This is a genomic window from Acinetobacter sp. MYb191, assembly GCF_037572605.1.
GTDB lineage: Bacteria > Pseudomonadota > Gammaproteobacteria > Pseudomonadales > Moraxellaceae > Acinetobacter > Acinetobacter johnsonii.
The window spans coordinates 233,366-291,036 of record NZ_JBBGZP010000021.1; the positions used below are offsets into that span (position 1 = coordinate 233,366).

The window sequence follows — 57,671 nt, forward strand, 5'->3', positions numbered from 1 at the left end:
TGCCTGAGTCACATCATTTTCACTCAATGCCACCTCAGGCCATTGTGCCATTTCATTGGGATTGAGTAGCATAATTTGAAATTGATCAACTGAATCAAGTAGAACACTGGTTTCAGGTTGATCATTACTGGTTTGATTTAAATTTTTATATTTATAACGGTACAGTTTTTTTTCATCTGCTTTATAAATATATTCAACTCGCTCTTCAGGCGGTATGCCTTGCATTAAAGGATCAGTCACGCCAGTTTTACTAAAAGTCAACTGACCATTTTTCAACATGACTGCGGGTTGAACCTGCCCCGCAACATTGGCAGTAATTGGTACAATTTGCACCGTGTCACGCAACATTTGTTGATATGCTTCTTGTAGCTGACCTAAGCGCTGTTCATGTTGGGTATTACGCTCTTTAATCTTGATCAGATAATCAAAAACCTTCCAACCCAAAGCTGAAAGCACAGCAAAAATCGCGATTGCCACCAATAACTCAACCAAAGTAAAGCCTGAGCGTTTTGTCATAGTTGGCTTCCATCACGATGGTTGAAAAAAACTAAACTCGTAACACCCGAATCTACTTTTCCAGTTTCAGTATTCACCAAGCTCACTTGTACATTGACGCGTTGCACATTAGTACTGATCGTTGCCTGCGCTGATTTATCAATTTGCCAAGTTTCACCTTGTTGGGTGATTTGTTTAGAGGCCGTGCCTTGTAGCCAATCACGATTGATTTCCATCATAGAAATTTCATTCAAGGCAACAAATTGTGCCTTGGTACGCAAGATGGCATGGGCTGTAGACTGAGTATATTGCATACCCACTTTGGTAAAAGCGACCGCTGCTGTAGAAAAAATAGCCAGCGCCACCATCACTTCCAGCAATGTAAATCCTGAGCGAGGATTAATGAGATGGCATTTCATCCGAGCGCAAGCCGGCAGACTATTCTTTAAATCTTTAGCTCGCATTTATTTTACCCAAATGATCAATTTCAATTTCTGCACCCACGGGCTCATTGGCATAATAAAATTGAATACGAACAGGTTTTGCTTCGCCATTCCCCAACCAAATCAGTTTAGGTACATTCTCTTGGGTTAAATCATCGTTTCGGGCTTGGGAAAGATCGTAGTCTAAAGATTGCACAGCAAAAGAAACATTTTTGGCTAACACTTGCTGCGGGAACTCATTATATTTTTGCCATTTTTGATGATTCAGCATTGCATTATTTTGCTGTTCTGTGGGTATGGTAAATTGAGGATTTTTATATTCAACAACAGCATAAGAAAAATCAGCCACATCGGTGGCAGGATGAACCTCTAGTGCCAAAACACGTGCTTGGTCATTTGCCTCACGTGCAATTTTCTGTACATCCATGATAAAAAAATCACGGGCTTGCGCTGCTTTACGTTGATCGACTCCATTGATATTCAACATCACCAATGACGCCATAATGGCCATAATAACAATAACCACCATCAATTCAACCAGTGTAAATCCTTGAATCCTTGAAGGTGGTTTCTGTTTCATACATCCTATCCGCTAAGCAAGATATCCTGCTGCGCCCGTTTGTTTAGGCATCGCCAGAGCTTGGTCAATGTAAGCCACGCGCAAAGTATCACGCGAACCCAAATATCGTTGATAAAAACTAGAGTTCAAAATCGCTGCGGCACCATGCGTCAAAGACCAAATCGATGCCAAATAATCACGTACTGTCATTTGACTCTCTATCGACTCTAAATACCGCTCGGTCATACGAATAATTAAACGTAGACGTTGCTTTCGAATTTGATAAAGTTCAGTAAATAAATGATAGATCCCAACACCCGTGGTCGATAATCGCTCTTCTATTTGATGAAACAACACAGTGCGCTCAGGATGATGCAAATGATGTAACATAAAAAAAGCAAGATGTTCAGGGAACTGTTTATCTGTATCTTTAATCATTTCAAGCAACATTTGCTCATTACGAATAATGAGCAACATATAGAGTTCATCTTTACTTTGAAAATGTTTATAAAGCGTACCTTTCGCTAGATCTAATTCCGCAGCCAATGCATCAAGGGTCATCCCTGCTTCGCCATTTTCTAAAAGCAACTGTTCAGCCACTTGGAAAATTAACGCTTCTCTTGCTCGAAACTGAGCCTGACGATCCATTTTCACCCTAGTACTCTCTTATACGCTTTTATCGTTTCAATTTATTTACTTCATGTTGAGAAGGTTTTCAAAGTTCTGTGTTGTGATGAAAGCCATCTCTTCCAAGGACTTATCATATACATCTGCCAAGGCTTTGGCTACATAAGGAACGTACTTTGGCTCATTAGACTTTCCTCTATATGGCATCGGTGCTAAATAAGGACTATCTGTCTCAATTAATAAGCGATCCAAAGGAACTTGCTTCGCCACATCACGCAGGTCTTGCGCATTTTTAAAAGATACAATCCCTGAAAATGACACATAGTAACCGCAGTCTAAAACAGCTCTGGCCGTTTCCCAGTCTTCTGTAAAGCAATGCAAAATTCCATGGGTCGATTTTTCAGCACGAATAATATCGACAGTATCGTGCTTGGCAGAACGGGTATGCACAACAACTGGTTTTTTTACAGCTTGTGAAGCATGAATATGTCGTGCAAAACAGTCTTTTTGCTCAGCGATGAAATCTGTACTATGAAAATAATCGAGCCCAGTCTCACCAATTGCCCAAACTTTTTCAGGCTGCGCCAACTCAATTAAATAGTCTGTGGTCGCACGAGCCATGGTTTCAGGATCTTCACAAGGATGCACCCCGACGCTATAACCCACATCGTCATGCCTTGCCGCAATTTTTGCTAGCTCAATATAATCATCAAGATCAACCGAGATACTCATAAAGCGATGAACGCCCGCTGCACGTGCTTGCGCTAATGCTAGATCCAAATCCCCATCATAAGGGGTTAAATCCAGCATGGTTAAATGGCAGTGTGTATCTACAAACACAGGCGTTTCCTACTTCATATACTTAATTACATAGTGTAACTAGTTCGCCCTTCAGACTTAAGACCTGCTAGCAACTTTTCCGCTTCTGATTTGTAATAAATCCCTTTCTCGCCAGAAAGTTGAATACCAAATCCTTGGAGTTTGATTCCATTTTGCTTTTGCGAGATCCAAATCACTTTACCTGTTAGAGGAATTTTCTGTGCTTGCTCTGGCAATGTTGCCAAAACAAAGACCTCTTCTCCCATTTTTACAGGTTGCTTGGATGGAATAAATAAACCGCCACCAACCACAAAAGGCATATAGCTTGCATATAATGTTGCTTTATCTGGAATATTGGCTTGAATGATTCCGCCCATACGTGGTTGCATAAAATTCCCCTGTTTTAAACATCCATCAACCGAATACACAATTGGTCGAGCACTAAATTAGTTTGTACGTTTTGTTCAATATATTGTTTTGACTGTTGCAGCTCGGCATAAATTGAAAACAAAGTTTCAAGTGAATACCGTTCTGCCAGCACACTGAAATCCAAATCAGTGTTTTTTAATTGCTGATTTAGCTTGACACAAATCAAATCTGACAACAAGTACTCAAACATTTGACTAAAATCACTAAATGTCAGCGCTTTATTCCACTTGGTCGCAATTGCCATCGGCATATTTTTATCCATCACCAACTTTTGCCAATCTTTTAAAAATTCAGCACGTTGAGGAATCCATTCACTCTCGGACAATGTAATTGCCTGCAACGGCATATGATTGGACAAGTTCATCAACAAATGTTGCTGTGCCAAATCACTATGGGACAAATGCTGATTTAAAAATTGCTCTGCTTGCTGTTCATTTATACGATCCAAACCAAAATGTTGCAAACGACTGCGAATGGTTGCAGGCAGTTTTAAATAATGATCTGCCAATAAAATGATAACAACACGATCACCTGGTTCTTCAAGCGTTTTCAATAAAGCATTGGCTGAAGCTGTATTTAAAGCTTCGGCTGGTTCAATAATGATGACGCGCCAACCATCTACCGTTTGCTGTACAAAAGGCAGCAGATCACGAATTTTCTCAATTTTGATCTTGGCATTTTGTTTCTTATTGTCTTCATCGGTAGTGATGTGCACATAATTGGGGTGTGTATCCGCCTTTAACCACTGACAACTTCCACACTCCCCACAGGCCAAATGATTTGGCTGCCGCTTCGCACATAAGACCCAAGCAAGAAACTGCTCAGCAAAAATCTCTTTACCACAACCTTTTTTGCCATAAAACAATAAGCCATGACCAATATTGGGAAATCGCGTGGTTAAAGTTTCCCAAACATTTTGATGCCACGGATAAATCTGCTCAGGCAGCGTTTGCTTCATGTATACGACCTAAGTTCTATTATGCAAAATGAGCCACATCCATGGCATTTAAACGATCTAAATCTTCTTGTGTATCTACACCCGGCGGTAAGTTTGCTTTTGCGATATCAATAGCAATACGATGTCCATTTTCCAAAACACGCAGTTGTTCTAGGCTTTCGAGCTTTTCAAGTGTACCCATATCCCATGTCACATACTCTTGGAGCAATTTGACACGGTAAGCATATAAACCCAAATGACGGTAGGCTTGATTATGCAACGTTTGTTCCACTTGTTTTGCAGCATCACGGTCATATGGAATAGTGGCGCGACTAAAGTAAAGTGCTTGTTTGTACTTCGACATCACCACTTTAACAATACTGTCACGTTTAAATTCATCTAAATGCTGAATTGGTTCGCACAAAGTCGACATTGAACACTCAGCTTGCGACTCTAAAAGTTGCGCGACTTGCTTGACCAAAGCCGCTGGCAATAAAGGCTCATCACCTTGAACATTCACAATGATATCTTCACTGGCCCAGCCCTTAATTTTTGCCACTTCACTTAGACGGTCTGTTCCCGAAGGATGATCCGCTGAGGTCAACACCACATCCACGCCTTCTGCCATGCAAAGGTCATAAATTCGCTGATCATCCGTTGCGACGCAGAGATCATCAAAACCTTCCACTTTCTTCGCCTGATCAACGACCCGTAAAATCATTTCACGGCCATGAATTTTAAGGAGTGGTTTTCCAGATAAACGTGTGCTTGCGAAACGCGCAGGAATAACAATATGCTTCATAAAAGACCTTAAGAAATTTCAATACCTACAGCGGCGAGCTGTTGATGTAAGGTGTCATAACACGCCGTCGATAACACTGCATCGACAGGAACAACCCAAATATCACGGGCAAAACTAGGATTTTGTTTGAGCAACGCTAAAATTTTCACCGCATCTTTTTCAGTGGTAATAATGGGATTGGCATCGTCAAAAACCAAATCCTCTAACTCATATTCATAATGATCGGCAAACTCATGACACTGGAATTGCTGTACTCCCATACGCTCTAAAGTACGATAAAAACGCTGCGGAAACCCGATCCCCACGACCGCATAAAAATCATCTTGCGGATTGAATGCTTTCGCTTCAGTACTGTTCAACAAATAAGGCTCTGCAACTTCTAAGTGCATGTGCATAGTACGAGTAGGATGATCTGCATGTTCGATCACTATGCCTTGATCCAACCTAGACTTTGGCTCTCGTAAATAACCTTCGGGCAATAACTTTTCATTGCCTAGTCCACGATTATTATCTAGAACAATCCATTCAATTTGGCGACTCAATGCCCAATGTTGCAGCCCATCATCGCTAATGATCAGATCAATGGGATAGTGAGATAAAAGCAGTTCAATACTTTCTTGGCGATTTGGACCCACTGCCATCGGTACATCAGTGGATTGCACGATGAGAGTTGGCTCATCACCTACATTTTCAGGCAATGAGTTGAGATCCACCATAGTCGGAAATGGGCCTTTGGCACCATAACCACGACTGATTACACCCACTCGAATATTCTTACTTTGCAGATAACTCACCAAGTGAATGAGCAGAGGGGTTTTACCACTCCCACCCACGGTGATATTACCAATCACCATGACAGGTACAGGAGCCGTATAGGCTTTTTTAATATTGCACCGATACAACTTACGGTTTAGAAGAAAACCGCCTCGATATAACCAAGACAGTGGACGAAGCACAATTAACCACTTTGCCTGTGAGTTCCAAGCATCCTGAATAAACTGCGCACCTGACATGAATTAGTTTTCCTCAAAATTACGCTGATGTAGCTGATAGTAAGCACCCTGCTTTGCAATAAGTTCAGCATGTGTACCTTGCTCTACTATACGCCCTTTATCCATCACCACAATACGGTCCGCATTCTCAATAGTGGATAAACGATGCGCAATTACAATCGTGGTCCGATCTCGCATTGCAGCGTCGAAGGCACGCTGAATAAAGTACTCTGATTCATTATCAAGCGCGCTGGTGGCTTCATCCAATATCAATACAGGCGCATTTTTCAAAATCGCACGAGCAATGGCTATACGTTGACGTTGACCACCCGATAAATTAAGGCCTTGTGCCCCCAACTTGGTGTTGTAGCCTTGTGGTAAAGCCATAATAAAGTCATGTGCATAAGCTGCCTTTGCTGCTGCAATTACCTCTTCATCAGAGGCATTTTCAAGCTGCCCATAGGCAATATTGTCACGTACAGTGCGGTTAAATAAAACCACTTGTTGATTGACCATTGCCACTTGGGTACGCAGGCTATTGATTTCAATATCGTGAATATCGATACCATCAAAGAGGATTTGACCCGAGGTCGTATCTTGAAAACGCACTAGTAAATTTACTAGAGACGTTTTACCAGCACCAGAACGTCCTACTAGAGCAATCGTCTCACCTTCTTTGACACTTAAATTAAAATCATGCAGCGCTTGATAACCATCCACATAAACCAAGTTCACATGTTTAAAGTCAATATTACCTTTCAGTACTGGAGTTAAAGTCCCAGTATTTTTTTCTTCAGGTAAATCTAAAAGTTCAAAGACTGAATGCGCTGCGGCCATACCTCGCTGAATCTTTTCATTCACATCAGTCAACGCCTTAATTGGCCTGCTCAACATACCTGCTGCAGTAATATACGCTACAAATTGACCCGCGCTGGTATCTTGCATAATTTCTGGACGTAGTGCAATCCACATCACAATACTCAAAGCAATGGACATGATCAACTGTACAATCGGACTATTCAGTTGTTGCACAACCACCATTTTCAGACCACGACGCAAATTTTCTAAAGAAGTATTTCTAAAACGCTGTTGCTCATAAACTTGTCCACCGAAACCTTTTACTACCAAGTGACCATTTACCGTCTCTTGTACCACGTGATTAACATCACCCATGGTATGTTGCACTTGAATAGAGAGCTTGCGCATACGCTTAGCTGCTTTACGGATAAGCAAACCAATCAGCGGAGTAAAAATCAGAATACACAAGGTCAAACGCCAGTTGCTATATATGAGGTAACCCAGCAATGCAAGAGTGATTAGACCTTGTTGAACAATAGTTTTTAATGATTCTGAAGACGCAGCTGTAAGCTGCTCCACATTAAACATAATCTTCGCAGTAATATGACCACTGTTATTATCCAGATAATACTGCGAAGGAAGACGTAATAATTTTGCAAAAACTTCTTGTCGGATATTAAAAACTAAGTTTCTTGAGATGACAGCGGTAAAGTAGCCCCCCATGAACAAACCCAGCCCACGGAAAAACATTACCAGAACAACTAAAATTGGGAACAGGGTTGTAAAACCTTGATCACTATGCTGAATCGCTTCAATAATTTTTTCAAGTAATTTAGCAACAGAGACTTCTGTCGCCGCATTAATAGCAAAACCGACCACCACAAGAATTGCTACGCCCCAATACGGTTTTAAATAGCTAAGTAGACGTAGATAAACTTTTAAATCGTGTTTCACTAATAACCTCGAGAAGGCACTTTGGTACTAATATTGATATTTACAAATCCCAACTGACCAGCCACATCCATCACACGGATCACATCCTGATGGGTTGCTTTTGCATCCGCAGCAATCACAAACATTAGATCACGACGGTCATTGGAAATCTGTTTAATTGCGGTATTTAATTCTGAAACATCTTTCGATGCAATAGACTGGCCATTAATTGAATAATGCCCTGTAGAATCTACCACCACTTCGATTTTGTGATCAAATGTTTTCGGCGGAACCCCTTGCGCATCGGGCAAGGTTAAATTCATACGACTAAATTGATTGAAGGTGGTGGTCAGCAATAAAAACACCAAAATAAATAATAAGCAATCAATCATTGGTGTAAGGTTAATATGAACATCTTCAACTTGTGTACGTTTGAATTTCATACTTCACCTTAGCTCGCTTGTTTCACAACAACATCATCATGGTTTTCAAGCATAGTTTCTGTTTGCTTATAAAATAAAGCCGCATGAAATAAAGTCGATTGCTGCTCTAATTCAGCAACATACTCTTGAACCAAACGCTGAAAATAACGATAAGCAAATAATGCAGGAATCGCAATGAACATTCCTGCTGCAGTTGTAATCAGCGCTTTAGAAATCCCTGGTATCATCAGTGTTGGATTACTACTATTACCAATATCAATCATTAAGAATGACTCGATAATTCCTAATACCGTTCCCAATAATCCTAAAAGAGGCGCGACAGCACTCAATGTCCCCAAAAAATTGATATTTTTTTCAAGATAACCAATTTCCTGAGAAGCCGTTGCTTCCATCTGCGCACGTGCAAACTGTTCACCTTGTGCCTTACTTTGGTAACCAGCCTCCAAAATACGACCTAATGTCGTTGCCTGTAAATCCTGATTTTGTTTAAGTTTAGGCAAAACCATTTGTACGCTTTGCGCTGAATTTAATAGCAAATCTTTCGGTAAAATAGTGGATTTCTTCAAGCGAATAAAACGCTCTAAGCTAATCGCAACAGTAAAGATCGAACAGAGCACAAGGGGCAGCATAAGCCACCCACCTGCTTTTACCAATTCCCACATAACACTTCCCCAAGTATTTAAAAATAGAAAATAAAATTATTCAGCTAAGCAAATATTCAAAATACCATCTAACTCATCGAGTGAATGATAATGAATCGTGAGCTTGCCTTTCCCTTGTTTATTATGATCAATTTTGACATTTGCACTAAAACGATCTGTTAAGCGCTGTGTCAATTGTTGAAGATCTGGTGCAATTTCCGTTTTTGATTTTTCTTGTTTCGGCGCATTGAGATCACGAACATATTGTTCAGTTTGGCGAACAGATAAACTCTTCTCTATCACCAATTCAGCGACTTTCAGTTGATCTTTTCCTTTCAAAGTCAAAATGGCACGAGCATGTCCCATGTCCAGTAAACCTTGTTGCATAAAGTCTTTAACTTGCTCAGCTAGACTTAATAAACGTAATAAATTACTCACCGTGGTACGCGCTTTGCCTACAGTATCTGCAATTTCTTGATGACTTAAACCAAACTCTTCATGAAAACGCTGTAAAGCCATCGCCTGATCAATTGGATTGAGATCTTGACGTTGAATGTTCTCAATCAACGCCAGTGCAATTGCAACTTGGTCTGTTAAATCACGAACAATGGCTGGAACTTGCGTTAACCCAGCAAGTTGAGCCGCACGCCAACGACGCTCACCCGCAATAATTTCATAGGGGTGCTTTTCATTATCAATTGGACGAATCACAATCGGCTGCATCACACCGTGTTTTTCAATCGATGCCGCTAACTCTTGTAAGTCTTGCTCATTAATAAAACGACGTGGCTGATATTCACCACGTTGTAATAGATGCACATCGATTTGTTTTAGCTGACCGTGATCAAGAGCTTGTGCTTCAAGTTGTAATTTCTCTTTTTGAATGGAACCGAGTAAGGCATCTAAACCACGACCTTTTGCCAGCCCACGTTTTTTAACGGTCATGCGTTACTTCCTTTTTTCACTTTGCTTTTCTTAATCATTTCAGCTGCTAAATGTAAATAAGCAACTGCGCCCTTCGAGCTTTTTTCAAAATAAATCACAGGCAAACCATGCGCAGGTGCTTCAGCTAGACGCACATTACGTGGAATGACTGTGTCATAGAGTTTTTTGCCAAAGTATTGTTCTAATTCTTCAGACACATCACGTGTCAGCGCGTTACGTGCATCATACATGGTGCGTAGAACACCAATAATTTTTAACTCAGGATTCAATGCTTGTTGAATGCGATCAATGGTCTGTGTTAAATCTGCCAAGCCTTCCAAAGCATAGTATTCACACTGCATTGGAATCATCACACCATCCACCGCTGCCAATGCATTAACCGTGATCAAGCTTAAGCTTGGCGCACAGTCCACAATGATGTAATCATATGCTTGTTCAATTTCTTGCAACGCATCACGCAGAATAAACTCACGCCCTTCTTGCTCAGCAATCGCAAGTTCAACTCCCGCCAAATCACGGTTTGCACCCAAGACCTTATAACCCACTTCCGCCTTGGTAATCGCAGTCTCTATAGGCACTTCACCCAGTAAAACATCGGTCACTGAATACAGTAGGTCATTTTTTTGAATGCCTGAACCCATGGTCGCATTGCCTTGCGAGTCCATATCAACCAATAAAACCCGCTTTTTAAGTACTGCTAAAGATGCAGCCAAATTTACTGCGGTTGTGGTTTTACCTACACCACCTTTTTGGTTAGCAATCGCAATAATTTGTGCCATGACCCGCCCAATCCTTTGAATTTTTTTAGATACGTTTTAATAAAAGTAAGTGTCGTTGTTCGTCCAAACGTGGAACTTTTAACGCAATAATGTCACAACTAAATTCGTTTTTGAACGCTTCAACTTCTTCATGCGGAATCAAGCCTTTCATCGACGAAATAATGCTGTCTTGGTGCATATAAGGCTTCGATGCATTTATAAAATCGGTTAAAGAGGCAAATGCACGACTGGTAATCACATCAAACTGACCCAAATCATGGATGCTATCTTCATTCTCAACACGCGTTTGAACTGCAATTACATTGGTTAATTTTAAGTCTGCAATAAACTGCTTTAAAAAACGAATTTTTTTGCCATTTGAATCGAGCAAAACACATTGGCGTTCAGGTTGGCATAGAGCAATAATCATGCCCGGCATACCACCGCCTGTACCAATATCCAGCAAACGACCTTTCGGCAAATCTTTTAAAATACTTAAACTATCTAATAAATGCTTCACCAGCATTTCTTTAGGATCGCGAATCGCTGTTAAATTGTAAGCTTTGTTCCACAGCACAAGTGCGTCTTGATACTTCAGCAATAAATTTAATGCTTCTTCACTCAAATCTAAGCCAAGCTTTTGACTACCTTGCTTTAAGTCTTGAAAAAATGGATGCATAAAGAAGACATCTCAATAAAATTAAACTGAAGTATACCGATTTCTCAGCCGTGGAACAGTAGCTAACGCTTAGTGATTATGCACTTAAACGTACATACCTTGACGAATCTGTAGATCTAGATCACTTAATCGCTCAGGTGTGCCAACATCCACCCATGCGGCTTGCATTTTCTCAGCAGAAACTTTTCCAGCAGACATCGCTTCTTTTAGCAATGGAGCCAGCGGACGCTTACCTGCTTCCAATCCCTTAAACATCTGTGGGTGAATAACAGCAACACCACTATAAGTTAGCGCCTCACCCGACTGTTCTTGTTCAAAGGTATAAGCACGCCCTTGGTTTAAGATAAAGTCGCCTTTGGGATGTTGTGCTGGGTTAGGAACAAATACGAGATGCGCAAAATCGGCGTCCAACTGCACATCAAGTAAAGACGTAAAATCAAAAGTGGTCCAAACATCACCATTCACTAAAATAAACGGTTCTGTCCCCAACAGTGGTAGAGCATTAATAATACCACCTGCTGTTTCAAGCCCCTCTTCTTCACGCGTCCAACGAATAGTCACACCAAACTGTGAACCATCCCCAAGCGCACCAATCAACATATCGGCCAACCATGCAGAATTGATCACAATTTCTGTGACCCCAATTTGCTTGAGTTTTTCAATATGCCAAACGATCAGCGGTTTGCCACCCACTTCAAGCAGAGGTTTCGGTTTATATAATGTTAAAGGACGCATACGGTTTCCAAGCCCAGCGGCCAAAATCATCGCTTTCATGCTGCAACAACCTCATATTTGCCATATTTTGCTTCAAATTTTGGCATCACTTTATCGCAAATAAATTGCATGAAAGGTTGTAGTTCTGCATAAGGTTTGCTTTCTTCGAGTAAATACCACATCACACGTGGCAAATCTTTGAGATAGCCTGATTTGCCGTCACGTTCAAATAAACGCACAAAAATGCCTAAAATCTTAATATGCCGTTGTATCGCCATCATGTCAGCATCTTGCTTAAACTGTTCAAAGTCTCGCCCTTCTTTGGCAGAAGCTGGCAATAAGTCATAAAACACTTTAAACCAACGATAAACGCATTCAGGATTCCACTGTACATACGCATCACGTGTAATTGAGATCAGATCATAAGTATCTGCACCAATCACAGCATCCTGAAAGTCAATTACGCCTTGCTCTTGCTCATCTACCAAAAGCATGAGATTACGACTATGGAAATCACGATGTACAATCACTTGAGGCTGAGCCAAAGCAGCATTGGCTAAAATTGCAAATGTACGCTTAATCAGCGCAGACTCATCATCAGTGAGTTGAATCTGTAAACTTGGCAATAACCAATCTGTCAATAGCGACATTTCGGTCATTAACTTTTCATAAGAATAAGCTGGGAAATGACCTTCACCATCAATAGATTGCAATTGAATCAACTGCTTAAAACTTTGCTCATAATGTCCATCGACAGTCTTGTCATCGAGCTGGGTTGACAGTAGCACATCACCAAAATCTTCAAGCAATAAGAAGCCTTGCTCCAAATCTTTCGCCACAATATGTGGTACACGAACACCGTTCGTATAAAAAAATTCATCAATAGTCACAAAAGGCACACAATCTTCTTTTTCTGGTGGTGCATCCATCAGCATAAATGTTTTATTATTCAACTTGATTCGTGCATAACGACGGAAACTTGCATCGCCTGCTAAAAAGTTAATTTCAAATTGATCTGAACCAAGTACAGATGAAATCCATGTTTGTATCAATTGTTCACGTTGTGTATTCATTTGCGATAAATTCTAATACAGGCTGAGTTTTTAAAGTGCTAAGTGTAGCCACTTATCAACTTTTTCTCTATGATGCGACAATAATTAATTGCGTTTTAAGCATACTTGGTAAATGAGACACATGAAGCATCAGTTTAAATTTAATCCTTTAGCGACTGCGATATTTACCCTTCTTTGTGGTAGCTCAATCACAAGCTATGCTGCAACACCAACCACGTCTATTTCAGACGAACAACAATCGTTAAAACAAGTACTACAAGAAAGCTATCCTGGGCAAAAGTTTTTCGAACAATACTATGTCGATAAGTCATCTCCTGAAGCTCAACAGCGCCAAGGTCGTTACTTAAGTTCCGCGTATTGCCAAGGCACATGGCTAACCCCTGTAAGCCCTGAAACCAAAGCCGCTGACGCAGCCAATGCGACATCTACCATTACAGCGGACTATGGTCACTACAACCCACAAGGTGACTCTGTTCTTGAAGGTAATGTCCTGATTGATCAAGAAGGTCGGCAAATCCGCGCCGATAAAATCACAATTGATCAAACCCAGACCTTTGCCAATGCTGAAGGTCGTGTGCAAATGGCACAAAGTGGCTTATTAGCACAAAGTGACCAAATCAATTACAACCTAAAAACTCAACAAGGCGATCTGAAAAACAGTTTCTATATTTCAGAAGAACAACATGCGCATGGGCGGGCCGACCAAATCTTACGTGAGTCACAAACGACCACCACGCTAAAAAATGCAACTTATAGCACCTGCCCACCAGAGCAATCGCCAACATGGAAAATCCAAGCAGACGAAATTAAGTTAAATCAAGAAACTGGACGTGGTGAAACACGCGGCACAAAACTTTATGTTAAAGATGTACCCGTTCTCGCTGTTCCTTATTTCAACTTCCCAATTGATGACCGTCGTACTACCGGTATTTTGACCCCAAGTTTTGGCTTCACCAATGATGGTGGTGTCGAGCTTGCAGTGCCTGTTTATCTCAACTTAGCACCTAACTACGATGCGACCGTTACGCCACGCTATATCAGCGACCGCGGCCCAATGTTTGAGGGTGAATTTCGCTATTTGACCGAAAACTTTGGTTCAGGTCAAATTTGGGGGGGGTACTTAGCTGGTGACCGAAAATATGACGATGAAGACCGTAAAGATTTGCACTTTTTACATAACTGGCAAATCAATGAACAGTTCTCAACCAACCTTGAATATAACTATGCGTCAGACAAAGACTACTTTACTGACTTAAGCAATAACCCAAACACTAAGACAGACTTAAACCTGCGTCGTGCGTGGGAGTTAAACTACAAGAATGGAATTCCTGGTCTAAAAGCCCAACTAAAAGTTGAAGACTTCCAAACACTAGACGAAACCACACCCTACGTTGACCGTCCGTATGCGCGTTTACCACAGTTCTTACTCAACTATAAAGCGGGTAATGCACTGGGCTTAGAATACGAGTTCAACAACGATACGGCTTACTTTAAAAAGGACTTTGGGACTATCGACGGCGATACCAACGATAGCTTTGAACCAAGCGGCACCCGTGTCTATAATGACTTTTCTGTACGCTATAACCACCGTACACCGTGGGCTTTCGCCATTCCTGAAGTATCTATTCGCAATGTAAACACATTCTACGATCAAGATACCATCAATGAGTTTGACAACACCAACCGCTCATCGAATGACAAATCTTATGTTGTGCCACAGGTGACTTTTGATGCAGGTTTAACTTTTGAAAAAGAAGGCACTTTCTTACAGACGTTAAGCCCACGCATGTTCTATGCCTACGCACCCTATAAAAATCAAGATGGCGCACCAAACTTTGACTCTGCAACAGCATCGATCAACTATGATCAGTTATTTAGTGCAAATCGCTTCTATGGCCATGACCGTCTAGAAGACAATAACTTCTTGTCACTGGGCTTAAGCTATAGCCTATTTGATACGGTGGGTCTAGAGCGCTTAAAAGCCAGTGTGGGCCAAAGCTATTATTTCGAAGACCGCCGCGTAACGCTTGACCAAACAGCAGACGTCTTTGACAGAGAAAATCACTCTGGTCCGATTGTCAGCGTATCTAGCCAGCTCTCACAAAACTTTACCCTCGGTGCAAACTCAGCATGGATGGCAAATGGTGATAATGCGCAACGCGACTTACAACTTTACTTTACGGGCGATAAAGGCAACCTCTATAACGTTGGTTATTTCTACCGTAAAGAAATTGCAGACCGTCAAGAACATTACGACCAAGTGGTTGCATCTTTTGTACAACCAATCCATAACAACTGGCGTATTATGGGCCACGCTCAATATGACTTAGACAACAATGTCGCTCGTGAATACCTCCTTGGTGTCAATTACGAGTCTTGCTGTTGGGGGATCTCCGTTTATGGTCGCGAGTACTATAACGACTTGGATGACGTCAATGCTGCAGGTGTAGAACCTAAACGTGCAATTATGGCCGAAATTACACTTAAAGGCTTAGGCGGACTCAACAGTAAACTTTCATCATTACTAGAAAATCGTATTCTAGGCTTTAACAATATTAATCAGACTTGGACAGACCGTTAATGAAGACAAAACAGTTCAAACAATTTTTTAAAGCGAGTGCTTTGGCTTTAGCTCTCGCAACCGCTATTCCAACTTTTGTACATGCGTCGGATGAAGTTGTTGCTGTTGTCGATAACAGTGTCATTTTGAAGAGTGACTTAGAAGCAAGTATGGCTGAGCTCAAACATCAACTTGAGAGCCAAAAGAAACAAGTCCCACCAGAGCAATATTTGGCACAACAAGCATTAGAGCAACTGATTATTCGTCAGACTCAGCTTGAACAAGTGAAGCGTTACAACATTCAACCTGATGAAAAAAGCTTGAATGAAGCGGTTTTAAATGTTGCAAAACAATCCGGTAGCACAAGCCTAGAAGCATTCCAACAAAAGCTCGATAAAATGGCACCCGGAACCTATGCTTCTTTGCGTAGTCGCGTTGCTGAAGATTTAGCAATCAATCGTTTACGCCAGCAAATCGTTACCTCTCGTATCCAGATTTCAGATCAAGACGTTAAAAACTTCTTAAATACCCCACAAGGTCAAGCAGCACTCGGTAACCAAGTGCATGTGCTACATGTGCGTGTTTCAGGTGACAATGCTGACGCTGTGGCGAAGCAAGTTAAAACTGTACTAGCAAACGACAACGATGTCGCTGCAATCGCTAAAAAGTTCAGTACTGCTGGCACCAAAGTTGAAGGTGCAGATATGGGCTTTAGAGCACTTTCTGACATCCCTAGCGAGCTTGCAGCACGTGTGAGTCCACTCCAAGTGGGACAAACCACAGATTTAATTACAGTGCGTGATGGTGTACATCTTTTAAAATTAGTTGAACGCAAAGGTGCTGAGCAAAAAGCGATTGTGCCTCAATACAAAGCACGCCATATTTTGATACAACCGTCTGAAGTGGTTAGCCCTGAAAATGCTAAACAAATGATCGAAAGTTTGTATAACCGCGTCCAAAAAGGTGAAGACTTTGCCGTTTTGGCTTCCACCTACTCTAATGACACAGGTTCAGCACGTGATGGCGGGAGTTTGGGTTGGGTCAGCCCAGGTGTGATGGTTCCTCAGTTTGAAGAAACCATGAAAAATACACCGGTAGGTCAAACCAGTAAACCTTTCCAAACCCAATTTGGCTGGCATATTCTTCAAGTGACTGAAACACGTCAACAAGACATGACTGCTGAATACCAAGAGCGTATGGCACGTCAAATTTTAGGTGAGCGTCAATTTGATGCAGAGCTTGATAGCTGGTTACGCGAAACACGTAACAGAGCTTATGTCGAAATTAAAGACCCTAACTTAGATCGTAAGAACAACAAGTCATAAGTTTAAACACATAAAAAGACCAGTATTCATACTGGTCTTTTTTTGCTTGGACGAAAACTAAAAATTAGACATAAAAAAAGCCTCTCATGTGAGAGGCTTTTTTAACAATTAATTAACGATTATTTTCGTCATCTTGAGTATCTTCAAATTTTGATTCGCCATCAAAACCAGTCGATTGACCACCGAAGCCACCTTGACCACCGAAGCCACCTTGACTACCAAATCCACCACCTTGACCACCGAAGCCACCTTGACCACCGAAGCCACCTTGACCACCGAAGCCACCTTGTTGACCACCAAAGCCGCCTTGTTGACCACCGAAGCCACCTTGTTGACCGCCGAAGCCGCCTTGTTGACCGCCGAAGCCGCCTTGTTGACCGCCAAAGCTACCTTGTTGACCAGCACCAGCAGGTGCACCAGCAGGACGTGGGTTACGTGCAGGAACAACTGTAGAAATTGCATGCTTGTAAACCATTTGGCTTACTGTATTTTTTAATAAAACAACATATTGGTCGAAAGATTCAATATGACCTTGTAACTTAATACCGTTTACAAGGAAGATAGAGACAGGAATACGTTCTTTACGGAGAGAATTTAAGAACGGATCTTGCAAAGTTTGACCTTTAGACATGTTATAACTCCAAAAAAATTTAAAAATCAGCGCAAAAAACTATCTTTATTTTTCAATTAAAAATTATAAAAAAGATAGTAGCTAAATTTTGCTTTATCCGTAGCAGTTTCGCAAGTCTTCTTGTGCCTGCGTGATAGTAGAATACGTTGTAAATTTATGTGCCTCTTGCAAAGATCTTAACCAAGTGTATTGACGTTTGGCAAGTTGTCGTGTCGCAAAAAGTGCTTTATCCTCCATTTCACGTTGTTTTTCGACAGTTTTATCTCCTTTCTGTAAAAATTCGAGTGCTTGTCGATACCCAACTGAGCGCATAGAGGGTAAATTTTCATCTAAATCGTATTTTTTCATAAGTGCTTCCACTTCATTCAAAAATCCGATGTCCCACATAATTTTCAATCGTTGTGCAATTCTTTGGTGCAATTCGGCACGGTCTGGCATCAAAGCATAATTATGAAAATTATAGCGATAAGGCACGTTTTTAGGTTGTTCAGCTTGAAGTTTAGTAATAGGCTGCCCTGTCAATTTGTAAACTTCTAAAGCGCGAATAATCCGTTGTTTATCACTCACTTTAAACTTTTCGCCCGCCAGTGGATCCACACTGCATAATTCCGCATAGACCGCAGACCAACCCTCGCTTTCACCTTTGGCTTCTATTTCAGCACGAACAGCATAATCTGCGCTCGGTAAATTGCTTGAAAGGCCTTCTAATAGTGCCTTGAAATAGAGCATGGTTCCACCCACCAAAATCGGGGTTTTACCTCGTGCATGCATGTCATCAATTAAGCTACATGCATCTTCAACAAAGTTTGCAGCCGAATATACCTCTAATGGGCTAATAATATCGATAAGGTGATGTGGATATTGCAGCAGCTCTTCCTTGGTCGGCTTTGCAGTACCAATATCCATATCTTTAAAGACCAATGCTGAATCTACAGATATCAGTTCAAAATTTCCTCGCTCATAGAGCTGACATGCCAAAGCAGTTTTACCACTTGCAGTTGGCCCCATTAAATTGATGACCGGCAATTGAGTTGACATGTACAACTACTCTCCTCGAGCAAAAAGCTTATCTAGTTGAGCCAATGGAAACGCACGCCAAGTTGGGCGACCATGGTTACATTGGCTGGCAAATTCAGTTTGTTCCATTTGACGAAGCAAAGCATTCATTTCAGAAAGACCCAAAATGCGATGCGCGCGAACAGCACCATGACAGGCCATACCCGCTAGAATTTGATCACGCTTTTGCAGTAAGCCCTGCGCTTCATCATTTGGATCCAAATCGTTCAGTAATTCAGGTACCAGCGCTTCAAAGTTGGCTTTATGTAAAATCGCAGGCACACCACGAACAATCACTTGTTCATCGCCATATTGATCAATTTCAAGACCCAAGCGCGCCAATTGAGCTTTGAGCTCTTCCACTCGCGTAGCTTGCATTCGCGTGATATTAATCACTTTGGGAATAAGTAACTGCTGAGATGTCCAAAATTCTGGTTTATCCCATGCGGACTTCATTTGCTGTAGCAGAATACGCTCATGCGCTGCATGCATATCAACAATAATTAGCCCTTCTGTATTTTGAGCCAGCACATAAATACCATGCAATTGTGCAATTGCAATTCCCAACGGATGTTCATCGACTTTAGGGCTTTGCACTGTAAAATCAGCCAAAGGCTGAGCTTGATCAACAGCAGATGACGTATCACGCAGAGGTGCTAAATAGCTTTGCAAGGCATTATTAAGCTGTTGTGAGCCCTGATAGCGTGAAGGCTGCGCCGAATAATGGACGCCTTGCGGTTGATTTGAACTAAAGTCAGTGAGCATATCCGATGGGGCTTGCTCACCAGTTTTTGCAGACTCAACATGACGATGCAACTGCAAAGGCTCTTGATAGCGAGGCTGCACAGACATCAAAGCTTGATTCTCTGCAACCTTCATTGCATTAGATAAATCTGCGGTTGCCGTTTGAAACTGCGATAAAGTCTCTTTAGCATAATGACGTACAAATTCATGTACTTCACGTTGATTTAAAAAGCGAATTTCATGTTTGGTCGGATGTACATTGACATCAATATTTTCAGGGTCGACTTCCAGAAAAAGTAAATACCCCGCATGCTGATGTCCATGCAAAATACCATCATAAGCCATACGCAGCGCATGAGAGATGGTTTTATCTTTAACAATTCGACCATTCACATAAACATACTGCAAGTCAGCCTGAGCCCGCGCATCAGAAGGATGTCCCAACCAACCTGTTAAACGCATGTTGATGCTATCTGCATCCATCCAATAAGCATTTTCAGTAAATGTGCGCCCTAGCAACTGCTGTACGCGCTGAAAACGTAGCTCACCACTATCTGCAATCGGCAAGTTTAGTTTGATGCTTTGATTATGTTCAAGCACAAAACGAATATCGAAATGCGTCAGCGCTAAACGTCGGACAATTTCCTCAATATGACCAAACTCTGTGCCAGGCTTTTTGAGAAATTTTCGACGCGCAGGCACATTAAAAAATAAATCTTGTACCCGAATATGCGTACCTTTCGGCGCAGCTACAGCCTGAATCTCTTGACGGTCAAATGCAGTTCCATTGACTTCAACTTGATAGCCAATTCCATCATCCGCTTGACTACTGGTCAAGGTTAAACGCGACACCGCTGCAATAGAAGCCAATGCCTCTCCGCGAAAGCCTAAACTGACAATTGCATGTAAATCTTCAGCGGTTTGGATTTTACTGGTCGCATGGCGCATCACCGCCAAAGGGAGATCTTCAGCGTGAATCCCTCGACCATTGTCCATGATTTCAATTAAAGTACTGCCGCCTTGCTCTACCCGAATAATCAGCTCTGTCGCACCTGCGTCAATCGAGTTTTCAAGTAACTCTTTGACCACAGACGCTGGACGCTCAATGACTTCACCTGCTGCAATTTGGTTGGCTAAAGCAGGATTCAAAGTATGAATACGACGTATCTTTAAATCATCACGCATTGTTTAATTGGCTCTCTAATGCTTGTAATAATGCTACTGAATGGAAACTTAAGGTAGCAGACCGCGTCAGTTCATCTTCCGATTTTTGGATATCAATAATTAAGTCCGCCTCAGGGATCTCATCGCCCCCTTTAGACGGCCATTCAAACAAAAACAATGCATTGGGCGTTTCCAAATAGTCACGGATACCCATTAACTCCAGCTCATACGGATCGTTTAAACGATACAAGTCAAAATGGAAAATATCACGCCCTTGAACTTGATACGGCTCAACTAAGGTATAAGTTGGGCTTTTCACGGAACCTTGATGGCCTAAATGCTGTAAATAATGGCGTGTTAGCGTAGTTTTACCCGCACCCAAATCCCCAATTAAATACACTACACCCGTCGTAAAATGCTGTGCCAAAATTTGCGCTAAATTTTGGGTATCTTGTTCATTATTGAGCGTTAAATTAAATGAATACTGCATAATACTCACGACAAGTGACAAAAGAACAATTATGATAGCACTGGACTCACAAAATGCCCAAGCCGCAAGCTTGAAATCTCGTATTTAACTGCGCCAACCGATTAGATATTGCCTGCACATCATGCTCAACATAAAACCTGCTGAATTTTGCCCTCCCATGCTCAATGGCGTGAGCGCAAGTAAAGTGTTTCTGCCTAAATTAAAGCCAGCACCGCACACCGTATTGGCTTATTTATCTGACCAATTTCCGCATATTGAAGCAAATGAGTGGCAGCAACGCTTTCATGATGGCTTGGTCTATGACGCTGTAGGTAATGTACTCCATACAAATTCGGCATATCTTGAAAATCAGCATGTGTTCTATTACCGCTTTTTAGCGCATGAAATTGAAGTACCATTTCAGCATGACATTTTATTTGAAAATGATCATTTCTTAGTGGTGGATAAGCCGCACTTTTTGACCATCAGTCCAACGGGGCAATATGTTCAACAAACCCTATTAGTGCGCCTGAAAAAACAAACAGGCATTGAGCATTTAACGCCCATCCACCGCCTTGACCGTGAAACCGCTGGCTTAGTGATGTTTTCCAAATGCACTCACAGTAGAGGTCTGTATCAGCAAATGTTTGCAGATCGACAGGTTCAAAAAACCTATCATGCGATTGCATCGTTTAACCGCGAACTCAACTTTCCACATACTGTAAAACTACATATGCAAAAAGGTGAACCGTTCTACACTATGCAAGTCCTAGACAAAGCACCGAACAGTGAAACTGAGATCTTGCTTTTAGAACATGATGAAACATGGGCAAAATATGAGCTTAAACCCGAGACAGGGAAGCAACATCAACTCCGTGTACACCTCAACTTCTTAGGTCTTCCGATTAAAAATGATCCGTTCTATCCTAAAGTTGTACATAAAGCCGACGATGATTTTAGTCAGCCTTTACAGCTCTTAGCCAAGCATCTTTCATTTAAAGATCCAGTAACTCAACAGCTTATGCAGTTTAGCTCCAATCTTGAATTGACATTGTAATCTGCTTGTCATTACAAAATAATTTAAAATTCCATTGTATGAATATTGAAATTACAATGGAATTGATTAAAATAACCTCTACCCTTAAGTCGTTCAAATTATTTAAAAAATCATGAGAAAAACAGAAGTCTATCAAAATCGACTCGATTCCCAAGAAAAGAAACAAGCTTTTGCGGTGTTTAAACAACTGGGAATTACGCCTGCACAAGCCGTTCGTTTGTTCTTCAAACAAGTGGTTTTAACCAAATCCATCCCTTTTTCAATTGAAAACCAGAACATCAATATTGAACAGCTGATTAAACTACGTAAGCTCAAGCAAGAACAGAAAGCGGTTGAACACATCACTAGTGCAGACTCAACAGCAACCAATGATTTATTTGCAGACGATGAACATATTGATCTTTTTGAAGAATTAGCTGCAATCTTGGGAGAAAGTGACAAAACTTAACAGTGTTGCATTTCTAAACAAATTTGAGAAATATCTCTTTCAAAACTTAGGTATGCTTCATGTAAATATTATAAATACAGCATGGAGTAATACATGATCGTTAGACGTGCCACTTTAGAAGACTTAGAAAAACTTGCTGTATTATTTGATGAATATCGCCAATTTTATGGTGCATCTTCCAACTTAGCGCTTTCCCAAAAGTTCCTTAAACTTCGCCTTGAAAACGAACAAAGCGTCATCTTCATTCATGTCAAAGACGATGTGATTACAGGTTTTGTGCTGCTGTATTTAGGTTTCTCTTCTGTGGCCTGTGCAACTTATTATATTTTAGATGATGTTTATGTTTCTCCACCGCATCGTCGCCATGGCTCAGCAAAACAATTGATCGATACCGCGATTTTGTTTGCAAGACACGAAAAAGCCATTCGTATTACGCTTGAAACGCAAAAAAATAATTATCAATCCCACAGCTTATATGAAGCCATGGGCTTTGTAGCGGATAATGAGTTTAAGACCTATCATTGCTTTCTATAGCATTCAGCGTCTAAAGACCTTCACTCTCAAGATCATTGCGTGTCTTGGCTAAAGCCACTTGTTCAGCATTTAAATAGATCCAACGTCCCTCGACTAAATCTGGTATCCCCGTTAAGTCGAGCGCTCCAATTTGCTGACGATGCAAGCTCTCAACTTTATTTCCCACTGCCGCAAGCATACGTTTCACTTGATGATATACCCCTTGATGCACGGTCATTTGCAGTTCACATTCAGCTAAGCGTTTTACATCTGTTGCAGCAAAACTCCCTTTTTCATTTCGCAGTTCAACCCCTTGCTCCAGCTGTTGAACTTGTTCATCTGTAACAGAGTCGGCCATTTTAATCCGATACACTTTTGCCACATGCTTTTTAGGGTGTGTCAGCGCTTGTAAAAACTGACCATCATCGGTGAGTAACAATAAACCTGTGGTGTCTTGATCTAGACGACCTACACACTGAATACCACGATTTAAGAGCACATCGTCAAACAAATCAAAAACACTAAAATGATGTGTCGCCTGATGTGAACATTCATAGCCTTGAGGTTTATTTAAGGCGATATAGACTTTTTCACGGTATTCAAAGCTCTCGCCATGTACCTTGTAGTGAAGCGCATCCAATTTGAGTTTATGTTTAGGGTCAGTAATGATCTGCCCATCAATTTCAATGGCTGCATTTTTAATCAACTGTTGGCAATGCTTTCGCGAACCAAATCCTTGCGACTGCAACATTTTTTCCAACAGCATCAGCACACCACATTTTTAAATAAAGGCTTATTTTATACTGAAATACAGGAACATCAATCAAAGGACTCGGATCATACGGCAGAGTGGCTAAAAAAGCGTTACAATGCACATGTTTTTTTGACCAGTCTCGCCCCCTATGCCGAACTTAGATTTGAACCTGATCGTCCTCCTGATCCTACTGGCTTGCGGTATTTTTAGTCACAATTCTGCAGTAACCATTGCTGCGGCAGTACTCATTATTTTGCGGATGACGCCACTGAGTGAATACTTCCCACTCATCCAACAACATGGATTAAATATCGGGATCATCATTTTAACCATTGCAGTTTTAGTGCCTATTGCAAGTGGTAGAATTAGCGGTGAAAGTATTTTTAAATCTTTTTTAAGTATCAAATCATTACTTGCTATCGCGATTGGCGTTTTGGTTGCATGGCTAGGTGGGCGCGGCGTAAAACTGATGTCAAACCAACCCGATGTTGTTGCAGGCTTGCTGGTCGGAACCGTTGCAGGAGTGGCTTTACTACGTGGCGTCCCAGTCGGCCCACTCATTGCGGCTGGTTTACTTACCCTAATCATTGGTACAGGACAGCCCTAGCCTAACAAATCCAAACTCTTAAGCTAGGTCGGATTAATCTGTATTTTCTGCTTTTAAATTTGATTTCTTATATAGAATGATCACTCAATGTAGCGCTATGAATAAATATTCATAGTGCAGAATCTTCAGAGTTCATATGAATATTACGATTGCTTAGTTCACTTATAACTTTTTTGAACAACCAAATTTTCATGTGACAAAGAACGTATAATACTTTTCATTTACTCCTCTATTTATGTCCTCTCAAGAAAATAGCATCTCTCCAACAAGCCACTTATCTGTCATTATTTTGGCATTGGCACTCGGTGGTTTTTGTATTGGGACTACTGAGTTCGTTGCGATGGGACTCATCCAAGAGATCTCACAAAGTTTCAAGCTCAGTATTCCTGTCACAGGGCATTTTATTAGTGCTTACGCTTTAGGCGTGACTATTGGCGCACCTGTGATTGCCATTTTGGCCGCAAAGGTTCCGCGTAAAACACTCTTAATTGGCCTCATGCTGTTTTATGGCATCGCCAATGCCAGTACAGCACTCGCAAACAGCTATGAGTCTATGTTGGTCTCACGTTTTATTGCAGGTTTCCCTCACGGCGCTTACTTTGGTATTGCCGCTTTGGTGGTTGCAGAGTTTGCAGGAAAACAAAAACGTGCTTCGGCGGTCGCCATGCTGATGATGGGGCTGAATGTCGCGACCGTGATTGGTGTGCCTTTTGCGACATGGCTGGGTCAGCTGTATGGTTGGCGTGCAGGTTTTGAGTTTTCTGCATCTATCGCATTTTTGACCGTGGTCGCGATTTGTTTTGGCCTACCTAAAATGCAGCTGGATCACACCGCCAGCATTCAAAATGAACTGCGTGGACTTAAAAATACACAAATGTGGATCACGCTTGCAGTTGGTGCAATTGGATTTGGTGGACTATTCTCTGTATATAGTTATGTATCGCCTATTTTGACTGAATATACTCATGCTAGCATTCAAGTCATTCCGTTTGCGCTGGCGTGTATTGGGCTCGGGTTGGTCATTGGTGGTGTTGTCGCAGGACACTTTGCCGATAAAAACTTAAATAAGGCGATTATTTGGGTCTTAATTTCCAATGCCTGCTCTTATGTGCTTTGTGCTTTATCTATGGATCACCTTGCCACTGCTTTTATTGCACTCTTCTTAGTCAGCTTCAGTATTGCAGGCTTGGGGCCTTTACTACAAACCCGATTAATGGATGTTGCTGGTCATGCACAAGGTTTAGCAGCTTCACTCAATCACTCTGCATTTAATATTGCCAATGCCTTTGGTGCATTCCTAGGTGGTTGGCTCATTAGTCAGGGATTGGGCTGGTTAGCACCGATTTGGGTAGGTACTTTATTGAGCCTAGGTGGACTGATCATTTTATTACTTGCCTTTCAGCATGAGAAAAAGTCGATATCTGCATGTAAAAGCGATGCAAATCAGACTTGTTAAAACCAAATAAGTAACCTTCATCTAAAAACAATAAGCGTGCATAAAAATTCAATCGTATTGTTATGCACGCTTTTACAATCCATCATTCAGATTAATGTCAGGCCGTTAAGAATCTACGAGCATTTTCTTTTTAAACTCTAGATTTTATTCGATACGCGATAACGTCATCCACAAGCTGATCAAGAATAAAAGCAATGCTTTTTTACAGCCAAGATGAAGCAATCACCCTTAATACGGACTGTTTTGTAGATGACCAATGTTTTTAATTTTTTTGACGCATGAGAAGCACCACTTCGCAAAGAACATAAAGAACTCCGAAAATTGAACTTAAAATGGTGAGACTTTACAGTAAAGAGTTAAAAAGAAGAATACGAAACTCCTTAACTGACTGGCATAATCATTCAGGTAGTTTCTTCCCGCAGTGTGGACAATAGGCATATTGCTCACGCTCTTGCCTTAAAGATTCTTCTTTTTGTTCACGAATGAGCTGTAAAATAATATCGTGTGTTTGCTCTTTGGTCAGCCCAACTTCTTTACGAACTTCTTCAATTTTTTCTGTCTCTAAGACAAAATCAATATCGCTATTTTGGATTAATTCTCGAAATCTAAGTTCAAGTTTTTCTTTACGCTGTTCAAGTTCATTGGCTAAACCATTGGCTAAAATACCCGCAGGCAATGCGGCCAAACCTACACCTAAGATGGTAATAATCGCACCAAGAAAGCGTCCTAGCGGCGTAATAGGTGTCACATCGCCATAACCCACGGTCGTAAGTGTAACCACGGCCCACCACATTGAAGCTGGAATGGAGCTGAAAACTTCAGGTTGTGCCTGACTTTCAATCAAATACACCCCTGCAGCCGCCATAATGATCATAATCATTAAGATGAAAATAACTGCTTGAAATGAGCCTTTTTCGCGCTCGATGACTCGTAATAAAATTTGTAGCGAGACAAAATAGCGGGTGAGCTTGAGAAGTCGGAGCAGACGAACAATTCTTAAGAATCGTAAGTCGAACTGAACAAAAAAGTTTAAATAGGCAGGTAGAATAGCCAAGAGGTCGATAATCGCCCCACCGCTTTTGACCCAATTTAGACGATTTTTCCAATCCGACTCAAAACTATTAGATTCAGCAATTGACCAAAAACGTAAGAGATAATCGACGCTAAAAACAACAATAGAAAAGATTTCAAAATAATAGAAAAAGTCTTGATACAACACATAGTACTTTTGCACCGACTCCAGCAAGACCGCAGCAGCATTACTCATAATCAGTGCAATGAGAAAATAGTTCAACCCTCGACTTAAGGGCGTCTCATAATCTTCATTATGCAAATTGTTATAAACAAATTTGCGTAGCGTGTACCAAGCTGTCAATTTCATTACGATTCTAAGTTATTCTTATCCCTTAAAATTCAGTTTAACTGAAGTTCGGAGCAATGTAAGTAAGAAATTTCTGCACGAAATGCCCTAGTTTTAAGATGTTATTCAATATATAACAGCGCTAAGCGAACTTGGTCATAGCCCATACGTGGATTAGTCAGTTCCACAATTGGACGAAGCTTAATCGCACCATCTTCACTAAAGTGTTCTGTTTGCTGACGCTTCATTAAGCGTTTATAAATTTTCCGCACTTGCTCCACCACTTCTTCTCCAGGATGTGCCACGGAAATATCCAAGCCTTGCTCTTTATGCAACTTTGCCAAATGGTTGATAATGGTTGCAGCTGTCAAACCGCGCTCTTGGGCGATATCTGCAATTTCATAACCACCTTCAAACAATTCACGTGTTTCATCGAGTGTTGCAGAAGCATAGTTGGCTTTACCTGCATTACGGGCAATTTTCTTTTCATTCCGCTCAATCTCAATTTCATTGAGCGTTCCGCCACAGTGACGAATAAAGGCCTTGTGCTGTGGCTCAAGATCAATGGCCTCAAAGTGAGTCTCAGCTTCATCGGACAGTTCTTGGAAGCGGCGGTCTGCCTTAATGGCAAGACTATCTAACTCCAACGCTTGTTCATTAAAACCTAACAACCTTAAACCTTCCAAAGTCTTTAAGCGCGACAAAGCCACATAGCCCTGTCCTTTTTCAAAAGTATGACTAAGATTAATTTCCGCTGCCGCTAAAGTCATCCCTTGTGACTTATGGATGGTGATGGCCCATGCCAAACGCAATGGAATTTGCTGAAAACTGGCAATGGTTTTACCTGCATCATTGTCCACTGACCACGTTTCAGGCTCGACCACCAGTACCGTGCCATCAGTCAGTTTGACTTTCGGCAAGATCCCAAAGTCATCATCTTCTTCAAAGCCCACCACTTCGCCTAAGCTACCGTTGATATAGCCCACATCAAAGTTGTTCTTTACAAACATTACTTTGGCATTTTTCTTGAGGGTTAGATTTTCAGGTGCACGCACAGAAGACTTTAAAGTTTCAATAAGCTTGTCATTGCCATCACACACCGCCTCAAACTGTCGACCTTCATTTTCAATTTCATTCAAATGTTTGAAGTTGATGGTGTCCACGTCCATATTATGTGTATATAAACGTGTAAAGGTTTCTCCAATATCTTGCTGACGCGTGGCTTGTAAAGCCTGCAAGTGCTCAGAGTTAATACTCTGACCACGAATGGCATTTAAAATATCATTGAGATAATCATTGCCCTGACGGTGCTGCTCAGTCAAATAACACACGCGAAATTTAGCTTCCACCCAAGCATCAGACATAAAACAGAATTTATCGCGATTGCGTTCTTCATTTTTACCGACTGGCGGTAACTGGAAGAAATCACCTGCAACGATCACTTGAATCCCGCCAAACGGCTCTTCACTTTCTTTAAAGAACTTAAGGACTTTATTGACCAAATTGAGTTGCTTGGCATGTAGCATCGAAATTTCATCGATGATTAAGACTTGGGCATTTTCTAAATGCTCTTTTAAGTATTTACGTTCTTTCATGCGTTTGAGTTCATCTTCCCCCAACGCATCTTTAATTCCAATGCCAGCCCAAGTATGAATGGTCATGCCATTCATATGCGTTGCGGCAATACCTGTAGAAGCCGTAATCGCCACAGGCACTTTGCGGGCTTTTAAATAGTTAATGTATTGGTTTAGCGTATAGGTTTTTCCTGCACCAGCGGAGCCGGTTAAAAAGACATTTTCGCCCGCTTTTAAGAGTTTGAGTGCAGTTTCTTGCTTCATAAGACCTATACCATTGATGAACGGCTATAGCCTACCGAGTTTTTGCAAAAAAGTTAAGCAGATCTCGTCACACTACAAATGACGTGCGACAAATTAGGTCCATTGTTGTTTAAATTTTAAGAGCTGGGTTATTCGGTTTGGTTCAGCATGGCAATGAATTGTTCAGCGACTACCACATCATCGGGTAGTGCTTTTTGGTTATTTGGATATTCAAGCTGATCAAATAACAGTTGCCCTGCAATATAATGACAACCGAGCGTCAAGTGCCGCTGTGCGTCGGTATGACTCATATGAAATGCAGCATATTCACGTACAATGATTCGCTCAGCAAAACTGGCTGCTAAACAATGTTGAAAGCGACGTGATTCAGCAATGATGCGATCAATATCTTTGAGCTCCTCAAGCACCCAACTCTCAATAAAATAATAAGCTTCATGACTGATCGGTTGCCATGAGACACAACCAAGCTTTCGTTTCAGTTCAGCGAGTAACTCTTGGCTATGCAATTGATCATGCCACTGCACAGCCTGATGAAATAGGCTCTTCCATGTGACATTTTTTAAAACCTCCTTTTGCGTCTCAAAATGTTCAGGCAAATAATCGCGCACATAAGCATCAAACACCGAAACTCGTAAAGGAGGCCGATTTAAATAAAACAACTGTCGAAAGCTTTCAATATGCAATTTATGTTGCTTTAACTGAAGATAAAAATCACGGTGTTGTTGCTTATCTTCGCTAAAATAAACCACTAAGTCTTCAGGAAGTGTCTGCGCAATTTTATCTAGATGCTGAATATATGCCTGCATTACACGACTCAATTTTGTGTAGACCCGTTTCCCCCATTCAGGTTGTTGTTCGACCACACGGTGCAGCAGTTCGAGCCATTCATCTAAATACAAAATAGACGGGCTGATTGCTATCCGCTGATCATCCATATCTTGGCGTCTATTTTTTAAGACCACATGCTGGTTGGCCTCCAGCTCAAACCAGTGCTGTTGTAAGGCATACTCATAGCAACTTTGTATAAATAAACGAGCCGCAACATGTTGGAAGTACTTTAAGGTGGTCACAATAATTTCAGGATGATAAGACTGCGTATCGAGATAACTCAAAGCCGTTACGGCAACGCGTATACTACTGTGCTGAATATTTTGACTCACCCAGTCTGTCACCACAGCTTTTTGTTTAAATAACCAATTTACGGTACGGCTTTCATCAAAAATTGGGAGTTTGGCGACCTTCTTTTGCCATGTCTTAGTTTCAGCTTTTAAAAAATGGCGCTTTGACAACAAATCACGCGATGTCCAAAAATCCCGATGCATAAGCCGCACAAAGCCGAGCATATGGGACTGCTCTTTAGCATGCGGATATAACAAGTGAATATCGTGCGTATGATCCATCAACTCTTGTAAAGAAAACCGTTCAGGAAATGCCGTTTGTACAATGCGATAAACATGCGGTTCTAAGAATTGACTGGCACTGCAACACAGCTCATCATAACTATTCATCAAAGACTGTAAGGGTAAAATATCTTCCGCCTGATCTGCATCTAAGTTGCATAAGCGCTGCAACTCGGCCAGCAGACTTCGCTCAGAAGCTGGATCAGCTGCATTGAATTCAACTCGCTGGCATAACTGTTGAAAGAGTTCTGATTGCGTTTCCCGTATTTCAGTAAAAATCGTTTGCACGCGACTCGGCCCATCGAACAAAACAAACAGCTGTTGAAGAATCAGCTGACGCAACTGTTTAACTTTATTGCGCAAATACAAAGAATGTTGTGGAGATTGATCACCCACTAAAAATACAATGTCGTGTAAACAAAACTCTTCGAGTGCTTCTGCATAGTGCCCTTGATAGATAAACTGCGAGACACACAGCTCCGCCTGTTCAGCTGGCGCATAAAACTGAATATGAAAACAATGATTTAAAATTTGAATTCGTTGTGTTTTTACGTCAACACTTAAAACGTTTTGTACATTGAGTGTGGAAAGAAAAGCGGACTGCTCGTGATAAAGCTGCTGAATACTTGGAACAACTTGTCTTAACTGTATAGCAAGACTTTGATATTGCTTAAGCTTATCGTTTTGCTCCACGGCTGACCCTCTTTGAATTTGGCTATTTTCACCACAACTTCAAAACCAATATAAACAAATCCTGAACCACAGGCTATGCCTTTTATCGCTAGCTATTCTGTTCGATGAAGCCATTTCTCCTCATTCCCTTACTTAGGGTAGGTATTTGGTAGGTACACAAGTTTTTTGAATCATTCGATACTCTAAAAACGGTAATGAGCACCGATAACAACATAAATAATGGTAGAAGGAATCGCACCATGGCTTTTAAAAATATTGCAGATCAAACGAACGGTTTTTATATCCCTTGTGTTTCACTTTTTGGCCCGGGCTGTGCCAAAGAAATTGGTGGCAAAGCACAAAACCTCGGTGCAAAGAAAGCACTGATTGTAACCGACGCAGGTTTATTTAAATTTGGCGTAGCCGACACCATTGCAGGATATCTCAAAGATGCAGGTGTTGATAGCCACATCTTCCCAGGTGCAGAACCGAACCCAACTGACATCAATGTCCACAACGGCGTGACTGCGTATAACGAACAAGGTTGTGACTTTATTGTGTCCTTAGGTGGTGGTTCTTCGCATGACTGCGCTAAAGGTATTGGACTCGTGACTGCAGGTGGTGGTCATATTCGTGACTACGAAGGGATCGATAAAAGTACGGTTCCAATGACCCCTCTTATTGCAATCAACACCACGGCAGGTACAGCGTCAGAAATGACACGCTTCTGTATTATTACCAATACAGATACCCATGTAAAAATGGCAATTGTAGACTGGCGCTGTACTCCACTGATTGCAATTGATGACCCTAAACTGATGATTGCAAAACCTGCAAGCTTAACAGCGGCAACAGGTATGGATGCCTTAACCCATGCAGTAGAAGCTTATGTTTCAACAGCAGCAAACCCAATCACTGATGCCTGTGCTGAAAAAGCCATTTCAATGATTAGCGAATGGTTAAGTCCAGCAGTTGCGAACGGCGAAAACTTAGAAGCGCGTGATGCCATGAGTTATGCACAATATTTAGCAGGTATGGCATTTAACAATGCATCTCTAGGTTATGTCCATGCGATGGCTCACCAACTCGGTGGCTTCTATAACCTACCTCACGGCGTATGTAATGCAGTCCTACTTCCACACGTCTGTGAGTTCAACTTAATTGCCTGCCCTGATCGTTATGCACGAATTGCTGAACTGATGGGAGTTAACATCACAGGTTTAACTGTGACAGAAGCTGGATATGCTGCCATTGACGCAATTCGTGAACTATCTGCATCGATTGGTATTCCATCGAGCTTGTCTGAACTGGGTGTGAAAGAGCAAGATTTGGGTGTTATGTCTGAAAATGCGCAAAAAGATGCCTGCATGCTGACGAACCCACGTAAAGCAAACCATGCTCAAGTGGTCGACATATTCAAAGCTGCACTCAAATCTGGTGCTTCAGTGGTCGATTTTAAAGCAGCGGTCTAAGTTCTCTCCTTAACTTTTTGTTTGCTTTGACAATTTAAGTGGAATGAAACAGACGTCCATACTGTTTCATTCAGGTAAGCCTAATCCTTGCTTACCTGTGCACTTAAATTGTCTTTTTTTATTTGTGGTTGACAAAGTTTTGCACTTCATCAAGGATAAGAAAACTCATGACAATAACAACCAGAGCAAATTATGTCAGCAAATCAAACTCATCCTGCTTATCAACCTGATGTCCTCGGCGAAGGCTATGAACAATTAAAACTCAGTTTTCCAGACGATTATGAAGGTGCTGTATGCGCAACCCTCGTACGTAAAAAATCCCCGCAGAATACTCAAAAAGCTGTACTGTATATCCATGGTTTTATTGACTACTTTTTCCAAACCGAAATGGCTGAACAATTTAATCAGCATGGTTATGATTTTTATGCGCTCGATTTAAGAAAATATGGTCGTTCTCACTTGAGCCATCAAAAATATTACAACGTCCGTGATCTAAGCGAATACGATGCTGAAATTACCCAAGCCTTAGAGATCATTGGCAATGAAGGCCATACTGCGGTGCTACTTGCAGGACACTCTACGGGTGGCTTAATCACGACTTTATACGCTGCACACAATCCTAAGCATCCGCTGATCAAAGCACTTTGGGCCAATAGCCCTTTTTATGATTTTAATATGCATCCCATTAAGCGCAAACTTGGCGTGCCGCAGCTCAGCCGACTCGCAAAGCGTTTTCCTGACCTTAAGTTTCCAAGTGAACTGAATAAATGGTATGTACCGAGCCTACATCAAAACGAGCATGGTGAATGGAACTTTGATTTGCAATGGAAACAACCAAGCTACTCCATGGTTCGGATCAGCTTTGTACGTGCAATTCATGAAGCCCAGAAAGAAATTCATCGAGGTGGTTTAAAGCTCTCTGTCCCTACACTCATTATGCATTCACATCAAACGCTCAACCCAAAGAAATGGGGCGTAGCCGCGCAAACCAGTGATGTGATTTTAGATGTTAAAGACATTGAAAAGCAGGCCAAAAATTTACAAGGTGACGTCAGTGTCGTGACCATTCAAAATGGTTTACACGACTTAGTCCTCTCCGCACCTGAAGTTCGTACCGAAGTTTATGCTGAGCTGTTCCAATGGCTCGAGCAAAAAAAAGTGTAACTACACCTTTCCAACACAATTCATAATTTTTATATTTTATATTTCTCGAGTAGCTGATGCGCAGGATGTCCATTCGGTGTCAGCTCAATGAGTCGCTCAACGGCATCAATTGCCTCTGGGTAACGTGCAACATGTTTAAACAGCATATCGGTTTCATTGGCTTTAAAAATCGCACTGCTTAAACGTGACTCCAAACAGTCGCGCCATGCACATAGAAATGGACTTTCCGTTTTAGGTAGCAAAACACCCGAACACAGCTTCAATGCGGTCTCGATATACGCTGCATCTAAGGCCTGCTCGGCTTGTAAAAAATCGGCCTCGATATGCGCCAAAATCCGATAGGGACGAGATCCCAACATACCACCGAGCAAGTCACGCAGTTGCGACATTTCGGCCTTAAGTGTTCCCACACTCACCTTGCGCTCACCATATAAGGCCTGATGCAAAGTATCTAAAGTCATACCCTGTGGGCACAGCGCCAAGATGGTCAAAATTTCAATTTGTCGCGGTGTGAGTACCATCACTTTGCCATTAAAATGTACTTGTGGTACACTAAAAGCACGGATATATAATTGTTGGCGCTGATATTCTAAGAGTGCCGTTTGGATGATAGATGCACAGCGCTCTGCTGCGAGTAGACCAAGGCTATTATGATTTTTCCATGTGGTGGATAAATCAATCACCCCAAGGACATGTTTTGAGTAAGGGTCGATAATCGGCGCCGCATAACAAACCCAATCATGAATGGAGCTCATGTAGTGTTCATTTGAAAAGACACAACTGGACTGTTGCGTTTTTAAAGATAAGGCCAATGCATTAGTCCCTACCAATTCCTCTCGCCACTGCCCACCTTCAACAAAATGTACACTTTCTGCCGCATTACGCATTTGTCTGCTGGATGCACTCCAAATAATCGTACTACCAATATCGCCTACAGCCACCACCATAGACGACTGTTGTGCAATATGTCTCAGTTCATCTGCACAATAACTCAAAGCATGTTGTAGCGCTGAACCTTGTGACATAGAACCTTCCGAAATGGGCGCAGCAAAGCGATCTTTTGGAATTTCTGCGGAGTTAGAGCGCTGCCATGAACTTGCAATACTTTTTCCCAGTTGTTCAGCTTGTACCGTCGAAATACTACTACTGGTTCTAAGCTTTTCTATTTCTTGTCTTTTCTGTATTAAATGTTGCATTGCCATCATTCCTTATTCTCAAAACAATTCCTGATATACGTCCACTGTATTACTTGGTTGTAAACATTTGTCAAAGCCGTGTAAACCTCCTTCCTTCCAACCTTTTTCCAACCTTATATTAGTTATGCTACTTAAATATTGTACAGATGTACCTTATACCAAAGCTGTAGATGCTTTTAAAAAATCAATAAGCAAAGGAACTTCAATATGCGCTATGTAGACCCTAACCAATCTGGTTCTAAAGTAGAATTTAAAGCACAGTATGACAACTTTATTGGTGGCGAGTGGGTTGCTCCAGTAAAAGGTGAATACTTTGAAAATATCTCTCCTGTCGACGGTAAAGTTTTTACAAAAGTCCCTCGCTCATCTGTAGAAGACATCGAACTTGCACTTGATGCTGCGCATAAAGCCAAAGAACAATGGAACAAATCATCTCCTACGACACGTTCAAATTTACTCCTTAAAATTGCAGATCGTCTAGAACAAAATCTAGAAAAATTGGCTGTGGCTGAAACATGGGATAACGGTAAACCGATTCGTGAAACACTTGCAGCGGACATTCCTTTAGCCATTGACCATTTCCGCTATTTCGCAGGTTGTATCCGTGCGCAAGAAGGTGGCATTTCTGAAATTGATGAAGATACCATTGCCTATCACTTCCACGAACCATTAGGCGTGGTAGGACAAATCATTCCATGGAACTTCCCAATTTTGATGGCGACATGGAAAATTGCTCCTGCACTTGCTGCGGGTAACTGTATTGTTTTAAAACCTGCTGAACAGACACCTGCGAGTATTTTAGTTTTAATTGAACTCATTCAAGACTTGCTACCACCTGGTATTTTAAACATCGTCAACGGTTATGGTGTTGAAGTGGGTCGTCCTCTGGCAACCAATCCACGTATTGCTAAAATTGCATTCACTGGCTCTACTGCTGTGGGTCAAATGATCATGCAATATGCCACTGAAAACGTGATTCCTGTGACTTTGGAATTAGGTGGTAAGTCTCCAAACATCTTCTTTGAAGACATTATGGATCAGGACGATGAGTTCTTAGACAAAGCCCTTGAAGGTTTTGCCATGTTTGCACTTAACCAAGGTGAAATCTGTACGTGTCCATCACGCGCTTTAGTTCAAGAAAGTATTGCAGATAAATTCCTTGAAATGGCAGTTGAACGTGTGAAACGCATTAAAACGGGTCACCCGCTCGATACAGAAACGATGATTGGTGCGCAAGCTTCACTGGAACAACAAGAGAAAATCTTGGGTTGTATCGCAACAGGCCGTGGTGAAGGTGCGCAAGTACTAACAGGTGGTAGTGAGCGTAATGAAGTAGGTTCTGGTTTCTATATTGAACCAACTATCTTCAAAGGCACCAACGACATGAAAATTTTCCAAGAATAAATTTTTGGGCCTGTGCTTTCAGTGGCAACATTCAAAGACTTTGACGATGCGATTAAAATTGCCAACGACACTATTTATGGTTTAGGCGCTGGTGTATGGTCACGTTCAGCACATACTTCTTACCGCGCAGGTCGTGCAATTCAAGCGGGTCGTGTTTGGACCAACTGTTACCACATCTACCCTGCACATGCCGCTTTCGGTGGTTATAAAAAGTCAGGGATTGGTCGTGAAAACCACAAAATGATGCTTGATCATTACCAACAAACTAAAAACCTACTTGTGAGCTATGCAACTAAGCCTATGGGCTTCTTCTAAGCACTTAGTTTATTCGCATAAAGTTCTCTACGTGTTTAGGGTAATTCGTTACTCTGAACACTCTCACCATCAACCATCAACCATCAACCATCAACCATCAACCATCAACCATCAACCATCAACCATCAACCATCAACCATCAACCATCAACCATCAACCATCAACCATCAACCATCAACCATCAAAACAATAATTCAAAACTGTGTCATATAAACATTAGACAGGACGTCTAATCGCTTGGTACTGAAATTGCATAAATATTGCATCCATCAAGCCATCTATAAAAACTCAAGATATGGAGCTTCACATGACCGATTCTCCCATTAACAGCTCAACAACTCCGCTCTCTACTTCAACGGTAAGCACATCTGACGACTATTTTGAAAAAAGACAACTGAAACAAGGTGCTGTAGGCTGGCTACTATTGGTCGGTTTAGGCGTGGCTTATGTCATCTCCGGCGACTTTGCTGGCTGGAACTTCGGTCTTGCTCAAGGTGGCTGGGGCGGTATGTTCATCGCAACCGTTGTCGTAGCCATCATGTACTTATGTATGTGCCTGTCTATGTCTGAAATGGCCACCATGCTGCCCACTGCGGGAGGTGGCTATAGCTTTGCGCGTACCGCATTTGGTCCATTTGGCGGCTATCTCACAGGCACGGCTATTTTAATTGAATACGCCATCGCTCCTGCGGCTATCGCATGCTTTATTGGTGCCTACTGTGAGTCCTTATTTGGTATCGGTGGATGGATCATTTATCTCATCTGCTATTTGGTTTTTATGGGTATTCATCTTAAAGGTGCAGGTGAAGCCCTCAAGATCATGTTTGTCATTACCGCCATTGCAGCCGTCGCTCTTTTTGTCTTTATCATCGCAATGGCACCACATTTTAATAGCGCCAACTTATTTAACATTGCACCAACTGAAAATATCGGAGCAAGTAGCTTCCTCCCGATGGGTTATATTGGCATTTGGGCTGCGGTGCCCTATGCGATTTGGTTCTTTTTAGCGGTGGAAGGTGTACCACTGGCAGCAGAAGAAGCCAAAGATCCATCTAAATCCTTACCGCGTGGTTTGATCGGTTCAATGCTGATTTTGGCCGCTTTTGCCCTGCTTATTCTGTTCTTAGGCGCTGGTGCTGCTGGCGCAGAACAGCTTAAAGAATCAGGCGCCCCCTTAGTTGATGCACTGGTAGCAGTCTATGGTCAAAACAGCTGGTTAGGCAGTTTTGTTAACTTTGTCGGTCTAGCAGGTTTAATTGCAAGTTTCTTCTCCATCATCTATGCCTATTCACGTCAAATTTTCGCCTTATCCCGTGCGGGGTATTTACCGACCTCGTTATCACTGACCAATAAAAACAAAGCGCCTTATTTAGCGATTATTATTCCCGGCATCATTGGTTTTTTATTGTCTCTAACAGGTGAAGGTGATCTGCTCATCCTGATGGCGGTATTTGGTGCGACCATTTCTTATGTCCTGATGATGCTTTCTCACATTAAACTGCGCATCAGCCGTCCAGAATTACATCGTCCCTATAAAACTCCAGGTGGGATTCTCACCTCATCGATTGCTTTGGTTTTAGCCAGTATTGCGGTGATAGCTGGTTTTGTGGTGGATCCTAAAGTTTGGTTTATGGCTGCCGCTATTTATGCGGTCTTTATTGCCTACTTTATTTTCCATAGTCGCCATCGACTCGTTCAAGGTACACCTGAAGAAGAGTTTGAAAGTATTCGTAAGGCCGAACAAGACTTATAGAAGGACCTATGACATGGCTTATAAAACGTTGATTGGACATCAGCACTATGTGTTTAATGATTTAAAAACTTTAATGGCAAAAGCAACCCCGCTGCGCTCAGGTGATCAACTTGCAGGTGTTGCGGCGGAAAATGCCACTGAACGTGTTGCCGCACAAATGGCATTGGCCGATGTTCCATTGAAGCAGTTTTTAACTGAAGTGTTGATCGACTATGAACAGGATGAAATAACCCGCCTGATTATCGATGAGCACCGTAGTGATTTATTTGCGCCGATTTCACATTTTACCGTAGGAGACTTTCGTAACTGGCTACTCAGTGAAGATGCGACTACGCATAAATTACAACAACTTGCGCTCGGGTTAACCCCTGAAATGGTGGCTGCGGTGAGTAAAATTATGCGCAATCAAGACCTCATCTTGGTTGCGAGTAAATGTGAAGTCGTCACCCAATTTCGCAACACCATCGGTTTAAAAGGTCATCTCTCGACCCGTTTACAACCGAATCATCCGACCGATGATCTCTTGGGGATATCTGCTAGTATTTTGGATGGCTTGATGTATGGCAATGGTGATGCCGTCATTGGGATTAACCCTGCAACCGATAACCTACAAAATTTATCGGAGCTGCTCAAGCTACTCGATCATGTGATCCAAGAGCATCATATTCCAACCCAGTCTTGTGTGCTGACTCATATCAGTTCGGGGATTCAACTGGCTGAGAAAAATGTGCCGATTGATTTGATGTTTCAATCGATTGCAGGCACACAGCGCGCCAATGAAGGTTTCGGCATTAACCTTGAATTATTACGTGAAGGCTATGAAGCGACACTGGCTCTCAAGCGTGGGACTGTGGGACAAAATGTGATGTATTTTGAAACAGGTCAAGGCAGTGCTTTATCTAGTAATGCGCATCACGGAGTAGATCAGCAAACCTTAGAAGTCCGTGCCTATGCGGTAGCACGTAAATTTAACCCACTGCTGGTAAATACTGTGGTTGGGTTTATTGGTCCAGAGTATTTATACAATGGCAAACAAATTATCCGTGCAGGCTTAGAAGACCATTTTTGTGGAAAGCTCCTAGGCTTACCTATGGGCTGTGACATTTGCTATACCAACCATGCCGATGCCGACCAAAACGACATGGATGTGCTACTCACCCTTTTCGGTGCAGCAGGTTTGAACTTTATTATGGGCATTCCAGGTTCGGATGACGTCATGCTGAACTATCAAACCACGTCGTTTCATGATGCGCTGTATTTAAGGCAACTTTTGGGCTTAAAAGCCGCACCTGAATTTGATCTGTGGTTGGCTGAACAAGGCATCTTTAAACAACAGCAGCAGCATATTCTCTGGCCAGAACATATCCCGCCACAATTTGAAAAACTTTTGCATCTATAAGGAGCAACTTATGTCACTTGTTCCTCTAGAAAACTATCAATCTGAACAGCATCAGGATGTTTGGGAAAACTTAAAAAAATTTACCGATGCACGTATTGCCATTGGTCGCGCTGGTTGTAGCATCCCGACCCATGAACTGCTGAAGTTTCAACTGGCGCATGCGGAAGCGCAAGATGCGGTACATCAAGCTTTAGATGTCGAACACTTAGTTGCAAGTTTTAATACACTAGGTTTGGATAGTCTGACGGTACACAGTCAAACTGAAAATAAACAAGAATACTTAAAACGTCCTGACTTAGGCCGCCTGTTAAGTCCAACTTCACAACATGGTTTAGAGGTTTTTAAATCCAGTAACCCGCAAAACTATGATGTCTGTATTGTGATTGGTGATGGACTATCTGCACGGGCGATTGAAGAAAATGCAGTGCCTTTTATTCAGCATCTTATCCCGCAGCTGCAAGCGGAACACTGGAGCATTGCACCGATGGTGATTGCTACTGGAAGCCGAGTCGCTTTGGGTGATCCAGTCGCAGAGTACCTACAAGCCACTATGCTCGTGATGCTGATTGGCGAAAGGCCCGGTCTGAGTTCACCTGATAGTATGGGCATTTACTATACATGGAAAGCAGCCTCAGGCACTTTGGATGCTAAACGCAACTGTATTTCAAATGTTCGACCTGCAGGCTTAAGCATTCCTGTTGCAGTACAACGACTAATGTCTCTGATGCGTGGCTCTAAGAAACTCGGCTACTCAGGTGTAGACTTAAAAGATGAACATGAAATGGTCAGTCTAGACACGGAACATACGCCTAAACGATTATTTTAATTTGGAGCAGATCAGCCGTGATTTTACGGCTGATCTTAAAATAGCGTGTCCTTTAGCTAGCGTTATTCAGCGCTTGTTCTACAAAATGTAGGCGATCTTGGCCCCAATACATTTCATCACCCACAAAGAATGTCGGTGCGCCGAAAATGCCACGTTGAATGGCCTGTTCTGTTTCAGTGATCAGTTTTTGTTTCACCACCTCCGACTGAACCATACTCATAATATCTTCTACAGAAAACCCACTCGGTTTTAACACTTCTGCCAAGACAGTGGGTTCATTCAGATTTTGTGGTGTGCCAAACATCGCATCGAATAAAAGTTTTAAAACTTGCTCAAACTTTTCTAGATGCAACAATTGAACGCCTGTCAAAATGCGCATTAGGGTTAAAGTGTTCATCGGGAAATGCGGATTCATTTGCATTGGAATATGGTAATACTCCGCCCAGCGCTGCATATCTAATATTGAATAAACCCCTTTGACAGGAATCTCAATCGGACTACGATTGCCTGTTGCTTTAAACACCCCACCCAATAAAATAGGCTTATACACAATCTGAATCTCTTGCTGCTCTGCTATTTGCAGTAAACGATAGTAGGCCAAATAGCTATATGGGCTGCCCAAATCAAAATAAAATTCTACGCTTTTCATGCTTTGTCCTTTTACCACGTTTCCATCCAAGGTCTTAAATCTAACTCATGCGTCCATGCATCGCGCGGTTGCTGCGACAAATGCCAATAATTTTCTGCAATATGCACGGGATTTAATATGCCATCCTGTTCTTTGCGCGCGTACATCTCAGGAAAAGTGTCTTTAATAAAATCGGTATCAATTGCCCCATCTACCACCACGTGTGCCACATGAATATTTTTCGGACCAAGCTCACGTGCCATACTTTGCGCTAAGGCACGCAGTGCATGTTTTGCCCCAGCAAAAGCGGCAAAGTTTGCTGCACCTCTTATGCCTGCGGTTGCACCCGTGAAAATAATGCTGCCGTGTTCACGCACGACCATACGCTTCGCCACTTCACGCCCTGTCAAAAATGCACCGAAGCAAGCCATTTCCCAAATTTTAAAATACTTACGTGCAGTTTCTTCTAAAATACTACATGGCACATTCGCCCCAATGTTAAATACAAAAACATCGATTTCACCAATATTGGCTTCAATTTCTTCCACCAAAGCGATGACTTGCTCTTCTTTACGTGCATCAGACGCAAAGCCATATGCAAGGCCACCTTCGGCTTCTATTTCTGCAATTAGGGGCTGGAGTTTTTCGGCATTTCTTCGCGTCATGCAAGCGATGTATCCACCACGTGCAAAACGTTTCGCGATTTCACCCCCTGTAGCGTCTCCTGCGCCAATCACTAACGCTACTTTCTTCTTAGCACCAGTCTTTTGCAACTGCTGTTCTGGCTGTAGTCCATCCATAATTACACTCCCTTTATAAAATAACGATCGTTATTATAACAATCACTATGTTATAGTTTTCAGCATCAGTCAATTTTATTTTGATGAAACTCCTATGCGCTATAAAACAGGCTATAAAGAAGAAAAACGTCAAGAGCTGCTTAAAATCAGTGCTCAACTGGCCAAGAAGCAAGGCTTTACCAATACAGGTATTGACGGTTTTATGAAAGCGGCTCAAATGACCAGCGGTGCTTTTTATTCGCATTTTTCATCAAAACATGAATTGTTTGAAGCACTGATCGAGTCCGAGTTACAACACAGCTTTCAAGCATGGCAAGCCAATCCGCATGACAATATCGAAGAGTGGATTGACTTCGAAATTGAACGTTATTTAGCGCTGTCTCATGTGCAACGTCCAGATCAAGGCTGTGTTATTCCCTCTCTTGCAGCTGAGGTAGCACGTAGTAGTGAAACAACAAAACTGTGTTTTCAACAGGAAATGCTTCGTGGTCACGCACTCTTTACACAACACCTAGGCAGTGAAACACAAGCTTGGGCTGTACTGTGTCAACTGGTCGGTGCAATCGTCATGGCGCGGAGCATGGCGGATGAACATCTACAACGGGAAATTTTAAGCTCAAGCAAATGGATGATTAAAAACATGCTACAGCTCAAGTAAAATCTTGGATTGAATTTATAGTTTTTTTCTACATTTTTTCTGATTTATTGCCTTCAACTTCTACGCATTTCCCTGTACATTTTTACACTTCTTTAACCCCTGTGAACGAGCCTGCTATGACGACACTCCCCGATACCATATACGCGATTCAGCATCTTGCTTTTGAAGATTTGGGAGCATGGGAAGATATGTTATATCAATTGGGTTATCGGGTACGATATTTTGAAGCAGGCAAAGATGACTTAGCTAAAGCGTTGGATTACACAGGGCTAACTGTCATCTTAGGTGGACCGATTGGGGTATATGAAACTAAAGACTATCCTTTCCTACAACAAGAAATAGACTTACTAAAAGTTCGCTTAGAAAAGAATTTACCGACTTTAGGCATTTGCTTAGGTGCACAGTTGATTGCACATGCACTCGGTGCAAAAGTATATGCAGGTCATAGCAAAGAAATGGGCTGGAGTCAGTTACAGCTCAATACCGTTGAACAGAACCCACTACAAGCACTGGTAGGAACTGAAGTGCTACATTGGCATGGAGACACCTTTGAGCTCCCTGCTCAAGCTGAACTGTTGGCCAGCTCAGAAGTTTATCCCAACCAAGCTTTTCGTGTAGGAGAAAATATTCTTGGATTACAGTTCCATCCTGAAGTCGCAACGGATGGTTTAGAAAAATGGCTAATCGGGCATACTGCTGAACTTCGTCAAGCGAACATCAATATTCCAGCATTGCGTGCAGACAATCAACGCTTTGCAGCTCAACTAGAGCATGTCTCTGGACAAGTTTTGGCAGCGTATTTAAAAGCACTGGTTTAATAATTCAGCCTTACTCCGTTCGGCGGGTCTATTGCTCTAACTTTTAAGTTTACAGTAGACATAAAAAAGCACCTCTATGAGGTGCTTTTTGGTAGATATCGCTTATTTTGCAGCAGCTTTAGGCTGTGGAACTGATGCTTCAGTGGTGATATTCACAGTAATTTTATCACCCACGTTAGGCACGTATGCGCCTACACCAAAAGCAGAACGGTCAAATGAAGTGGTTGCGTTGAAACCAATTGACTGTGCTTTGGTCATTGGGTGCTCACCTTGTTTATTCAACACCGCATCTAAAACGACAGGCTTTGTCACATTTTTAATGGTTAAATCACCTGTGATTTTGTACTTATTCGCGCCAACAGCTTGAACTTTTTTACTTTTAAAGGTAATGGTTGGATACTTTGCTGCATCAAAGAAATCAGCCGCTTGTAAGTGTTCATCTAAAGCTTTTACGTTGGTGTTTAAGCTAGATAAAGGAATCGTTACATTCACCGACGAATTTGCAGGTTTTGCATTGTCAACATTAATCACACCCTGAATGTCGCTGAAGTTTGCAGATGGAGTTGAAAAACCAAAGTGGCTCCATGTGAAAACTGTTGCTGTATGTGTAGGGTCAATTTGATATGCCACAGGTTTCGCCATAGCAAATGTAGTCGCAGTTGCAACAGCCAAACCGATTGTTAAAGCTTTAAAGTTCATGTTTTTATCTCACATTGGAATACTGCTTAGTCTATAGAGTTCTACAACGAATACATCTATAAAGATAAAACGATATGTTGCAACTTTAGAACGATATAATTGTTTTTAAATGTAGCAACTTAGCTACGCCCGATATTGAATGAAACCAGTCTTCTTCGCGACTTTATTATAAAGTTGTTGTGCAACCAAATTATCCTGATGGGTGAGCCAATAGACTCGATCACACGCTCGTTCTTGGGTATGTTGTTTTACATGCTCAATCAAGGCACTCGCAATGCCCAACCCACGATACTGCTGATGGCTAAATAAATCTTGCAAATAAGCATAAGGCTTTAGTGTCCAACAACTGTCATGCTCAATCACATGCACAATGCCTACAACCCGACTGCTATAAGTGCGGCAAAACCATACATATGTTCACGCTTAGAATCAGTCAGTTTATGCCACGTATTTTCAGATATCTGCTCCAATAAATCAGCCTGATAAGCTTGCCATAATGCAGCCCAGATCGACTGATCGATTTCTGTCAGTGGCACAATATGAATATTTGGTACTTCCATTTTGTTCTCAAAGTGATGTTTATTTTTGTAAGGCTTGTATTTAAATTGAAATCATTACAAAGAAAAAGCCTTATTGAATCGCTTCAATAAGGCTTCTTTTAGACGTGACAACCATCATAGTTTTTCAATCAGAATCCGATCAATCAACTTCATACCTGTCTGTTTTTCATGGTTTTTACGGCGGATCTTAATTTGCTTATCTTCTGCTAAATCTTGCAATAACAGCTCAACAGCAACCATCGCCTCCAAAGGTAGATCTGGTCCAATCCACTTCTGTTCGCCCGCATCCATCAATACAACTTCATCATGAATTTGATCGTACAAGCTCATATCATCACCTAAAATTTATGCAGCTACTTCAGCAGCAGCTTGCATATTATATACGCCATTCAAAATAAAAGACGCCCCTAAACTGGAGCGTCCTTCAAACAGTCAATTTTTAAAAATTAAGCTGTCAATTCTTTTACCGCAGCAACAACTGCTTCAGTGGTAATACCGAAGTATTGGTATAAGTCTTTCGCAGGTGCAGATTCACCATAAGTCGTCATACCAATTACACGACCATCTAAACCTACAAACTTCCACCAGTAGTCTACGTGAGCCGCTTCAACAGCAACACGCGCACGAATACTTGATGGAAGAACCGCTTCACGGTACGCTGCATCTTGCTTCACAAATTCTTCAGCACATGGCATAGACACGACACGCACACCTTCAAGTTGTGCATGCGCTTCCATTGCTAAAGATACTTCAGAACCCGTCGCAATAATAATCGCTTTTAATTCGCCTTTTTCTTCAGCCAATACATAACCACCTTTCGCTACATTTGCAATTTGTGCATCTGTACGTGTTTGGAATGGTAGGTTTTGACGAGAGAAGATCAACGCAGTTGGGCCTTCTGAGCGTACAAGTGCAGACTTCCAAGACACAGCTGCTTCAACCGTGTCACATGGACGCCAAGTATTTAAGTTTGGTGTACCACGTAAAGACGCAATTTGCTCTACAGGTTGGTGCGTTGGACCATCTTCACCCAAACCAATTGAGTCATGTGTATATACATGGATTACACGCTGTTTCATTAATGCAGACATACGTACTGCATTACGCGCATATTCCATAAACATGAGGAATGTTGCAACGTAAGGAATGAAACCGCCGTGAAGCGCAACACCGTTTGCAATTGCAGTCATACCAAACTCACGTACGCCATAGTGTACGTAGTTACCTGCTGGATTGTCTTGAACGCCTTGGCAACCTTTCCAAAGGGTTAAGTTAGAGCCAGCCAAGTCCGCAGAACCACCTAATAATTCAGGCAATAATGGACCGAAAGCTTGTAATGTGTTTTGGCTTGCTTTACGTGTAGCGATGGTTTCCGCTTTTGCATTAGTTTCTGCGATAAATGCATCTGCTTGGGCAAGGAATTCAGCAGGTAATTCACCTGAAAGGCGACGTTTCAATTCAGCTGCTTCAGTTGGATATTTTGCTGCATATTGCGCAAATAATTCATTCCAAACTGCTTCAGAAGCCGTCCCTTTTTCTTTTGCATCCCATGCTGCATAAACGTCAGCAGGAATTTCAAATGGACCTTCAGTCCAGCCCAATGCTTCACGTGTTAATGCGATTTCGTCATTACCTAGCGGCGCACCGTGGCAGTCTTCTTTACCTTGCTTGTTTGGTGAACCTAGACCAATAATCGTTTTACAGATGATGATCGTTGGTTTTTTCGTTTCAGCTTTTGCTTGCAAAGTCGCAGCACGTAATGCATCTGCATCATGACCATCAGCTTTAAGTACTTGCCAACCGTAAGCCAAGAAACGTTGCTCTGTATCGTCAGAGAACCAACCTTCTACTTCACCATCAATCGAAATACCGTTGTCGTCATAGTAAGCAATCAGTTTACCTAGACCTAGTGTGCCTGCAAGTGAACATGCTTCGTGAGAAACACCTTCCATTAAACAGCCATCACCTAAGAAACAGTAAGTGAAATGGTCAACAACGCTCATCTCATCTTTGTTGAACTGCGCTGCTAAAGTTTTTTCTGCTAGCGCAAAACCAACTGCGTTTGCAATCCCCTGACCAAGCGGGCCAGTCGTAGTTTCAATACCTGGTGCATAACCTAATTCGGGGTGACCTGGGGTTTTAGAGTGCAGTTGACGGAATGCTTTTAAATCTTCAATTGATAAATCATAGCCCGTAAGGTGCAATAACGCATATTGCAGCATAGAGCCATGACCATTTGATAGTACAAAACGGTCACGGTTCGCCCATTGAGGGTTAATCGGGTTATGGTTGAAAAACTCACGCCATACCACATCAGCGATATCAGCCATCCCCATTGGCGCACCTGGATGTCCAGAGTTTGCTTTTTGCACAGCATCCATTGCCAATACACGAATTGCGTTTGCAATACGACGTTCGTTAAGCGGGGTTGTCATAGGTCAGAGTCCAAACAAATGATTTAAAGAGTAAGATGAATAGAATTCAAAGATAGGTGTATTGTCTTAAAAAAAGAGGAATGGGTAAAGCCTAATGAACAATATTTCGCTATTTATTCATCATCAATGTCTAATAAATGCGGGCATTGCCTAAAATCACAACAATTTCACTCAGAAATGTCTCTCTAGCGTTTCTCCGGTTCAAATTCTACACGATAGAATCGTCAACTTTTAAAAACAAAGCTAAGCCATCTTATTCACTAATCAGAACAAGCCTTTGTCCTTGAGTAGCAAACACATCATAGGATATATTTGTATTTTTTACATACAATTAAACATTCATGGTGAATTTTATTCACTTTTTTAAATTATTCATGAATTAGTACAAATTATAGATTATTTTCTGATGCTTATTTTGAGCATTTTTTATTTACCAACTTAACACCCAAGCCAACAAAAAATCAAACAAGCTATTGTTTTACAATTAGATAAAACCAAATCACAAAATCTCATGATACGGACCTATAGACTTTGAACCAAAAGCCTTAACTTGGTCATTTCGAACTAAAAATAAACGCTATATCAATTTTTTAGATGCTTATATCAGATAAAAAGTCGTTGAATTGAAATAAATTCAGTCATTTTGGTCGTGTAGAACTGGCTCAAACGGCTAAGTCGATGTACCATATTGCGTCTTTTAAATTAACTGTGATAGGACTTATGCGCGAGTACGCTGTATTTACCTCGGAATCTGTAAGCGAAGGCCATCCAGATAAAATGGCTGACCAAATCAGTGATGCTATCTTGGATGCGATCTTAAAAGAAGACCCATATGCGCGGGTTGCTTGTGAAACGCTTGTAAAAACGGGTGCGGTAGTACTTGCAGGTGAAATCACAACAACTGCAAATGTTGACTTCGAAGCGATTGTTCGTCAAACCGTAAATGGCATTGGTTACCACCATTCTGACCTTGGTTTTGATGGTTCAACATGTGCCGTGATCAATATGATTGGTAAACAGTCACCAGAGATTGCTCAAGGTGTTGACCGTCAAAAGCCTGAAGATCAAGGTGCAGGTGACCAAGGTTTAATGTTTGGTTATGCAAGCCGTGAAACTGACGTGCTTATGCCTGCTCCAATTTCATATGCACACCGTTTAATGGAAAAGCAAGCTGAACTACGTCGTAGTGGCGCTTTACCATGGTTACGCCCAGATGCAAAAAGCCAAGTGACTTTTGCTTATGAAAATGGCATGCCTGTTCGTTTAGACGCAGTCGTATTATCTACTCAGCACGATCCTGAAATTTCTCAAAGCAACTTAAAAGAAGCTGTGATTGAAGAAATCGTGAAAAAAGTGATCCCTGCTGAAATGTTCCATGCAGACACCAAATTCCACATCAACCCAACAGGGATGTTTGTGATTGGTGGTCCAGTGGGCGACTGTGGTTTAACAGGTCGTAAAATCATCGTAGACACTTACGGTGGCATGGCACGTCACGGTGGTGGTGCTTTCTCTGGTAAAGATCCATCTAAGGTTGACCGTTCTGCTGCTTACGCGGGTCGTTATGTTGCGAAAAACATCGTAGCTGCAGGCCTTGCAGACAAATGTGAAATTCAAGTGTCTTATGCCATTGGTGTGGCTGAGCCAACGTCTATTTCGATCAATACCTTCAATACAGCAAAAGTATCTGAAGAGCTGATCATTGCATTAGTCCGTGAACACTTCGACTTACGCCCATACGGTATCACTCGTATGCTTGACCTCATTCAACCGATGTATAAGCAAACTGCTGCTTATGGTCACTTCGGTCGTGAAGGTTCAGATACTGCATTTACTTGGGAAAAAACAGACAAAGTGGAAGCGCTTAAAGCTTCAGCTGGTCTATAAGTTTGATCCAAAAAGAAACCCGCTTAATGCGGGTTTTTTTATTTTCACTGATGGAAAATAGCCCATCAGTTCAGTCGTGAAGTCATTGAACCTCACTACTTAGGTTTGTTGTCATGATTGAGCACATCAAAGAGCGAAGTCACGGCAGCAGGTTCGCTGTTACGGTCGGCCAAATAGACTTGTACAGATTTAACGATAATCGCTGCAGCAAGACATGCAACAATACAGAAAATCCAAAATCCAAAAGGACTTCGAATATTATGTGATCCACAGTTTGGACAGTCTTTATCTGTTGATGCGACAACTGTTTCACAACATGCGCAGTGGTATTGATAGAGCATCGCTTTACCCCCTTGTTTTTGTCCTTTCTTGTTTTTATTGTCCATCACCCTGCCTCACAGAATGTTAGATTCATTTATCTTATGTGAGTATTTGTTGAGACTCAAGCGCCATTCACCTGAAGTAATGTCAGCAACGGCTTACACTGAAAGATTAATCAATTGATTTAACGTATATTCCTCTTTATAACCCCAAATCATGACAATTTCATTTTGTAACATAATAGTTTTTGACGTATTCCGTCATATTTGCTTAAAACCCTTTAGTTTTCTAGCGATTGTTTATTAAAATAAGATGCAAGGATAAGGAAGAAAGAATGGTTCAGTTGATTAAAAAAGGCGGTTTACGCGAACGTGCCAACCGCAGTCGTAGCTATAAGGGCTCATAAAATACCGAAGCGACATTGCAGCCCAACTGCTATGCGCAAAGTAAAAAAGACGAAGTGTCTATCTTGGAACAGGCTCCATCATCTAAAGAGCTTAAAAATGACTTAGATGTAGATTGCGAGAGCATCGTACCAAAGCCATAAAGCAAAAATCAGGAACAACCCGCCAGAAAAAATGTCAATATAACTTCCTGAACGCTGATATGCCGCTTTAATTTTAGGTAATGATAAAAGCAGCATCAGCAGTGCAAAAGTCATAAAAGTTTGGATTGGAATAATGACCGCAAGTTGCATTTTTAAATAAGGACTTGCACTAGAACTTAAGGCTAGTGAAAACACACTACTGAAATAAATCAGTGTTTTCGGGTTAGACAAGTTAGTCAGCAAACCTGATATGAAATAATGGTTGGCCTTCGGTGTAGGCAGTTTTTGACCATCATCTAGCAAGGCTTCTTGCTGCATTGTGTTGAGGCCTGCTTTCAACATCAGCCAACCCATACGTGCAAGGAACACCCCACCAATCACCATCAATACTTGTTGAATCCACGGCATTTTGTCGATGAGTACGGTAAAACCTAATAATGTTAAAACCACCCAAATGACGATGCCAACGGAAATACCTAAGATAGTTTTTAAAGTATTTTTTTGTGTGGTCGAAGCTGAACTTTTGGCAATCAACAAAACATCAGGACCAGGACTTAGCTGCGCAACAAAATGCAATGCGCAAATCGTGAAAAGCAATGACATAAAAAAGCGGCATAAATTTTAAAAAATAATTATATCGTTTGTTATATTTATTTTAAATCATAAGCACTTAAAACATTTTCATAAAGATAAAAAAAGCCGAGTTAGAACTCGGCTTTAAAATTAGGCATGAAATTATTTATTCACATCTTTCATTTCAATTTTTTTCGCCTCTGGCGTAACTTCTCGTGCTTCGCCATCAATAATACTCGAGTCACGATAAGCTGAACCACCCTGCTGTTGCTGCATTTCTTGCATCTGGCGCATGATATCTGCAAATGGGTTTTGACCTTGAGCACCACCGCCCATGCCATTCATATCCCCCATCATGCCACCCATCATTTTTTCCATCATCGCTTGCTGACGTTTCATCATCACGTTCATCAGCGCGCCCGTCATGGCTTTTTGTACCGCAGGAATAAGCAATAACACGGCAACCACGTCTGTCACCAAGCCAGGAATCAATAAAAGAAAACCCGCAATGATTTTTGGCAGATTGTTTGTTAATGCAGGATCTGCACCCATCTGGCCCGCTTGCATTTGCTGCATTTGTGGCATTAAACCTGCTGAATACTTACGAATCAGGCTCATACCAATAAAGAAAGCGGCAATAAACCAGAAGAACACGTACCACATGCTACCAACGAGGTCGCCCACGCCGATCCATACGAAGACTTCGAGAATGACACCAGCTAATATAAAAAGAAATAATTTCATGAAAATTAATCTAATCTCAACAAAATGAATAAGGTGCAAGAATCAAGTGCTCAATCTACATCAAGCTTTTTTGATACGCTTATGTAACAATATGGGCATATTATTTTTTTTAAAGGGCAAGCATGTCATTAATTATTGGTATTGACCCCGGTTCTCGCCTCACAGGCTACGGTATTATTCAAAAAGAAGGTCAAAAACTAATTTTTGTCGATGCTGGCACCATTCGTACCGAAGCTGCTGATATGCCTGAACGGCTAAAACGTATTTTTGCAGGGATTGATCGTATTGTAAAATTTCATGGTCCAACCGAAGCCGCAGTTGAGCAAGTATTTATGGCACAAAACCCTGACTCTGCACTGAAGCTGGGGCAAGCACGTGGTGCTGCTATTGCTGCACTGGTCAACCTTGACCTACAAGTTGCAGAATACACCGCACGTCAGATTAAACAGTCGGTGGTCGGTTATGGCGCTGCGGACAAAGAACAAGTACAAATGATGGTGATGAGACTCCTAAACCTGAGCATCAAACCACAGCAAGATGCCGCCGATGCTCTCGCTGCTGCCATCTGTCATGCACATGCTTCAGGCAGTATGACCAAGCTTGCTGTACTCAATGCTCTTGGCGGTATGGCGCGCGGACGCAGCCGTAGTAGCTCTCGTCGACGCTAAGTGTTAAGTGACATAGTCTTTAAAGTCTTTACGCATTTCACGTACCGGTGGTGCTTTGGGATAAGTTGCTATCAGCATTCTTCCCGAAATGCGTAAATTTTTCTTTTGAGCAGGATCGATACGTATAAAGACCAATTCTTCTGGCTCATTGCGATGGTTGATCTCACAAATCATAATGGTGTAGTTTTTTTCGATCACTTTATAACGACTAAATGCCTGCTGTACGATTTGCTTAAAATTTTTCTGTCCACCTGATGGTGCAAGTTGGGTGTAAATCACCAGCAATATGCATGCACCAACCACCAAGGCCACCAGTAAGTATTTATCCATTCTTCCTCCCCACTTTTACCATTATTCGAAGTCTTTAAATTTTAGGCTTGATTGCGTTATATTGCGTTATATTGCGTTATATTGCGTTATATTGCGTTTTCTTAGTACTCAATAGTTATTATGCTACTTCAATATTCTTAATTGGAAGCATTTACTTTATTTTCTTCTATCTGAAAAGAATTAAATAATTTTAAAGAATCACGCTGAATTTTTTCCCAATGTGGCAGAAGCTCCGCATGGAAATCTATATCAAAATTACTAGTATTAAAACCATAATTTGGTACATGACTATTTAATTCACACGCCGTAGCACCACTTGGATATGAAGCACACGCAATGACTACACCAATGCCTTTCCCGTTTTCTTCTTTCCAGTAAATTTTTTTAGAAATATTATCTTGCTCTCCCAAATCTATTTCATAAAGTGACAAACTTGCATTAAATTTCTTCTCCGAATTAATCTCACTTATGCTCATATCTTTTCGAGCACCCATCCGTTCACTTAAATAAAATTTCAATGAAGGCGTATAATCAAAAAACGTTTTGTCGTCTCCCCACTCATCCTTCCAATTACCACGTTGTGATAAAGTGAAAGCGATGTCACTGATTTGATTTGAGGAAAGCCTAAAACCTTCTGAAGGATGCATTTCTGGCCATTTCACAAGAAATGTGGCGTTACCGATTTGATCATTACAACCTTTGGTATTATGTAGTTGATTAGAACCTTTCTCCCAATAATTAACATCTTGATATTCAACACTTGCAAAAAATAAATATCGTCGATCAATGCGCATTTTCTGATCGCCAAAACTTCCACACTCATATGGTTTTTCTTTTAAGCTCGGTACATCACTTGGTTCTAATACACTAACAATAACACTCAAAATAACGATAATGATTGGTGACAATAGTATAAAGATCAAAAAATGTTTTAGCTGAATAGGCTTTCGAAGAAAATTTAAAATCATAAGTCATCTTATTTAATTATTCATTTTTTTCATGTACTCCTAAAATTAACACAAAGTATTTGAGATATAGTATTTTTTTATTCAAAATACCCATCATATAAAAAGCCCATCAAAGGAGATGAGCTTTTTTACAACTAGATTAATCTATACTTTTCAAGCTTATTTTTTCTTTTTAAAGTTTAGATATTCTTGATAAGACTCTTCCGCAAAACGTCGTAATGAATCACCAATAGCTGCATATTGGAATTCATTCAGATTTGCCAAAGACGCTCGTGCAGAAGGATGTTGTACGCCAAAACCTGAGCCCGGAAGTAAAACGACCCCCGTTTCATCTGCGACACGGAAAAGTAACTCAGTCGGGTTTTTATTTTTCATAACCCAGTCTGCAAACTCATCACCATACAGCGTCCGCGAAGTATTTTCCAAATTAACCAGCGTATAGTAATCGACAGCATTTGGATCTTGAGGAACATCAACTCCCAGTTGTCGATACAGCGCTGCATCACGCTCACGAACCACAGATTTAACCGCTTTTTTATAACTTTGACGTGAATCCATTAAGTTAAATAGCGCAAATAAAACCATTTGAACTTGTTGTGGTGTCGAAAGTCCAGCGGTGTGATTTAGGGCCACATTACGACTATCTGCCACCAGACGATCAATAAACTTAATACTTGATGGATCAGTCGTGAGCGATGAATAACGCTCTTCCAGTTCTTTTTTATCTTTTTTAGATAATTCAGTGAGCTTCTTATCCAAAATATTATTGTTGGTCGTGGCGATGACACCTAGACGCCAGCCTGTCGCACCAAAGTATTTTGAGAATGAATAAACCAAAATGGTGTTGTCTGGACAAATGGCAAATAATGATTTGAAATTATCGGCAAATGTTCCATAGACATCATCGGTCAGGATAATCAGATCAGGACGTTTTTTAACAATATCAGCCAAAATTGCCAAGCCTTCATCACTCATTTTGACCGAAGGTGGATTACTTGGATTCACCAAGAAGAAAGCTTTAATTGATGGATCTTCTAATTTTCGGAGCTCTGACTCTGGGTATTGCCATCCCTGATTTGGATCCGCCTCAATCAATACTTCTTCCAGCTGATAATCATTGAGTTTTGGAATTTCTAAATAAGGGGTAAAAATTGGGGTGCCGATGGCAATTCGATCACCCTTAGCAATAATTTTATTCTCTTTAAGCGAGTTAAAGATATATGCCATGGCTGCTGTTCCGCCCTCTACGGCAAATAGATCTAAGCCATCTTTTGGCATACCCTGCACGCCCATTTCACGCAATACATACTCTTTAATGATGGTTTCACTCAAGCGCAACATGCGATCTGGAACAGGATAATTACAGCCCAAAATACCTTCAACCATTTCCAGTAAAAATGCATCTGGGTCTAAGCCCAACTGGTCTCTGACGTAAGAAATCGCTTTTCCTAAAAACACTACGCCTGGCTTATCACGATTTTCGAGTACAAAGTTATCAAAGCGAGATTGCAAACCGACAGGTCGTGGAAAACCACCGAGCCCTTCTGGCATATAAGAAAATGAAAACTCAGATTCGGTTGCAGAAAATAAACCAAGTTGGAAAAAAGCTCTACGAGGAACAGTTGCAAGGAAGTTTGGGTTTCCTCGACCTGCGTTCAGCATCATACGGTCAGTTCGACTTTCTGCAAGTGCAATCAGTTTATCTTTTAATTCAAATGGGCTTAGTTTTGCGTATTTTGAGTAATCAACGTTCCCCATGGGAAGTCTCCTTTAATTATAGTGAAGCTAAAGATTTATTGTTAAACATCAATTTTTAAGCTAAACCCACAATCAGTGGACCGAGCAAGGTTAAAAAAACATTGGCCAATGCATAGGTAATTGCAAAGGGAACCGTAGGAATTGAATTGCCGGCTTTATCGAGCACGCCACCAAATGCAGGGTTTGCACTTCGTGAACCAGTTAAAGCACCAGCCATCACTGCGACATTGTCATAACGCAGGACATAACGCGCGAAAAGCATCGAGAGAATCAGTGGCACAACCGTGACCACTACACCAATCATAAATAGTGATAAACCACTGTCTTTAATGGTTTGAATGGCTTGTAACCCTGACTGTAAACCAACCGCAGCCACAAAACCTGCAAGACCTAAATCTTTAAGTAACTGCGAAGCTGCTAAAGGCATATTGCCATGAACTTGATTTCGGCTACGTAGCCAACCAAACAATAGACCTGATAAAAGTGCACCTCCGCCAGCACCAAGCGTCAGCGGAACATCACCGATACGCACAACAAATAAGCCAATCAGTAAGCCCACCACCAAACCAGCACCATGGAAGATCCAGTCTGTTTTTAAGCTTTCTGGTAAGGCCTTACCTGCTTCTTTGACTAAACGCTCAAGATCACTTTTGGTTCCGTATACGGTCACCACATCGCCTTGACGCAGGATGGTTTCATCACTTAAGACTTGTGTTTCGTCCTGACGTTTAATGCCAAGCACATAAATGCCGTGTTTAAGATAATCAGGCGTATTGGCTTTGACATCGCCTAATGTTCGATTGATGTATTTAGAGTTTCTTAAAATGACATCCGTCGTATCCATGACCATTTCCATGCCCTGAGAAGATTGGAGTTCTGAGCCAATATTCTCTGCAATAGAAACAACACTTGCTCTGCGACCAACAATGAGAACCACATCATCCGTTTGCAAAGTAATTTCGGGGGATACATCGATAAACTGATCTTTACGTTTAAGCCGCTCAATGGTAATACCTGACTTTTGGGCTTCTAATTCTGCAATCGTTTGACCAGCCGCTTGTTGAACTTTATAAATCCGTCCCACAATTTCTGGCATCGCCAGTTCCTGACCCGGTGCAAGTTCAAAAGCACCTTTTAAACGCTCAGACTGTGCTTTAAGTGCGTCATCATGAATTTCTCGCCCCATAAATTTCGGCAAGATATTCACACAAATAATAATCGCACCTAGAGAGCCAAAAATATAAGTCACAGCATAACCAATTGCGACATTGGCTTGCAGTCGTTGAATCTCTGCCATTGGCAAATCTAAGCGCGAGATAGCATCACCTGCCGTACCAATAATTGCAGATTGTGTCATCCCGCCTGCGGCTAAGCCTGCAGCCAAACCTTTGTCTAGATCAAATATTTTCGCCATAGCGAGGACGGTAATAAGCCCGCAAATGGCCATAAAGGCAGCCAGTAGAATTTCTTTAATCGACTGAGGTCCGAGAGATTTGAAAAATTGCGGACCACTTTCAAATCCAACTGCATAAATAAATAGTGCAAATAGAATGGCTTTCACACCATTGTCAACAGGTACACCAATCAGACTTAGAATCACTGCAACCAATAATGATCCAGCGACACCACCAAATTGGAACTTACCAAATTGAAATTGACCAATCCAAAAACCTATTGCCAATGACAAAAACAATAGAATTTCGGGACTATGTTTTAATTCACCTTGTAGCCACTCAATCATATTATGGACTCACTTTATTATTAGATTTATCATTAAAACTAAAGTTTATTTTTCCATTTGATAAAATACTCCTCAGAATATATAAATGCAAATATATTATTTTATCTATAAATGATGACAATTAATTATTTCAAAATCATTTAAAAATATATAAGTTTTTTATTTTCATATAAACAAAGTAAAATCGTCGGAATTAATATTTCATATTGTAACTAAAAGCATTAATTTTTATTTAACATAATTTATTTAATCTTTATTTTCTTCCTCACATTAATATAAATAACTGATTTAACTATTTTTATAAATCCTCTTTTTAATAGAATCGATCTATTAAATTTGTGATCTGTATCACACTTACAAACTTAGCATATCTCAGCTTTATTGAGGCTGTATTTAAACGTATTGATAAGTTTGATGAAGTATAAATTCGGTAGCGACCAACATTAAGTAGCGCTTGATTTTCATATTGAATTCCACAATTAAAATGCTATAAAAAAGCCCATCAAATGAGATGGGCTTTTTTAACAAGGACAAATACTTACTTCATACTTGCAAAAACTTCTTTCGCTGCTTGCAGCGTAAATTCAATGTCTTCATCAGAATGGGCAGCTGAAATAAAGCCAGCTTCAAACGCAGATGGTGCAAGGTTCACACCACGGTCTAACATACCGTGGAAGAACTTACGGAATGCATCGATATCACACTTTAACATCGAGTCAAAGCTGGTAATGTCTTCTTGATCGGTAAAGTACAAACCAAACATACCGCCTACTTGTTGTGTTTTAAAAGCAATACCCGCTTCATCAGCTGCTGCTTGTAAACCCACAAGAAGTTTTTCTAGCTGCGCTGTCAATTTTTCATAAAAA

Annotated in this window: 56 protein-coding genes and 2 pseudogenes (2 of these 58 running past the window's edge); 18 read left to right on the forward strand and 40 right to left on the reverse strand. The window is 41.4% G+C overall.

The window, feature by feature from the left end; all coding sequences use genetic code 11:
• From gspJ to WH214_RS14945, 17 genes are all read right to left on the reverse strand, one after another.
• A protein-coding gene (gene gspJ, locus WH214_RS14865; RefSeq protein ID WP_339422615.1) for a type II secretion system minor pseudopilin GspJ crosses the window boundary here: on the reverse strand, positions 1-516 show its 5' portion. The gene continues 105 nt to the left of window position 1, outside the view; the window shows 516 of its 621 coding nt (coding positions 1-516); the start codon lies at positions 514-516; the stop codon falls past the left edge of the window.
• Positions 513-914 (reverse strand): prepilin-type N-terminal cleavage/methylation domain-containing protein, encoded by a 402-nt coding sequence (locus tag WH214_RS14870; RefSeq protein ID WP_339993794.1) that lies wholly within the window; start codon positions 912-914, stop codon positions 513-515. Before WH214_RS14870 ends, gspJ begins: the two co-directional genes overlap by 4 nt.
• Before the next feature lie 34 nt (positions 915-948).
• Positions 949-1,518, reverse strand: coding sequence for a type II secretion system protein (locus WH214_RS14875; RefSeq protein WP_339422614.1), 570 nt, complete (start codon positions 1,516-1,518; stop codon positions 949-951).
• A 12-nt stretch (positions 1,519-1,530) separates the two neighbouring features.
• Positions 1,531-2,145, reverse strand: coding sequence for a TetR/AcrR family transcriptional regulator (locus WH214_RS14880; protein ID WP_004696845.1), 615 nt, complete (start codon positions 2,143-2,145; stop codon positions 1,531-1,533).
• 45 nt (positions 2,146-2,190) lie between these two features.
• The gene (locus WH214_RS14885) at positions 2,191-2,964 is read right to left on the reverse strand and encodes a TatD family hydrolase (protein ID WP_339422613.1); all 774 of its coding nucleotides are present in this window, start codon (positions 2,962-2,964) and stop codon (positions 2,191-2,193) included.
• Positions 2,965-2,990: 26 nt separating this feature from the next.
• A complete protein-coding gene (locus tag WH214_RS14890) occupies positions 2,991-3,332 on the reverse strand; it encodes a PilZ domain-containing protein (protein WP_078425021.1) in 342 nt (113 codons plus the stop codon).
• 14 nt (positions 3,333-3,346) lie between these two features.
• Positions 3,347-4,330, reverse strand: a complete 984-nt coding sequence (locus tag WH214_RS14895) for a DNA polymerase III subunit delta' C-terminal domain-containing protein (RefSeq protein ID WP_339993673.1) — start codon at positions 4,328-4,330, stop codon at positions 3,347-3,349.
• A gap of 19 nt (positions 4,331-4,349) precedes the next feature.
• Positions 4,350-5,111, reverse strand: a complete 762-nt coding sequence (kdsB, locus tag WH214_RS14900) for a 3-deoxy-manno-octulosonate cytidylyltransferase (protein WP_279746784.1) — start codon at positions 5,109-5,111, stop codon at positions 4,350-4,352.
• 8 nt (positions 5,112-5,119) lie between these two features.
• Complete coding sequence (gene lpxK, locus WH214_RS14905; protein WP_078388680.1) at positions 5,120-6,124, reverse strand: tetraacyldisaccharide 4'-kinase; 1,005 nt, start codon at positions 6,122-6,124, stop codon at positions 5,120-5,122.
• 3 nt (positions 6,125-6,127) lie between these two features.
• A complete protein-coding gene (gene msbA / locus WH214_RS14910) occupies positions 6,128-7,855 on the reverse strand; it encodes a lipid A export permease/ATP-binding protein MsbA (protein ID WP_279678222.1) in 1,728 nt (575 codons plus the stop codon).
• Entirely contained in the window at positions 7,855-8,277 is a 423-nt protein-coding gene (locus WH214_RS14915) for an ExbD/TolR family protein (protein WP_087013468.1), read from the reverse strand. The genes msbA and WH214_RS14915 overlap by 1 nt, the downstream gene beginning before the upstream one ends.
• 8 nt (positions 8,278-8,285) lie before the next feature.
• Positions 8,286-8,939, reverse strand: a complete 654-nt coding sequence (locus tag WH214_RS14920; protein WP_339422612.1) for a MotA/TolQ/ExbB proton channel family protein — start codon at positions 8,937-8,939, stop codon at positions 8,286-8,288.
• Positions 8,940-8,975: 36 nt separating this feature from the next.
• On the reverse strand, positions 8,976-9,863 hold the full coding sequence (locus WH214_RS14925; protein ID WP_004696828.1) for a ParB/RepB/Spo0J family partition protein: 888 nt from the start codon (positions 9,861-9,863) through the stop codon (positions 8,976-8,978).
• Positions 9,860-10,642 (reverse strand): ParA family protein, encoded by a 783-nt coding sequence (locus tag WH214_RS14930; protein WP_004696827.1) that lies wholly within the window; start codon positions 10,640-10,642, stop codon positions 9,860-9,862. The genes WH214_RS14925 and WH214_RS14930 overlap by 4 nt, the downstream gene beginning before the upstream one ends.
• Positions 10,643-10,667: 25 nt before the next feature.
• Positions 10,668-11,300: a 16S rRNA (guanine(527)-N(7))-methyltransferase RsmG gene (rsmG, locus tag WH214_RS14935; RefSeq protein ID WP_339993678.1), complete on the reverse strand. Its 633-nt coding sequence runs from the start codon at positions 11,298-11,300 to the stop codon at positions 10,668-10,670.
• Between the two features lie 84 nt (positions 11,301-11,384).
• Positions 11,385-12,074: an N-acetylmuramate alpha-1-phosphate uridylyltransferase MurU gene (murU, locus tag WH214_RS14940; RefSeq protein WP_339422611.1), complete on the reverse strand. Its 690-nt coding sequence runs from the start codon at positions 12,072-12,074 to the stop codon at positions 11,385-11,387.
• Positions 12,071-13,087 carry an aminoglycoside phosphotransferase family protein gene (locus tag WH214_RS14945; RefSeq protein WP_339422610.1) on the reverse strand — a complete coding sequence of 339 codons (1,017 nt, stop codon included), beginning with the start codon at positions 13,085-13,087 and terminating at the stop codon, positions 12,071-12,073. Before WH214_RS14945 ends, murU begins: the two co-directional genes overlap by 4 nt.
• 121 nt (positions 13,088-13,208) lie before the next feature.
• Between WH214_RS14945 and WH214_RS14950 the strand changes: the two genes are divergently transcribed.
• A complete protein-coding gene (locus tag WH214_RS14950) occupies positions 13,209-15,668 on the forward strand; it encodes an LPS-assembly protein LptD (protein WP_339422609.1) in 2,460 nt (819 codons plus the stop codon).
• Positions 15,668-16,972, forward strand: coding sequence for a peptidylprolyl isomerase (locus WH214_RS14955; protein WP_004696818.1), 1,305 nt, complete (start codon positions 15,668-15,670; stop codon positions 16,970-16,972). Before WH214_RS14950 ends, WH214_RS14955 begins: the two co-directional genes overlap by 1 nt.
• A 112-nt stretch (positions 16,973-17,084) precedes the next feature.
• On the opposite strand, the gene hfq is transcribed toward WH214_RS14955, so the two are convergent.
• The 4 genes from hfq to tsaE all read right to left on the reverse strand — a co-directional run bounded on the left by hfq (position 17,085) and on the right by tsaE (position 21,057).
• Complete coding sequence (hfq, locus tag WH214_RS14960; protein ID WP_062032896.1) at positions 17,085-17,603, reverse strand: RNA chaperone Hfq; 519 nt, start codon at positions 17,601-17,603, stop codon at positions 17,085-17,087.
• Positions 17,604-17,696: 93 nt separating this feature from the next.
• A complete protein-coding gene (miaA, locus tag WH214_RS14965; RefSeq protein ID WP_279744034.1) occupies positions 17,697-18,641 on the reverse strand; it encodes a tRNA (adenosine(37)-N6)-dimethylallyltransferase MiaA in 945 nt (314 codons plus the stop codon).
• A 6-nt stretch (positions 18,642-18,647) separates the two neighbouring features.
• Positions 18,648-20,588 carry a DNA mismatch repair endonuclease MutL gene (gene mutL, locus WH214_RS14970; RefSeq protein ID WP_339422608.1) on the reverse strand — a complete coding sequence of 647 codons (1,941 nt, stop codon included), beginning with the start codon at positions 20,586-20,588 and terminating at the stop codon, positions 18,648-18,650.
• Positions 20,581-21,057, reverse strand: coding sequence for a tRNA (adenosine(37)-N6)-threonylcarbamoyltransferase complex ATPase subunit type 1 TsaE (gene tsaE / locus WH214_RS14975; RefSeq protein ID WP_026056383.1), 477 nt, complete (start codon positions 21,055-21,057; stop codon positions 20,581-20,583). Before tsaE ends, mutL begins: the two co-directional genes overlap by 8 nt.
• A 121-nt stretch (positions 21,058-21,178) precedes the next feature.
• Here tsaE and WH214_RS14980 point away from each other — a divergent pair, with 121 nt between their 5' ends.
• The 3 genes from WH214_RS14980 to WH214_RS14990 all read left to right on the forward strand — a co-directional run bounded on the left by WH214_RS14980 (position 21,179) and on the right by WH214_RS14990 (position 23,075).
• Positions 21,179-22,093, forward strand: coding sequence for a pseudouridine synthase (locus WH214_RS14980; RefSeq protein WP_339422607.1), 915 nt, complete (start codon positions 21,179-21,181; stop codon positions 22,091-22,093).
• A gap of 112 nt (positions 22,094-22,205) precedes the next feature.
• Complete coding sequence (locus tag WH214_RS14985) at positions 22,206-22,541, forward strand: type II toxin-antitoxin system RelB/DinJ family antitoxin (RefSeq protein ID WP_339993684.1); 336 nt, start codon at positions 22,206-22,208, stop codon at positions 22,539-22,541.
• A gap of 93 nt (positions 22,542-22,634) precedes the next feature.
• Entirely contained in the window at positions 22,635-23,075 is a 441-nt protein-coding gene (locus tag WH214_RS14990) for a GNAT family N-acetyltransferase (RefSeq protein ID WP_004696801.1), read from the forward strand.
• Between the two features lie 10 nt (positions 23,076-23,085).
• On the opposite strand, the gene WH214_RS14995 is transcribed toward WH214_RS14990, so the two are convergent.
• Complete coding sequence (locus tag WH214_RS14995) at positions 23,086-23,820, reverse strand: pseudouridine synthase (protein ID WP_339993686.1); 735 nt, start codon at positions 23,818-23,820, stop codon at positions 23,086-23,088.
• Positions 23,821-23,956: 136 nt separating this feature from the next.
• On the opposite strand from WH214_RS14995, the gene WH214_RS15000 reads away from it, so the two are divergent.
• Both WH214_RS15000 and WH214_RS15005 read left to right on the forward strand, forming a co-directional pair.
• A complete protein-coding gene (locus tag WH214_RS15000) occupies positions 23,957-24,415 on the forward strand; it encodes a DUF441 domain-containing protein (RefSeq protein ID WP_062032888.1) in 459 nt (152 codons plus the stop codon).
• 235 nt (positions 24,416-24,650) lie between these two features.
• Entirely contained in the window at positions 24,651-25,871 is a 1,221-nt protein-coding gene (locus WH214_RS15005) for an MFS transporter (protein ID WP_183173145.1), read from the forward strand.
• Between the two features lie 397 nt (positions 25,872-26,268).
• On the opposite strand, the gene WH214_RS15010 is transcribed toward WH214_RS15005, so the two are convergent.
• The 3 genes from WH214_RS15010 to WH214_RS15020 all read right to left on the reverse strand — a co-directional run bounded on the left by WH214_RS15010 (position 26,269) and on the right by WH214_RS15020 (position 31,162).
• The gene (locus tag WH214_RS15010; RefSeq protein WP_339993688.1) at positions 26,269-27,252 is read right to left on the reverse strand and encodes an ion transporter; all 984 of its coding nucleotides are present in this window, start codon (positions 27,250-27,252) and stop codon (positions 26,269-26,271) included.
• Between the two features lie 101 nt (positions 27,253-27,353).
• The gene (locus WH214_RS15015) at positions 27,354-29,069 is read right to left on the reverse strand and encodes an AAA family ATPase (RefSeq protein ID WP_339422605.1); all 1,716 of its coding nucleotides are present in this window, start codon (positions 29,067-29,069) and stop codon (positions 27,354-27,356) included.
• A 128-nt stretch (positions 29,070-29,197) separates the two neighbouring features.
• Entirely contained in the window at positions 29,198-31,162 is a 1,965-nt protein-coding gene (locus tag WH214_RS15020; protein ID WP_339993690.1) for a hypothetical protein, read from the reverse strand.
• A 239-nt stretch (positions 31,163-31,401) separates the two neighbouring features.
• Between WH214_RS15020 and mdh the strand changes: the two genes are divergently transcribed.
• Together mdh and WH214_RS15030 are read left to right on the forward strand one after the other, a co-directional pair.
• Positions 31,402-32,613, forward strand: coding sequence for an iron-dependent methanol dehydrogenase (gene mdh / locus WH214_RS15025; protein ID WP_004984892.1), 1,212 nt, complete (start codon positions 31,402-31,404; stop codon positions 32,611-32,613).
• Positions 32,614-32,805: 192 nt separating this feature from the next.
• Positions 32,806-33,777, forward strand: a complete 972-nt coding sequence (locus WH214_RS15030) for an alpha/beta hydrolase (protein WP_339422603.1) — start codon at positions 32,806-32,808, stop codon at positions 33,775-33,777.
• A gap of 29 nt (positions 33,778-33,806) precedes the next feature.
• Here WH214_RS15030 and WH214_RS15035 read toward each other — a convergent pair whose 3' ends face one another.
• Positions 33,807-34,982 (reverse strand): helix-turn-helix domain-containing protein, encoded by a 1,176-nt coding sequence (locus tag WH214_RS15035; protein ID WP_339422602.1) that lies wholly within the window; start codon positions 34,980-34,982, stop codon positions 33,807-33,809.
• Between the two features lie 198 nt (positions 34,983-35,180).
• Between WH214_RS15035 and exaC the strand changes: the two are divergent.
• The 5 genes and pseudogenes from exaC (at position 35,181) to eutC (ending at position 40,670) form a co-directional block, all read left to right on the forward strand.
• A pseudogene (gene exaC, locus WH214_RS15040) lies at positions 35,181-36,692 on the forward strand (acetaldehyde dehydrogenase ExaC).
• A 31-nt stretch (positions 36,693-36,723) separates the two neighbouring features.
• Complete coding sequence (locus WH214_RS15045) at positions 36,724-36,885, forward strand: hypothetical protein (RefSeq protein WP_339993693.1); 162 nt, start codon at positions 36,724-36,726, stop codon at positions 36,883-36,885.
• A 114-nt stretch (positions 36,886-36,999) separates the two neighbouring features.
• Positions 37,000-38,445, forward strand: a complete 1,446-nt coding sequence (gene eat, locus WH214_RS15050; protein ID WP_183175011.1) for an ethanolamine permease — start codon at positions 37,000-37,002, stop codon at positions 38,443-38,445.
• Between the two features lie 13 nt (positions 38,446-38,458).
• On the forward strand, positions 38,459-39,844 hold the full coding sequence (locus WH214_RS15055; RefSeq protein ID WP_339422600.1) for an ethanolamine ammonia-lyase subunit EutB: 1,386 nt from the start codon (positions 38,459-38,461) through the stop codon (positions 39,842-39,844).
• 10 nt (positions 39,845-39,854) lie between these two features.
• Positions 39,855-40,670 (forward strand): ethanolamine ammonia-lyase subunit EutC, encoded by an 816-nt coding sequence (eutC, locus tag WH214_RS15060; protein WP_339422599.1) that lies wholly within the window; start codon positions 39,855-39,857, stop codon positions 40,668-40,670.
• A 52-nt stretch (positions 40,671-40,722) separates the two neighbouring features.
• On the opposite strand, the gene WH214_RS15065 is transcribed toward eutC, so the two are convergent.
• Positions 40,723-41,319 (reverse strand): 2-hydroxychromene-2-carboxylate isomerase, encoded by a 597-nt coding sequence (locus tag WH214_RS15065; protein WP_339422598.1) that lies wholly within the window; start codon positions 41,317-41,319, stop codon positions 40,723-40,725.
• 11 nt (positions 41,320-41,330) lie between these two features.
• A complete protein-coding gene (locus WH214_RS15070; protein WP_339422597.1) occupies positions 41,331-42,098 on the reverse strand; it encodes an SDR family oxidoreductase in 768 nt (255 codons plus the stop codon).
• Positions 42,099-42,192: 94 nt separating this feature from the next.
• Here WH214_RS15070 and WH214_RS15075 point away from each other — a divergent pair, with 94 nt between their 5' ends.
• Together WH214_RS15075 and WH214_RS15080 are read left to right on the forward strand one after the other, a co-directional pair.
• Complete coding sequence (locus WH214_RS15075; protein ID WP_339422596.1) at positions 42,193-42,756, forward strand: TetR/AcrR family transcriptional regulator; 564 nt, start codon at positions 42,193-42,195, stop codon at positions 42,754-42,756.
• Positions 42,757-42,872: 116 nt separating this feature from the next.
• Positions 42,873-43,574: a glutamine amidotransferase gene (locus WH214_RS15080; RefSeq protein WP_339422595.1), complete on the forward strand. Its 702-nt coding sequence runs from the start codon at positions 42,873-42,875 to the stop codon at positions 43,572-43,574.
• Between the two features lie 102 nt (positions 43,575-43,676).
• Here WH214_RS15080 and WH214_RS15085 read toward each other — a convergent pair whose 3' ends face one another.
• The 4 genes and pseudogenes from WH214_RS15085 to tkt all read right to left on the reverse strand — a co-directional run bounded on the left by WH214_RS15085 (position 43,677) and on the right by tkt (position 47,268).
• On the reverse strand, positions 43,677-44,273 hold the full coding sequence (locus tag WH214_RS15085; RefSeq protein WP_339422594.1) for a YceI family protein: 597 nt from the start codon (positions 44,271-44,273) through the stop codon (positions 43,677-43,679).
• Between the two features lie 123 nt (positions 44,274-44,396).
• A pseudogene (locus WH214_RS15090) lies at positions 44,397-44,833 on the reverse strand (GNAT family N-acetyltransferase).
• Between the two features lie 114 nt (positions 44,834-44,947).
• Complete coding sequence (locus WH214_RS15095; RefSeq protein ID WP_004696769.1) at positions 44,948-45,163, reverse strand: hypothetical protein; 216 nt, start codon at positions 45,161-45,163, stop codon at positions 44,948-44,950.
• A gap of 116 nt (positions 45,164-45,279) precedes the next feature.
• On the reverse strand, positions 45,280-47,268 hold the full coding sequence (gene tkt, locus WH214_RS15100; protein ID WP_339422592.1) for a transketolase: 1,989 nt from the start codon (positions 47,266-47,268) through the stop codon (positions 45,280-45,282).
• A 720-nt stretch (positions 47,269-47,988) separates the two neighbouring features.
• On the opposite strand from tkt, the gene metK reads away from it, so the two are divergent.
• Positions 47,989-49,155: a methionine adenosyltransferase gene (metK, locus tag WH214_RS15105; RefSeq protein ID WP_004984924.1), complete on the forward strand. Its 1,167-nt coding sequence runs from the start codon at positions 47,989-47,991 to the stop codon at positions 49,153-49,155.
• 95 nt (positions 49,156-49,250) lie between these two features.
• On the opposite strand, the gene WH214_RS15110 is transcribed toward metK, so the two are convergent.
• The 3 genes from WH214_RS15110 to WH214_RS15120 form a co-directional block, all read right to left on the reverse strand.
• Positions 49,251-49,496 carry a hypothetical protein gene (locus WH214_RS15110; protein ID WP_005401120.1) on the reverse strand — a complete coding sequence of 82 codons (246 nt, stop codon included), beginning with the start codon at positions 49,494-49,496 and terminating at the stop codon, positions 49,251-49,253.
• A 488-nt stretch (positions 49,497-49,984) separates the two neighbouring features.
• Entirely contained in the window at positions 49,985-50,626 is a 642-nt protein-coding gene (locus WH214_RS15115; RefSeq protein ID WP_339422590.1) for a LysE family transporter, read from the reverse strand.
• A gap of 132 nt (positions 50,627-50,758) precedes the next feature.
• Positions 50,759-51,340 carry an FxsA family protein gene (locus WH214_RS15120; protein WP_087013404.1) on the reverse strand — a complete coding sequence of 194 codons (582 nt, stop codon included), beginning with the start codon at positions 51,338-51,340 and terminating at the stop codon, positions 50,759-50,761.
• Between the two features lie 122 nt (positions 51,341-51,462).
• On the opposite strand from WH214_RS15120, the gene ruvC reads away from it, so the two are divergent.
• On the forward strand, positions 51,463-52,008 hold the full coding sequence (ruvC, locus tag WH214_RS15125) for a crossover junction endodeoxyribonuclease RuvC (RefSeq protein WP_004984936.1): 546 nt from the start codon (positions 51,463-51,465) through the stop codon (positions 52,006-52,008).
• Positions 52,009-52,011: 3 nt separating this feature from the next.
• Here ruvC and WH214_RS15130 read toward each other — a convergent pair whose 3' ends face one another.
• From WH214_RS15130 to hemL, 5 genes are all read right to left on the reverse strand, one after another.
• A complete protein-coding gene (locus tag WH214_RS15130; RefSeq protein ID WP_339422589.1) occupies positions 52,012-52,338 on the reverse strand; it encodes a hypothetical protein in 327 nt (108 codons plus the stop codon).
• Between the two features lie 137 nt (positions 52,339-52,475).
• Positions 52,476-53,306 carry a hypothetical protein gene (locus WH214_RS15135; RefSeq protein ID WP_339422588.1) on the reverse strand — a complete coding sequence of 277 codons (831 nt, stop codon included), beginning with the start codon at positions 53,304-53,306 and terminating at the stop codon, positions 52,476-52,478.
• Between the two features lie 159 nt (positions 53,307-53,465).
• Positions 53,466-55,064, reverse strand: a complete 1,599-nt coding sequence (locus WH214_RS15140; RefSeq protein WP_087013398.1) for a bifunctional aspartate transaminase/aspartate 4-decarboxylase — start codon at positions 55,062-55,064, stop codon at positions 53,466-53,468.
• 55 nt (positions 55,065-55,119) lie between these two features.
• Positions 55,120-56,805, reverse strand: coding sequence for an aspartate-alanine antiporter (aspT, locus tag WH214_RS15145; RefSeq protein ID WP_339422587.1), 1,686 nt, complete (start codon positions 56,803-56,805; stop codon positions 55,120-55,122).
• A gap of 538 nt (positions 56,806-57,343) precedes the next feature.
• Positions 57,344-57,671, reverse strand: partial view of a glutamate-1-semialdehyde 2,1-aminomutase gene (hemL, locus tag WH214_RS15150; RefSeq protein WP_339422586.1) — the end only. The gene runs 971 nt beyond the window's last position; the window shows 328 of its 1,299 coding nt (coding positions 972-1,299); its start codon lies beyond the right edge, outside the window; its stop codon occupies positions 57,344-57,346.

What these genes read in the sequence shown, in the direction of transcription:
- WH214_RS14870 (WP_339993794.1), bottom strand. Translation starts at nt 914, where the DNA reads ATGAAATGCCATCTCATTAATCCTCGCTCAGGATTTACATTGCTGGAA.
- WH214_RS14875 (WP_339422614.1), bottom strand. Translation starts at nt 1,518, where the DNA reads ATGAAACAGAAACCACCTTCAAGGATTCAAGGATTTACACTGGTTGAA.
- WH214_RS14880 (WP_004696845.1), bottom strand. Translation starts at nt 2,145, where the DNA reads ATGGATCGTCAGGCTCAGTTTCGAGCAAGAGAAGCGTTAATTTTCCAA.
- WH214_RS14890 (WP_078425021.1), bottom strand. Translation starts at nt 3,332, where the DNA reads ATGCAACCACGTATGGGCGGAATCATTCAAGCCAATATTCCAGATAAA.
- WH214_RS14895 (WP_339993673.1), bottom strand. Translation starts at nt 4,330, where the DNA reads ATGAAGCAAACGCTGCCTGAGCAGATTTATCCGTGGCATCAAAATGTT.
- kdsB (WP_279746784.1), bottom strand. Translation starts at nt 5,111, where the DNA reads ATGAAGCATATTGTTATTCCTGCGCGTTTCGCAAGCACACGTTTATCT.
- lpxK (WP_078388680.1), bottom strand. Translation starts at nt 6,124, where the DNA reads ATGTCAGGTGCGCAGTTTATTCAGGATGCTTGGAACTCACAGGCAAAG.
- WH214_RS14915 (WP_087013468.1), bottom strand. Translation starts at nt 8,277, where the DNA reads ATGAAATTCAAACGTACACAAGTTGAAGATGTTCATATTAACCTTACA.
- WH214_RS14920 (WP_339422612.1), bottom strand. Translation starts at nt 8,939, where the DNA reads ATGTGGGAATTGGTAAAAGCAGGTGGGTGGCTTATGCTGCCCCTTGTG.
- WH214_RS14925 (WP_004696828.1), bottom strand. Translation starts at nt 9,863, where the DNA reads ATGACCGTTAAAAAACGTGGGCTGGCAAAAGGTCGTGGTTTAGATGCC.
- WH214_RS14930 (WP_004696827.1), bottom strand. Translation starts at nt 10,642, where the DNA reads ATGGCACAAATTATTGCGATTGCTAACCAAAAAGGTGGTGTAGGTAAA.
- rsmG (WP_339993678.1), bottom strand. Translation starts at nt 11,300, where the DNA reads ATGCATCCATTTTTTCAAGACTTAAAGCAAGGTAGTCAAAAGCTTGGC.
- murU (WP_339422611.1), bottom strand. Translation starts at nt 12,074, where the DNA reads ATGAAAGCGATGATTTTGGCCGCTGGGCTTGGAAACCGTATGCGTCCT.
- WH214_RS14945 (WP_339422610.1), bottom strand. Translation starts at nt 13,087, where the DNA reads ATGAATACACAACGTGAACAATTGATACAAACATGGATTTCATCTGTA.
- WH214_RS14950 (WP_339422609.1), top strand. Translation starts at nt 13,209, where the DNA reads ATGAAGCATCAGTTTAAATTTAATCCTTTAGCGACTGCGATATTTACC.
- WH214_RS14955 (WP_004696818.1), top strand. Translation starts at nt 15,668, where the DNA reads ATGAAGACAAAACAGTTCAAACAATTTTTTAAAGCGAGTGCTTTGGCT.
- hfq (WP_062032896.1), bottom strand. Translation starts at nt 17,603, where the DNA reads ATGTCTAAAGGTCAAACTTTGCAAGATCCGTTCTTAAATTCTCTCCGT.
- miaA (WP_279744034.1), bottom strand. Translation starts at nt 18,641, where the DNA reads ATGTCAACTCAATTGCCGGTCATCAATTTAATGGGGCCAACTGCAAGT.
- mutL (WP_339422608.1), bottom strand. Translation starts at nt 20,588, where the DNA reads ATGCGTGATGATTTAAAGATACGTCGTATTCATACTTTGAATCCTGCT.
- tsaE (WP_026056383.1), bottom strand. Translation starts at nt 21,057, where the DNA reads ATGCAGTATTCATTTAATTTAACGCTCAATAATGAACAAGATACCCAA.
- WH214_RS14980 (WP_339422607.1), top strand. Translation starts at nt 21,179, where the DNA reads ATGCTCAACATAAAACCTGCTGAATTTTGCCCTCCCATGCTCAATGGC.
- WH214_RS14985 (WP_339993684.1), top strand. Translation starts at nt 22,206, where the DNA reads ATGAGAAAAACAGAAGTCTATCAAAATCGACTCGATTCCCAAGAAAAG.
- WH214_RS14990 (WP_004696801.1), top strand. Translation starts at nt 22,635, where the DNA reads ATGATCGTTAGACGTGCCACTTTAGAAGACTTAGAAAAACTTGCTGTA.
- WH214_RS14995 (WP_339993686.1), bottom strand. Translation starts at nt 23,820, where the DNA reads ATGCTGTTGGAAAAAATGTTGCAGTCGCAAGGATTTGGTTCGCGAAAG.
- WH214_RS15000 (WP_062032888.1), top strand. Translation starts at nt 23,957, where the DNA reads ATGCCGAACTTAGATTTGAACCTGATCGTCCTCCTGATCCTACTGGCT.
- WH214_RS15005 (WP_183173145.1), top strand. Translation starts at nt 24,651, where the DNA reads ATGTCCTCTCAAGAAAATAGCATCTCTCCAACAAGCCACTTATCTGTC.
- WH214_RS15010 (WP_339993688.1), bottom strand. Translation starts at nt 27,252, where the DNA reads ATGAAATTGACAGCTTGGTACACGCTACGCAAATTTGTTTATAACAAT.
- WH214_RS15015 (WP_339422605.1), bottom strand. Translation starts at nt 29,069, where the DNA reads ATGAAGCAAGAAACTGCACTCAAACTCTTAAAAGCGGGCGAAAATGTC.
- mdh (WP_004984892.1), top strand. Translation starts at nt 31,402, where the DNA reads ATGGCTTTTAAAAATATTGCAGATCAAACGAACGGTTTTTATATCCCT.
- WH214_RS15030 (WP_339422603.1), top strand. Translation starts at nt 32,806, where the DNA reads ATGTCAGCAAATCAAACTCATCCTGCTTATCAACCTGATGTCCTCGGC.
- WH214_RS15035 (WP_339422602.1), bottom strand. Translation starts at nt 34,982, where the DNA reads ATGATGGCAATGCAACATTTAATACAGAAAAGACAAGAAATAGAAAAG.
- eat (WP_183175011.1), top strand. Translation starts at nt 37,000, where the DNA reads ATGACCGATTCTCCCATTAACAGCTCAACAACTCCGCTCTCTACTTCA.
- WH214_RS15055 (WP_339422600.1), top strand. Translation starts at nt 38,459, where the DNA reads ATGGCTTATAAAACGTTGATTGGACATCAGCACTATGTGTTTAATGAT.
- eutC (WP_339422599.1), top strand. Translation starts at nt 39,855, where the DNA reads ATGTCACTTGTTCCTCTAGAAAACTATCAATCTGAACAGCATCAGGAT.
- WH214_RS15065 (WP_339422598.1), bottom strand. Translation starts at nt 41,319, where the DNA reads ATGAAAAGCGTAGAATTTTATTTTGATTTGGGCAGCCCATATAGCTAT.
- WH214_RS15070 (WP_339422597.1), bottom strand. Translation starts at nt 42,098, where the DNA reads ATGGATGGACTACAGCCAGAACAGCAGTTGCAAAAGACTGGTGCTAAG.
- WH214_RS15075 (WP_339422596.1), top strand. Translation starts at nt 42,193, where the DNA reads ATGCGCTATAAAACAGGCTATAAAGAAGAAAAACGTCAAGAGCTGCTT.
- WH214_RS15080 (WP_339422595.1), top strand. Translation starts at nt 42,873, where the DNA reads ATGACGACACTCCCCGATACCATATACGCGATTCAGCATCTTGCTTTT.
- WH214_RS15085 (WP_339422594.1), bottom strand. Translation starts at nt 44,273, where the DNA reads ATGAACTTTAAAGCTTTAACAATCGGTTTGGCTGTTGCAACTGCGACT.
- WH214_RS15095 (WP_004696769.1), bottom strand. Translation starts at nt 45,163, where the DNA reads ATGAGCTTGTACGATCAAATTCATGATGAAGTTGTATTGATGGATGCG.
- tkt (WP_339422592.1), bottom strand. Translation starts at nt 47,268, where the DNA reads ATGACAACCCCGCTTAACGAACGTCGTATTGCAAACGCAATTCGTGTA.
- metK (WP_004984924.1), top strand. Translation starts at nt 47,989, where the DNA reads ATGCGCGAGTACGCTGTATTTACCTCGGAATCTGTAAGCGAAGGCCAT.
- WH214_RS15110 (WP_005401120.1), bottom strand. Translation starts at nt 49,496, where the DNA reads ATGCTCTATCAATACCACTGCGCATGTTGTGAAACAGTTGTCGCATCA.
- WH214_RS15115 (WP_339422590.1), bottom strand. Translation starts at nt 50,626, where the DNA reads ATGTCATTGCTTTTCACGATTTGCGCATTGCATTTTGTTGCGCAGCTA.
- WH214_RS15120 (WP_087013404.1), bottom strand. Translation starts at nt 51,340, where the DNA reads ATGAAATTATTTCTTTTTATATTAGCTGGTGTCATTCTCGAAGTCTTC.
- ruvC (WP_004984936.1), top strand. Translation starts at nt 51,463, where the DNA reads ATGTCATTAATTATTGGTATTGACCCCGGTTCTCGCCTCACAGGCTAC.
- WH214_RS15130 (WP_339422589.1), bottom strand. Translation starts at nt 52,338, where the DNA reads ATGGATAAATACTTACTGGTGGCCTTGGTGGTTGGTGCATGCATATTG.
- WH214_RS15135 (WP_339422588.1), bottom strand. Translation starts at nt 53,306, where the DNA reads ATGATTTTAAATTTTCTTCGAAAGCCTATTCAGCTAAAACATTTTTTG.
- WH214_RS15140 (WP_087013398.1), bottom strand. Translation starts at nt 55,064, where the DNA reads ATGGGGAACGTTGATTACTCAAAATACGCAAAACTAAGCCCATTTGAA.
- aspT (WP_339422587.1), bottom strand. Translation starts at nt 56,805, where the DNA reads ATGATTGAGTGGCTACAAGGTGAATTAAAACATAGTCCCGAAATTCTA.